The following is a 56,057-nucleotide window of genomic DNA, read 5'->3' on the forward strand; positions in this document are numbered from 1 at the left end:
CCGGAGATCGCCCGCGCGCTGGGCAAGACGGACATCGTCACCCTCAAGTCGCTGCAACTGGCGGCAACCGGCGGGTGGGAAGCGCAGGGCAGCGGCTGGGACAGCAGCTATGTGCCCACCACCCGCGCCGCCGCCGCCCGCGCCTACAAGGAAGCCGGGATCAATGATCCACGCGCGGAACTGAGCCTGACGGAAGTGCATGATTGCTTCTCCATCACCGAACTGGTGACGATGGAGGATCTGGGCCTCAGCGACGATGGCAATGCCTGGCGCGATGTGCTGGACGGACGGTTCGATGCCGATGGCGCCCTGCCCTGCCAGATTGATGGCGGCCTGAAATGTTTCGGCCACCCGATCGGCGCCACCGGCATCCGCATGGTCTATGAGAATTATCTCCAGCTTCTGGGCCGGGCCGGGCCGCGCCAGCGACAGCAACCGGTGGTGAACGCGCTGGCCCATAATCTGGGCGGCGCGCCGTTCCACGGCATCTGTTCCATCTCCATCGTCGGGTTGCTGTAAGGGCATTCCCAAACAAGTCAAACCATGAACTGACAGGATCCGGCCTTGAGCACCCCAACATCCGAACCGGACGCGCGCTACCGCTATGTGGTCGTGGCGGCGCTGGCCTTTGCCTACATGCTCAACTTCGTCGACCGGCAATTGCTGTCGATCCTGGTGGAGCCGGTGAAACAGGATCTCGGCCTCAGCGATACCCAGATCGGCATGCTGACGGGCCTGATGTTCGCGCTTTTCTATACGTTCTTCGGTATTCCGGTGGCCTTGATCGCCGACCGGGGGAACCGTACCCGGCTGATCGCGGCCGCCTGCGGCATCTGGAGCGTCTTCACCGCCCTGTCGGGTTTTGCCACGGGCTTCATCAGCCTGGCACTGGCCCGTATCGGTGTCGGCATCGGGGAGGCGGGCTGTTCGCCCCCCTCCTATTCCATCATCGCCGACTATTTCCCGGCCCATAAACGCGGGCGGGCCCTGGCGCTGTATGTGCTGGGCGTGCCGGCGGGCAGCTTTGTCGGGGCCGTGGCGGGGGCCGCGATCGCCCAGGCCTATGGCTGGCGGACGGCCTTCGTCGTTATCGGCGCCGCCGGCCTGCTGTTCGCGCCGCTGCTGCTGCTCATCGTGCGGGAGCCGGTGCGCGGACGGTTCGATGCCGACATGGCGACGTCGGCGACGGAGAAGGCGGCGCCAAGCCTGACGGCCGCTCTGGCCTATTTCTGGCGGTCGCCGGTCTTTATCCTGACGGCCCTGGCCTGCGGCCTGACATCCTTCTGCTCCTTCGGGATTCTGAACTGGACGCCGGCCTTCCTGACCCGTGTCCAGGGCATGTCGCTGGGCCAGATCAGCGGTTATTTCGGGGTCATCGTGGCCGGGTCCATGGTGCTGGCCGCCTGGATCGGCGCCGTGATCGCCGACAAGGCCGGCGCGCGCAATCCGATCTGGTACACATTGCTGCCCGGCCTGGGCATGGTGATGGTGCTGCCCTTCCTGTTCGGCTTCACGATGGTGGACAGTTGGCAGCTTTCGCTGGTCCTGCTGGTGCCGCCCATCACCCTGACCTCCACCTATCTGGTGCCCGCATTGGCCCTGCTGCAGAACCGCACCCCGGCCCAGTACCGGGCGACGGTCAGTTCCATCCTGCTATTCATCCTGAACCTGATCGGGCTGGGCTGTGGTCCGCTGTTCGTCGGCATGGTCAGCGACCGGCTGACGCCCGTCTATGGCAACATGGCACTGGCGATGGCCCTGCAATGGCTGACACCCTTCATCATCCTGGCCTTCCTGTGTCAGGCGGGTGCGGCGTGGATGATCCGGCGGCAGAAGCAAGGGTGATGTGAAAAGAAATCTCCCACCGTCCCGACGAAAGCCGGAACGGCGGGAGAGGGTCAGACGCTTATCGCCGCTTCCAGTTGCCGGCCCGCCGTTCCTGTACCGCCAGGATGCCCTCGGCGAAATCCTCGGTCACACGCAGCTCATGCTGCTTGCGCGCTTCGGTATCGGTCTGGCGGCGGATATCCTCCAGCAGGCCCTCGCGCAGCGTTGCCCGCGTGGCTTCCACGGCCAAGGGCGCATTCTCGGCGATCTGCCGGGCCAGCGTCAGGGCAGTGTTGAACAGCGCCCCCTCCTCGACCAACCGGTCAGCCAGACCGATGCGCAGCGCCTCCTCCCCATTGATGCGCCGGCCGGTGTAGAGCAATTCGGCAGCCTTCTGCTGCCCCACCACACGCGGCAGCAACAGGGTGATGGCAAAGCCGGGATGGATGCCGATCTTCACAAAATTCACCGCCAGGCGGGTGCTGGGGGCAACCACGCGGAAATCGGCCACCAGCGTCAGGCCCAGCCCGCCACCGATGGCCGCTCCCTGCACCGCCGCCACGATGGGCTTGCGGATGGCGAACAGGCGGTGGGCCGCCGCATAGATATGCTCCGGCTCCTCGTGCTCCTGGGTCAGTTCGGCCCCGGCGCAGAAATTCCGCCCCTCGGCCGCCAGAACGATGGCGTGGATGTCGGGATCGGCGTCAACCTGCTCCAGCGCGCCGCCAATGGCCGTGATCAGCGGAATGCTGAAATAATTGCTGGGCGGCCGGGCAAAGCGGACAACCGCGACATGGCCATCGGCCCGCGTCACATTGATGATATTGCCGTCCGCATCCGGTTCGGCCGATGGACCATGGTCCGGAGAAACTTGATGCTGGTTCATTTTCTGCCCATGCTTTCCTGGGAAAGGCGTTCCTGGCGGAACTGGCTGCGGCGGGCCTTCCCCACCTCGTCGCGCAGGTCGGTGGTGACGAATTCGAAGCTTCGCGGGACCTTGTAGCGGGCCAATTGGCTCGCCAGATAGGCGGCCAGCGTTTCCGCATCCAGGGCTGGTTCCGAACCGGGTGCGACCTGCACGATGGCATGCACCCGGTTGCCCAGATCATCGTCGGGCAGGCCGATGACGACGCTGCCGCGTACATCCGGGTGGCGCTCTATAGCCGCCTCCACTTCCGCCGGATAGATATTGACGGCACCGGAGATGATCAGGTCGGTGCGGCGGTCGGAGATGTACAAAAAGCCGTCATCATCGGTGTGGCCCAGGTCCCCCAGCGAGGTCCAGCCGTCGGTTACCTTCATCTCCGATCCGATATAGCGGAAATTGGGGCCGGCACCGGAGGCATGACGGAAGAAAATCTCCCCCACCTCTCCGGGCGCGCAGGGCGACCCGTCGGGGTGGAGAATTCTCATCTCCGTTCCGGGCGCCGGGCGCCCAACCGACCCGCGATGGGCCAGCCAGTCCGTCCCGTTGATGATTGTGGCGCCGATCCCTTCCGTCCCGGCATAGATCTCGAACAGCCGGCCCGGCCCGATCCAGCCGATCCAGCTTTCCTTCAGCCAAGGTGAACAGGGGCCGCCCAGATGCACCAGGGTGCGCAGGCTGGACAGGTCGTACCGGCCCCGCACCGCTTCCGGCAGGCGCCAGATGCGGCCCATCATGGTGGGCACCATCATCACATAGGTGACCCGGTATCGCTCGATCAGCGCCAGACAGGCCTCCGCATCGAACCGCTCCATATTGACCACATGGCCGCCGCCGAACAGGCACTGGTGCGCGGCGCTGAAGGCGGCATTGTGATAAAGCGGCCCCGGATTGAGGATCGTGTCACCGGGCCGTTGCAGGGCATAGCCAGGTCCCGCCGGGTCTGCCCGCCCATCGAGGGCGGTAACGATGACCTTCGGCCGGCCCGTCGAACCGCCGCTGGTGATCGCCTTCCAGGACGGCGACACGCGCGCCGGCAGGGGCTGATCGCCATCCTCCAGCCCCGGTTCGGCATCCGGCGCCAGGGTCGGGCACTGGGCAAAGCACAGGCCGGGCGGCCCGATCACCAGACGCGGCGACACCGCCTCCACAATGGCGGCGCATTCGGCCGCCGGCATCTTGGGCGAGATCGGGCACGGCACAGCCCCCAGCTTCCATAGGGCAAAGCTGGTTTCAAAGAAGGCGATGGAATTGGGCAGGGCGAAGATGACAAAATCCCCCTGCCCCACCCCGTGACGGGCCAGCAGGCGGGCGCGGCGGTTGGCACGGGCATCCAGTTCGGCCCGGCTCAAGGTCACGCCATCCTGGGTCAGCGCCGGCCGTTCAGGGTCGATGGCGGCATGATGGGAGAGGATCAGACCCAGCGGAATGCGGGCGGCGGCAGGGGGGACCATGTTCATGCGTCCAACCCCGTGCCTTCAGATCCAGACCGTGACGCAGTCCTGCTTGTCATTCCACCCGGCACCGGATCGCCCCTCTCCATTGCAAAACCGAACAGGGGGAAACCTGCCAATGACGGGCATCTGCGTCTAATGCTTTGCTGGCTATTCGCATTCCACGGCGGAATGCCCGCCCATCATTCTTCCGTGGAATGATAATTGACCACAAGTCATTTGACGCATGATCAAGCGCCCACCGACACTGGCCGGAAAGCGGCCCTTTGCCGGGTCTGCACCCAATCAACAATACCGGGGGAGAGGCCAGCATGGAACATTTCCTGAGGAACCGCTGGTACCAGTATGGGTTCAGCCATGAACTGGCCGACACGCCGCTGACCCGCACGATCATCGACATGCCCCTGGTCGCCTTTCGTACCAACACGGATGTCAGCATCCTGCTGGACATGTGCCCGCACCGCTTTGCCCCACTATCCACGGGCCGGGTCGACGATGGGCGCATCATCTGCGGCTATCACGGGCTCGCCTTCGACGGGGCCGGGCACTGCGCTGCCAATCCGCATGGCAAGATCACGACGGCGCTGCGGGTGCGGTCCTTTCCGGCGGTGGAACGGCATGGCGCCCTCTGGGTCTGGATGGGTGAGGCAGCACTGGCCGATCCGGCGCTGATCCCCGACCTGTCCTTCATTGATGAGACGCCAGGGACGGCGCGCATCCATTTCACCATCGCCATCCGGGCCAGCTATCGCCTGGTCACCGATAATCTGCTGGACCTGAGCCATGCGGATTACCTGCATCCCGACACACTGGGCGGGGTCATGACCGGGGTGCGGCCCACCGTGATCGATACGGATAACGGCGTGGCCGTGGAATGGGAAAACCGCAATGTCGTGCCACCACCCCGCTTCCGTGAACGTGTGCCCGCCACCCAGCGGGCCAATGCCTGGACACGGGCGGAATGGCAGGCGCCTGCCATCATGCTGATCAAGACCGCCCTGACCCAGAGCGGCCGGGACCGCAGCCGGGAGGATGAGGTCTGGGCCTTGCACAGCATGACACCGGAGTCGGCGGGGAGTACGCATTACTTTGTCTGCGGCACCCGTCGCGACCGGATGGACGATGTCGAGTATTCGGCGCGGCTGCGGGCGATGCTGCAACACGCGTTCGAGCAGGAGGACAAACCCATGCTGGAAGACCAGCAAAGGCGCATCGGCATGGCCGATCCCGACAGCCTGCGGCCCATATTGTTGTCCATCGATGCCGGCGCCGCCCTGGCGCGTCGCAAGCTGAACCGTTTGATTGCCCAGGAACAGGTTGCCGACGCATGAAAAGGGGGAATGACCGGGGTCGGTATGACTTCATCGTCGTCGGTGGCGGGTCGGCCGGGGCCGTGGTCGCGGCACGGCTGAGTGAGAGCCCCGATATCAGCGTCCTGCTGCTGGAGGCGGGTCCCCGCGACCGCAGCCTGTTGATCCATATGCCCGTCGCCTTCCGTGTGCTGCGCCAGCGCATGCTGTTCGATTGGGGGTATAAGTCGGAACCGGAACCCTATGCGGCGGACCGGTCCATTCCGGCCGCGCGGGGCAAGGTCCTGGGCGGATCGTCGGCCGTGAACGGCATGATGTATTCGCGCGGCCACCCACGCGATTATGACCAATGGGCGCAGATGGGGGCCAAAGGCTGGTCCTTCGACGAGGTCCTGCCCTATTTTCGTAAGTCGGAGCGCAGCGAGCGGGGGGCCAATCCCTGGCATGGCGCCGACGGGCCCATGAGCGTGTCGCGCATGTCGCAGGACGATCCGCTGGTCCGGGCCATGCAGGAAACCGCCCGCGCCCTGGGCCATCCCGTCACCGATGATTTCGAGGCGGGCACGTCGGAAGGCTTCGGCCTGCCCGACCTGACGGTCGGCCGGGGGCGGCGGGCCAGCACCGCCAGCGCCTTCCTGGCACCTGCGCGCAGCCGGCCAAACCTGACGATCGAAACCGGGGCGCAGGCGACCCGTATCCTGTTGCAGGGCGCCCGTGCCGTGGGCGTGGAATACCGGCAGGCGGGCCGGACCCGCGCGGCGCACTGTACCCGTGAAATCGTGCTGTGCGGCGGCGCCTACGCATCACCGCATATGCTGATGCTGTCCGGCATCGGTCCCGCCGACCATCTGCGCGCGCATGGGATCGATGTGGTGGCGGACCTGCCCGGTGTGGGCAGCAACCTGCAGGATCATCCGCTGGTGCCCATGGGGTTCCGGGGCCGGCGCCCCTTCCCGCTGCGCGCAAAATTGCGGGCCGACCGCATTGCCCTGTCGGCACTGCGCTGGGCGCTGACCGGCCAGGGCATGATGGGGACGCAGCCCCTGACCGCCATCGCCTATTACCGCTCGCACGCGGGGCTGGAACGGCCGGATCTGGAGAATATCCTGATGCCGACCAGCCTGAATGCCCATGTCTGGTTTCCCGGCATCCGGCGCCCGCATGAGGATATGCTGACCTCTCTGAACTGCGTGCTGCGGCCCGGCAGCCGGGGCACCGTCCGCCTGCGGTCGGCCGATCCCCTGACCTCGCCTGAAATCCGCTTCAACCTGCTGTCCGATCCAGGCGATGTCGATCTGCTGCGCCATTCGATCGCGTGGACGCGCGATCTGATGGAAACGGACCCGATCCGGGATTTCGTGGGGGAGGAGGTGTTTCCCGGTCCGAAGGTGACCGACCGGTTATCCATGGACCGCTATATCCGCGCCATCGCCGTCACGGCCCAGCACCCGGCCTGCACCTGCCGGATGGGTACCGACGATGGGAGCGTGGTGAACGCCGCCTTGCAGGTGCATGGCGTGGAAGCGCTGCGCGTCGCCGACGCCTCCATCATGCCGACATTGATCGGGGGCCATACAAACGCCCCCAGCATCATGATCGGGGAACGCGCCGCGGATTTTCTGACCGGCCGTCACCGTCCGGTGCCCTCACCCATATAACTGCTTCGCCCGGCTCTCGAACGCCGCCACCATGCGGCGCACGGCCTCGTTGAACAGGGCGCCGATGATGGTCTGCAGGACCTTGTTCTTGAACTCAAAATCCACAAAGAAATCGACGGCGCAGCCATCGGCGTGGGGTTCGAAGACCCAGTGGTTGTTCAGGTAATGGAACGGCCCGTCGACATATTCCACGTCGACCCGCAAGGCGTCCGGATTCAGCGTCACCTTGGAGGTGAAGCGTTCACGGATCATCTTGAAGCCGATCACCAGATCGGCCCAGATCACCGGGTCCTGCCGCTTGCGGATGCGGCAGGCCACGGCCCAGGGCAGAAATTCCGGGTAACGCTCCACATCGGCGACCAGGGCATAAAGCTGCTCCGGCGTATGCGGCAGGATGCGCCGTTCGGCGTGCGTCGGCATGGGATGTCAGAACCCTGGCAAACGCATCATTCGGCGGCCGGGCGGCTGCCCGCCAGCTTGGCCTCACGCGCGGCGCGCAGCTTCCGGAAATCGTCCCCGGCATGGTAGGAGCTGCGGGTCAGGGGGCTGCTGGACACCATCAGGAAGCCCTTGCCACGCGCCAGCGTGGCATAGCTCTCAAACTCGTCCGGCGTCACGAACCGGTCCACGGGCGCATGCTTGGGCGTGGGCGCCAGATATTGGCCGATGGTCAGGAAATCCACATCTGCCGCGCGGAGATCGTCCATCACCTGTCCCACCTCTTCCTTCGTCTCGCCCAGGCCGACCATGATGCCGGACTTCGTGAAGATGGTCGGGTCCACTTCCTTCACCCGCTGCAACAGGGCCAGCGAGGTGAAGTAACGCGCACCGGGACGGATGGAGGGGTACAGGCGCGGAACGGTTTCCAGATTGTGGTTGAACACGTCGGGCCGGGCCTTGGCCACATGGTCCACGGCACCGGGCTTGCGCATGAAATCCGGCGTCAGGATTTCGATGGTGGTGGCCGGAGCGGTCTTGCGGATGTTCAGGATGGTGCGGGCGAAATGATCGGCTCCGCCATCGGGCAGGTCGTCACGGTCCACCGACGTGATGACCACATGTTCCAGGTTCAGGCCGCCCACGGCTTCGGCCACCTTCTCCGGCTCATGCGGGTCCAGATTCAGCGGCTTGCCGGTCGCGACATTGCAGAAGGCACAGGCGCGCGTGCAGATGGCACCCAGAATCATGAAGGTGGCGTGCTTCTTCTTCCAGCATTCGCCGATATTGGGGCAGGCCGCTTCCTCGCACACCGTGTGCAGCTTCAACCCGCGCATCAGATCGCGGGTTTCCGCATATTCACGGCTGGTCGGCGCCTTCACGCGCAGCCAGTCGGGCTTGCGCTGGATCGGGTTGTCCGGGCGGTTGACCTTTTCCGGGTGGCGGACGCGGGGTTCTTCGATCGTCATGGCCCTGACCTTGGGATTGCCTTGGCCCAGAACATAAGCCCCCCACGCCCCCGAACCAAGCGCGGCGTTCCGCCACCCTCCCCCGCATGTGGTGCAAGGCCGGTCAGGCCAGCGCCACGCGCCGGAACGGCACGTCGAACCGGCGCAGCGTGGCACAGCGCCAGAACCATTCCGCCGGGCCATAGGCGTGGTGGCGCAACCACCAGTCGGCGAAGCGCAACTGCACCGCCAGGAACAGCACGCCGACGCCCACCGACAGCGCGATACCCCAATGCTGATAGAAGCCCAGGCCATAGCCATGGAAGAAGGGCACAAAGATGATGGAATGCATCAGATAGCAGGTCAGGCTCATGCGCCCGAAGGCGGTCAACCGCCGGGTAAAGGCCCAGCCCGTGATCCGGGGGTACAGCATGGCAAAGCCCGAGGCCCAGAGCAGCGTCTGCATCAGATTGGCCCAGGACCCCGTCAGCATCGTCACCTCGTACCGCGCCATGCCCTGCAGCGACAGTCCCTTCGCCCAGATCGACAGCGGGAACAGGATCACGAACCCGGCCAGGGCCAGAGCGAAGGTGCGTTTCCAGAGACGGCGATTATCGGGCGTATCCAGATAAAGCTGCCGCCGCCCGGCCATCATGCCCAGCACCAGCAGCCCGGCCATCTGCTGCCAGCGGCCGGATTCCACAAAGAACCAGAAACGTGCCGTCTGGCCCGTCGTCAGGTTGTGGGTGAAGACGGCCGCCCAACTATCCTGTGTGAACAGGTCGAAGATGCGACCGTAAAGGCGCCAGTGGAACGGGTTGGTCGGCGTGGTCTCCGGCGTGATCAGCAGGCTGGCCGCCGACCAGACCGACGGCAATTGCGCCAGCAGCAGCACCACCAGCGGCACCAGCCAGCGGTCGGGGACACGGTAGAGCAGGACCAGCGGCGCGCCCAGCACGGCCAGCACCAGCAGGATATCGCCGATATAGAGCAGCGCATGGACATAGCCCATGGCCCCCAGGATGGCGAGCCGCCAGAGGAAACGCAGGCGGGCGGCGGCATCGCCTTCCTTGCGCGCCCAGCTTTGCAGGATCAGGGTGAAGCTGATCCCGAACATCATGGCGAAGATCGCATAGGCCTTGCCCGCGAACAGACCGAAGGTCAGTTCGTGTACCGCGCTGTTCAGGCTGTCCAGCCAGGCGGGCGCGCCCGTCGGGTAACGCAGCAGTTCGAAATGTTCATCCATATGGACCAGGAACAGCCCGATCAAAGCCGTTCCACGCAGCGCATCGACCATGCCGATACGGCCGCCATCCGGTGACGCAACCTTGCCCATTCTTCACTCCCTGTCCCGTTGGCGGCCCGATTGACCGCGCCGGGTGATCCGGTCTTGACGCCGGTGGTGATTGGTCGGGCACCCCACTTCCGGGGCTGAAAGTCTCACAGCCGGGGTGGAAGGGGCAAGCACGATGGTCGCGACGGGGATGGCGCGTGACAAAGCGGCGACGGGCTGCTTTGCCCTGGCCGGCACCGCCGGATTGTATTACCCCTATGGGATCGGACACGGGATATGCAGATTATGCGCCTGAAGCAGCGGGTTCGGTTCCTTGCCCTGACAATGGTGCTGTGCCCATTGCCCGGCTGCGCCATCATCGACGTAACGACAACGGTGGTGGGGACCGCTGCTGATGTCGCGACAACGGCGGTATCGACCACGGTGGATGTGGTGACGGCCCCCCTGCCCTAACCACCGGACAGGGTGAAGGTGGTCAGGATCGGCCGGTGATCGGACCCGATATCGCCCAGCACCTGCGCATCCTCCGCACCGGCATCACCCAGCACGTGATCAATGGGGATACCGATGAACAGCGCCGATGAGGGCCAGGTGGGGCCGGTTGTCGACAGGCGGGCCAGACTGCCGCCGGCCATGATCCGCCGAATCAAGGGCGACCATGGGGCGGCGTTGAAGTCACCGGACAGGATCAGCGGACCCGGTAATTCCCGCAACCGCGCCACCAGCCAATCCGCCTGTGCGTCCTGTATCGCCTGATCGAAGGGTTGGCCCAGATGCGCGGTCACCAGGGTGAAGGCCCCGCCGGGCCGGTGGACACGCGCGGCCAGATAGCTGGGATTGTCCGGCCGGTCGTGCCAGGGGCTGGTCACCACCCCCAGCCGTTCCAGTGGCCAGCGCGACAGGATGTTGTTGCCGCAATCGGCCTCCCCGCAGGTGAGGCGATAGGCAAACCGGTCGGCCAGGGCATCGGCCCAGGCATAGCCCTGGAAGTGATAGCGTTCCAGCACTACCACCAGATCCGCCTTCTGCTCCCGCGCCAGGGCCACGAAGGCATCCATGGACGGGTTATGCTGCCAGACATTGGCGTGCAGCAACGTCACCGGTTCACCGGGCACTGTCGAGCGCGGCAGCAGGGTGGGAGTTACCAGATACGCATTGATCAGGCAGGCAACCAGAACGGCCAGCACAGCGACCCGATGCCGGAGCCAAACCGCCCCCAGAAACAGGGGCAATGCCGCCCACAGCAAGCCGATGCGCAGATGGTCCGGGACACTCCAGCCGCCGGGCATCCAGCGCAATATGCTAGACAGCAGCAGGACCAGGACACCCAGATACAGCAGCGCCGTCAGGAAGGGGGATGAGGGCGAGGTCCCCTTCAGATCAACAGACCTTGTGATCAAAAGACGATATCCCGATCTTCAGCCTCGAAAACATCCATGAGGGCATCGTGACCTTGCTCGCGTCGCAGTTGGTGGTCTTTCTCGCTGATCGGCATGGCAAAAAGGAAGCGGGTGGGCTTGCCTTCGATCACCATCTGGTCCGGAACATCCCCGCAAATGGGTGAACTGGCCGTTCTGAGCAAGATGACAGCGAACGGGACCGGCATGTCCCGCACCGATCCGGCCGGGGTGACCACCACCTCCCCCAGCCCCAGATCGATGTTATTTTCCCGCTCGTAATCTTCCAGATTGGCCAGTATCAGCGCCACCTCCTTCGGCGACCCTTCCGTAAGCGCCAGAAAAACACTGCTGCCATAGGTCGGTATATTGAACACGACATACCCGTTCATGTCCGCGATCCTTGAATATCCGCAGACATATTTGCCGGAAAAATCCCCGGACAGGGAAAAATCCAACCAATCCACATCCCCGGGAATGGGAAGTTTTTCAAACAGGCTCACCAATATTTGGGCTTGGTATCGGGATAACTTCACGATATCGACACTCCCTTTGATGAATGAGAGCAACACCCTTTACGAAGATGCATAAACAAAAGGGGCGGCCACAAGGGCCGCCCCACTTGCATTGCATCGTCCCTGACGATCAATAGTGAACCGCGCGACCGTAAGCCGCCAGCACCGATTCATGCATCATTTCCGACAGGGTCGGGTGGGGGAAGACGGTGTGCATGAACTCCGCCTCGGTCAGTTCCGCCGTCTTGCCGATGGTATAACCCTGGATCAGTTCGGTCACTTCCGCGCCGATCATGTGGGCGCCCAGCAACTCGCCGGTCTTGGCGTCGAAGATGGTCTTGACCAGACCTTCCGGTTCACCCAGCGCGATGGCCTTGCCATTGCCGATGAAGGGGAAACGGCCGACCTTGATGTCATAGCCGGCGGCCTTGGCCTTGGCCTCCGTCAGGCCGACGCTGGCCACCTGCGGGAAGGAATAGGTGCAGCCGGGAATGTTGGTCTTGTCCATGGTATGGACATGCGGCAGGCCTGCGATCTTCTCCACGCAGATAATGCCTTCATGGCTGGCCTTGTGCGCCAGCCAGGGGGCGCCCGCCACGTCACCGATGGCATAGACGCCCGGCTCGTCCGTGCGGCCATAGCCGTCATTGACGATATGGCCCCGGTCCAGCTTGACCTTGGTGTTTTCCAGGCCCAACCCTTCGGTATTGGCGACGATGCCGACGGCGGAGATGATGCGGTCGACGGTGACCGTCTCAACCTTGCCGGCCACATCGATATGCGCGGTGACGCTGTCCGCATGGCGGTCCAGCTTCACGACCTTGGCGCCGGTCTTGATCTTGATGCCCTGCTTGGTGAATGCCTTGGCGGCGAAGGCGCTGATTTCCTCGTCTTCCACCGGCAGGATGCGGTCCACCACCTCAACCAGGGTCACATCAACGCCCATGGCCTTGTAGAAGCAGGCAAATTCCACACCGATGGCGCCGGTACCGATGACCAGCATGCTTTTCGGCGTGGCGGTCGGCACCATGGCTTCCTTGTAGGTCCAGACCAGCTTGCCATCCGGCTCCAGGCCCGGCAGCACGCGGGCGCGGGCCCCGGTGGCGATGATGATGTGCTTGGCGGCGGCGTCCGTCACCTTGCCATCCTTGGCCGTGATGGCGACCTTGCCGCCGCCCAGCAGCTTGGCCGAACCGTCCAGGACGGTGACCTTGTTCTTCTTCAACAGGCCCTTGACGCCCGCCGACAACTGGTTGGCCACCCCGCGCGAGCGCTTGACGATGGCTTCCACATCCAGCGTCACCTTGCCCTCGACCTTGATGCCATAGGCCTGGGAATGCTGGATGTAATGGGCGATTTCGGCGGAGCGCAGCAGCGCCTTGGTCGGGATGCAGCCCCAGTTCAGGCAGATGCCGCCCAGATGCTCACGCTCCACAACCGCGGTCTTCATGCCCAACTGGGCGGCGCGGATGGCGGCGACATAGCCGCCGGGGCCGGCACCGATGACGATGAGGTCGAAATTCTCGGCCATGATCTTGGTCCTTCATGTCAGGGGCGCTGAGGTCGGCAACAGGAGGCCTCAAGCCTCAACCTTTACCCACCCCTCCTCCGTCATCCCGGCGACAAGCCGGGACCCAGGGGCCACAAGCCCAACGTTTCAGCAGCTTTGGATCGGAAAAACCCTACCGTGGTGCCTTTGGCCCCTGGGTCCCGGCTTGTCGCCGGGATGGCGGTAGAGAGGATGAGAGGGGTTCGAATCCCACCGGAATCCGAACCCCAATCCACATCACAGCATCAAGGTGATCGGGTCTTCGATCAGGCCCTTCAGCAGCTTCAGGAACTCCGCACCCACGGCACCATCGACCGAACGGTGGTCGACGGTGAGCGTCAGGGACATGACGGTGGCGATGGCCAGCGCGTCGCCCTTGACCACGGGGCGCTTCTCACCCGCACCGACCGACAGGATGCAGCTCTGCGGCGGGTTGATGATGGAGGTGAAGCTCTTGATGCCGAACATGCCCAGGTTGGACACGGAGAAGGTGCCGCCCTGGAATTCTTCCGGCTTCAGCTTGCCATCCTTGGCCTTCTTCGCCAGTTCCTTGACCTCGGCGGAGATGGTGGCCAGGCCCTTGCGGTCGGCATTCTTCACGATGGGGGTGATCAGACCACCATCGGTGGAAACGGCGACGGAGACGTCGACATTCTCATACTGAAGAATGCCATCCTCGTGCCAGGAGACATTGGCCGCCGGGTACTTGGCCAGCGCCACGGCCACCGCCTTCACCACGAAATCGTTGACGGAGATCTTCTCTCCCGACTTCTGGTTCAGTTCGGCGCGCAGCTTCAGCAGGTTGTCGATCTCGCAATCAACAGCCAGGCCAAAGTGCGGGATGGTCTGCCAGGCCTCGGTCAGGCGCTTGGCGATGGTCTTGCGCATGCCGCTGTTGGGCAGGACCTTGTACTTCATGCCCAGCTTGTCGGCCAAAGCCTTGGCATCGACACCCTTCGGCGCGGCAGCCGCAGCAGCCGGCGCCGGGGCAGCAGCCGGGGCGGCCGCGACCGGAGCGGCGGCCGCAGCGGCCGGGGCAGCGGCAGCCTTGGGCGCCCCACCCTTCAATGCTGCTTCCACATCGGACTTCACCACACGGCCATGCGGGCCAGTGCCGGCCACGCCGGACAGGTCCAGACCACTTTGCGCCGCCATGCGGCGGGCCAGCGGGCTGGCGAACACGCGGTCACCATGGGCAGCGGCAGCCGGCGCTGCCGCCGGGGCCGGGGCCGCAGCGGCCGCCGGAGCGGCAGCAGCAGCCGGAGCGGCGGCGGCGGGCGCCGGAGCGGCTTTGGGGGCAGCGGACAGGGCGGATGCATCCTCCCCATCCTCCAGGATGACGGCGATGCGGGTATTCACCGCCACGCCCTCAGTCCCTTCGGCCACCAGGATCTTGCCCAGCGTGCCCTCGTCCACGGCTTCCACTTCCATGGTGGCCTTGTCGGTCTCGATCTCGGCGATGACGTCGCCGGACTTGACCTTGTCGCCTTCCTTCTTCACCCAGCGCGCCAGCTTGCCTTCCGTCATGGTCGGCGACAGGGCGGGCATCAGGATATCAACGGGCATATTACAAGCCTCCCTCTGCCTTATTTGCGGTAGGTGACGGACTTGACGGCAGCCACGACATCGTCGGGCTGCGGCAGGGCCAGCTTTTCCAGGTTGGCCGCATAGGGCAGCGGCACATCCTTGGCGCAGACGCGGACCACCGGCGCATCCAGATAATCGAAGGCGTGTTCCATCATCAGGGCCGCGATTTCGGAACCGATGCCGGCGAAGGGCCAGCTTTCCTCCACCGAGACCAGACGGTTGGTCTTCTTCACGCTCTCGACGATCGTGTCGATATCCAGCGGACGGATGGAGCGCAGGTTGATGACCTCCGCACTGATCCCTTCGGCCGCCAGCTTCTCGGCAGCGGCCAGGGCATGGCCGACGCAGATGGAGTAGGCGACGATGGTCACGTCGGTGCCGGCCCGTTCGATCTTCGCCTTGCCGATGGGCAGGATGAAGTCGGGATCGGTCGGAACCTCGAAGCTGTGACCATAGAGAATCTCGTTCTCCAGGAACACGACCGGGTTCGGGTCACGGATGGCGGCGCGCATCAGGCCCTTGGCATCAGCGGCGCTGTAGGGCGCCAGAACCTTCAGGCCCGGCACATGCGCGTACCAGGAAGCGTAGCACTGGCTGTGCTGCGCACCCACGCGGGCAGCGGCCCCGTTCGGGCCACGGAACACGATGGGGCAGCCCATCTGACCGCCGGACATGTACAGCGTCTTGGCGGCCGAATTGATGATGTGGTCGATGGCCTGCATCGAGAAGTTCATGGTCATGAACTCCACGATGGGACGCAAGCCCCCGAAGGCCGCACCCACGGCAAGACCGGCAAAGCCGTGTTCGGTGATCGGCGTGTCGATGACGCGCTTGTCGCCGAATTCCTGCAAAAGACCCTGGGAGATCTTGTAGGCGCCCTGGTATTCGGCGACCTCCTCACCCATCAGGAACACCGTCTCGTCGCGGCGCATTTCGGCGGCCATGCCCTCACGCAGGGCCTCGCGCACCGTCATGGTCTGCGTGGACTTGAACCACTTGTCCTCATCCGACGCGGCCGGAGCCGGGGCGGCCTTCGGAGCCGGGGCGGCAGCGGCGGCCGGCGCCTCGGCCGGCTTGGCGGCCACGGAGGCGGTCGGGGTCGGCGATGCGGCGGCGGGCGCCTCCGCTTCATCCTCGCCCTTGATGCTGGCGATGGGGGTGTTCACGGCGACATTCTCGGTGCCTTCGGGCACCAGAATCTCGGTCAGCGTGCCCTCATCGACGGCTTCCACTTCCATGGTGGCCTTGTCGGTCTCAATCTCGGCCAGGACTTCACCGCTCTTCACGGTGTCGCCCACCTTCTTCAGCCACTTGGCCAGCTTGCCTTCCGTCATGGTCGGCGACAGGGCCGGCATCAGAACCTGTACCATCTCTCAAATCCTCCGCTGCGGCCTGATCAGGCTTCGACCAGAACGTCCGTCCACAGTTCGGACGGATCGGGCTCGGGGCTGGTGTTGGCGAATTCGGCCGCGTCGGTGACGATGTCCTTCACCTCGCGGTCGATCACCTTCAAGGCTTCCTCGTCGGTGATGCCCTGGTCCAGCAGCAGCTTCTTCAGATTATCGATGGGGTCGCTTTCCGACCGCATCTTGTTGACCTCTTCCTTCGTCCGGTACTTGGCAGGGTCGGACATGGAGTGGCCGCGATAGCGGTAGGTCTTCATTTCCAGGATGACCGGGCCGTTGCCGGCGCGGATATGGGCCACAGCCTTGTCAGCCGCCGCCTTCACCTCCAGCACGTCCATGCCGTTGACCTGATAGCCCGGAATGCCGTAGGCGCTGCCGCGCTCGAACAGCTCACCGGCAGACGCACGGGCCTGGGCGGTGCCCATGGCGTACTTGTTGTTCTCGATGACGAACAGGGTCGGCAGCTTCCACAGCGCCGCCATGTTGAACGTCTCGTAAACCTGGCCCTGATTGATGGCGCCGTCGCCCATGTAACAGGCGTTCAGGCCGCCATCGCCCAGATACTTGTGGGCAAAGCCCAGGCCGGCGCCGATCGGCACCTGTGCGGCCACGATGCCATGGCCGCCATAGAAACGCTTCTCGCGGCTGAACATGTGCATCGAGCCGCCCTTGCCCTTGGAATACCCGCCGGCGCGGCCCGTCAGTTCGGCCATGACGCCACGGGATTCCATGCCGCAAGCCAGCATGTGGCCGTGATCGCGGTAGGAGGTGATGACGCTGTCCCCCTCACGCATCGCGGCCTGGATACCGACAACGACGGCTTCCTGCCCGATATACAGGTGGCAGAAACCACCGATCAGGCCCATGCCGTACAATTGCCCCGCCTTCTCTTCGAAACGGCGGATCAACAGCATGTCGCGGTAGTAGCGGATAAGCTCGTCCTTGCTCGGCAAGGCCGGGGCCGCTTGGGCCGCTGAACGGGTGGTGCGGCGCTTGGTGACTGCCACGGGCTCCTCCCAGGGATGGGGGTTGCGGAATAGCGTGATCGCTGTGCGATGCGATAAGAGGTATCGCCACAATCCGCGAAGCGCAAGGAGTGTGCAGTGCAAAAGATTGTTTTATTTGAGAAAATCGGCGTTAACCTGTTTTAGGATAATCGCCTTGTTTTCAGCGACTTACCGACCTTGGTCGCTATTGCCCTGCGTGGACTGCGGGGCAGAGCGTCGCGGAAGGAGGATTACCAAATCGTCAGGGTGCGACTGGTTGAGAACGGCGCGCGCCCGCTCCTCCAGCAGGTCGGGATCGAGATTGTCGGGACGCAGCAGGCTGGCCCGGCGCTCCATCTCTTCCCGCTCGCCACGCACCTGGTCCAGGGTGGATTGTGCGCGCGCAACCTCGCTTTGCAGGTGTGTCAGCGCGACAAGGCCCCGATCGCCATGCACCGTGTGATAGGCGAAGTAGGCCACGACGGACACGCCGATCACCGGCCCGACAACCTGTCGGACGATGCGGCCAAGAGCAGAGCGAAGGGTGCGGATCATAGTCATGGCGGGATGGAATCACAGCCCGAGTCGGGCGGTCAACGGAAATAACGGTCATGGACCGGAAAATCTTGTCGTTTCAGTTCGGTATACCAACAATGCGACGGCCGGCCAGGCTGTCGCCAATCTCCGCCACCCGCGTCGCCCAGGCCGACCAGTTCAGCGTATCACGCGACAGCAGGACGCTCTGCCGCTGTAACAGCCGATAGCGTTCGGCATCGCCCCAATGCTCGGCGATCGCATCGGCATAGGCCTCGGCGCCCGCCGCCTCCGGCAGAAGTAACCCGTTCACGCCGTGCCGCACCGCACAAGGCACCCCGCCGGTCGCCGTCGCGACCGATGGCAGACCGAAAGCACTGGCTTCTGCATAAACGATGCCGAACGCCTCTCTTCGGCTGGGCATGAAAAAGAAGGAACTGTCGTTGAACAGGCGCATAAGGCGCTGGTGATCGGCGGGGTCGTCCTTGCGCAGGAAACCGTGTCGGACGATGTGGGGTCCATCGATCGTCGGGTTGCAACCGACGATGTGCAACTCGACCTTGATGCCCCGGCGCAGCAGCAAATCGGCCACCTGCTGCACAAGCGGCCCTCCCTTCCGCTGCCAATCAACACCGACAAACAGCAGGCGGCAGATATCGGTCTGCCGGTCGGTCACGGGGTCGGCCGCAGGCATCAGGTTGGCGCCGAAGGGCACGACATGCAACCGGTCAGCCGGGACCCCGTAATATCGCCGGGCGCTGTCGGCCGCCCAGCGGCTGCTGAGCACCACGGCATCGCTGTTTTCCAGGGCCGCCATTTCCTGCAGGTTGCCCAGGCGGCGGGAACGGGGATGGATGCCGGAACCGGTAGGTGGATAATAATCTACCAGCCCGGCATAGACAGCGTCGGTGACATTGATCACCGGGGCATCGACCAGCCGGCGGCAGAGCTGCACAGCGGCAGAGACACCAATGACCAGATCCGGATCATACCGGCGCAGCCGCCCGCGCAGTTCGGCTGCGAACAGGCCGGACACCAGCGGTTCGCGGGAGATGTCCAGACCGAACGGCACTGCCGCCCGTTGCAGAAGCCGGCGGACATTATGGGACAGGGGACAGGGGAAAAACCGAATGTCGGGATAGACCCCGCGCAGGGCCCGCAGGCTGTGGTAGGGGATGCCGCTCCAGGCGCCGACAACGTTGGCATCCGCCGGTGTCAGGAAGGCCACCCGCCGCGCACGGCGCTCCGGCATTGTTGTTCCCCTGCCACGGGCGGATTAGGCATACGCCGCCGTAAGGTTGAAATTCTTTTTCGATACCACCACGCTATGATTGTTCCGGTCAACGCCAAAGCAGCACATGACATGGAAATCAGCCCGGCGGCGGTCGCCAGGGCGGGATTTCTGCCGCTTCCTCCTGATCCAGACGGCCGGCACAGGTGATCTTGGGCGGGCCGGCGGCAAACGCATCGGCCTCCGGTACCCGCAAGGTGACTTCCAGCAGCACCATATTGGTCAGCATGTCGCCGAACGGCTCGGGCCGGCCATTGCCGCCACCGCGCGCATCGGACGCGAATATCCGCTGAAGATACCAGGCGGCGGCCGACATGCCCCCCGGCGCACCGGCCAGCAAATGATCGCGCAACATGGTGTAAAGATCACGGCAACGGGCCAGGCTGCGTTCCCGCGCCGTCATGGGCAGGGACAGATAGGCCAGGACGCGCCTGTCAAAGGGGCGATAGAGCGTGCCCACCTTCACCGGCCCGTCCCGCCCATCCTTCAGGTCCAGGGCCGCCACCGCCTGTCGCATCTCCCGTTCCAGGCGCAGCATGCCCCAGTCCAGAAGCGTGACCGGACTGTTGGACAGAAAGCCGGTCAGGGCCGGATCAACCGGCTTGTCCTGTGCCATCACGGGACCGGCGGCAAGACAGCACAGTAACAGGGCCCGCAGAACACGCATCCGATCCTCCCCGCATGTCGAGGCCAGCAGCCTAGTCGCAGGGGATGACAGTTGCGTTACAGCCGGTCGAGGAACAGGTCGAGGCACCGATCAGACCAGACACCGCCGACCCCGTGAAACCCGACATGACCGCCGGCGCGGCTGATGGCCGGGTAGAGCCAGGGATTGTCGGACCAGGGAAACTCCAGATAGGCGGCTGGCGGTATCCAGGGATCGTCCAGGGCATGCACGATCAATGTCGGCACACCAATACGCGGCAGGAAGGACAGGGCGGAATTCACCGCATAATATTCCGGCGCACCCGACCAGCCATTCCACGGGGCCACCACCTTGTCGTCAAAATCCCACAGATCGCGGGCAGACAGGGCGGCGTCGGCCCAGCGGTCGCCCACCCTTGCGCGATTGTCCTGCATGTCGGCCTTCATCTGGCCCAGCAGGCGGTTATGGTACAGGCGATTGGGCGGTGATCCGAACAGCCGGCTGCTGGCCGCCAGATCGATGGGGGCGGAGATGGCGGCACCCGCATGGACAGGCACGGGGAAGTCCCCTTCCGCCAGGAATTTCAGGGTGCAATTTCCGCCCAGCGACCAGCCGATCAGCAGGGCGCCCCGTTCGGCCAGATCAGGCGGCAGCAGCCCCAGCACGCGCCGGACATCCCCCGTGCGCCCCGCATGATAACGGCGCGTACAACCGGGGGCCGACGGACCGGCACCGCGCAGATTCAAGCGAAGAACCGGATGTCCCCTTGCCAGCAGGAGGCAGGCGGTGGCGCGGACGTAGAAACTATCCGCGCTGCCCGTCAGGCCATGCAGCAGCACCGCCAGCGGCCTGCCCGCGTCCGCCGCGCCCTCGGGATGGTTCAGACGGCCCAGCAGCACATCGCCGCTGCCATCCGCCATGGCGAACCGCATCTCCGTCCCCGGTGGCAGGGGATATACGGGCTTGGCCAGCGTGTTGCGAATGGTCTGCAAATGCCGACCCCACCAGGGAAAGCGGGGCCGGAAGGGGGGTGGGGAAAACGGCAGCCGGCCGTCAGCCATGGGCCAGGAAATCCCGCACCGCCGCCACCTGATCCGCCGCCATCAGGGCCGGGGCGTGGCCGGCGTCGGGCACGGTGTAAAGGCTGGCACGCGGCCCTTCCTGCGTCATCCGTTCCGCCGTGTCGGCCAGCAGCAGGTCCGACCGGGCCCCGCGCACCACCAGGACCGGCTGCCGGATCAGGGGCCAGAGCGGCCAGAGATCGACATCATTCACGGCACTGATCTGGAAAATGCGCGCGATGCCGGGATCATAGGCCAGACGGTAGCCGCCATCGGGCTGCGCATCGCTGCTGGTTTCGGCCATATGGCGCCATTGCGCGTCGGTCAACGCGCCGAAACCCGCGTAATGTCCGCGCAGATAGACCTCAACCGCTGCCAGATCGGCGAAGAAAGGGTCCAGCCCGACATAATCGCCGATCCGTTCCAGTGCCTGTTTGGGGATGAAGGGACCGACATCGTTGATGACCAGCCGGCGGATGGGGCTGCCGGGCTGCGCCGCCAGCATCATGCCGATCAGGCCGCCCATGGAGGTGCCGACCCAATCCACCTGTTCCACATCCAGCCGCGCCAGCAGCACGGCCATATCGGCCAGATATTGCGGATATCCGTAATTGTCGGGATTGGCCAGCCGGCCGGAACGGCCCCGCCCCACCACATCCGGACAGATGACCCGGGCCTTCAAACTGTCGGCCAGATCGGCGGCCAGCACATCGAAATCCCGGCCATTGCGGGTCAGCCCATGCGCACAGACGATGGTGCGCTCCCCCGTGCCCCATTCACGATAGGCCAGACGGTGGAACCCGGTCGCCGACAGGCCCTGGCAGGATTTATCGACAAAACTGGACATTGGGCATCGCACTCCGGCAGACGGGCGGTCCCGTCTAATTACTGAAACATGAATCAGGTTTCAACCCTGACCATTCGCCAAGGCGGCGTAACCACCCCGATAATACAGCAACGGGGCGCCGGGCTGGTGGGCATAGCCCAGAACCCGGCCAACCAGGATTGTATGGTCACCACCAGGGTAGGTGGCATGGTGGGCGCAATCCAGCACGGCCAGCGCCCCCGGGATCAGCGGCGCACCACCCTTTCCTGGAACCGCGCCCACACCATCCCAGCGGGTGGCCGCCGGATCGCGGGCGAAGCTGTTGGACAAGGCCATCTGATCAGCCGACAGGATAGACAGGGCAAAGCCGGGCGCATCCAGAAAGGACGATAGGCTTTCCGACCGGTTATCCAGGCAGAACAGCACCAGCGGCGGGTCCAGAGACACGGAGGTGAAGGAATTCACCGTCAGGCCCACGGGCCGGCCATCCTTGCCCATGGCGGACGCGATGCAGACCCCGGTGGCGAAGCAGCCCAGGGTATCGCGGAAGGCGCGCAGGTCGAAACTCATGCCGGGCAAACTCCTGTCCTCTTCTCTTCTAGGGGTTAACCCGAGGTAGGGCACACGCGCAAGACCGCAAGGGCCGTGACCCGGACCAGCGGGCTTGCTACACTGCCCGGATTGATCAGTTCACCGGGGTGGCATCGTGGCAGGCGGCGAAGAAAAAGCCCCCATCATCATCAAGAAGATCAACAAGGGCGGCGAAGGGCACCATGGTGGCGCCTGGAAGGTCGCCTATGCGGACTTCGTGACGGCCATGATGGCCTTCTTCCTGTTGCTCTGGCTGCTGAACGTCACCACGGCCGAACAGAAGATGGGCATCGCCGATTATTTCAGCCCGGCCAGTGCGTCGAAACAGACCAGCGGTTCCGGCGGCGTGCTGGGCGGACAGACCATCCGCGTCGAGGGCGCGATGGTCAATTCTTCCAGCCCCCCCGGCGTTACCGTCCCCACCCCCACCATGCCCGCCGCCGCCAATTCGGATGAGCAGACGGACGACATGCAGGAAAGCTCCAGCGGCCGTCCGACACGCCAGGACGTCACCGGCAAGGGCGACGGGGAGAAGGAGGGCGGATGGACACGCGGCGACGTGGTGAACGGCCTGACCGTGCTGGAACGCGCCGGGGAGAAGGAAGCCGCCGACAAGAACAAGGATGGCACCGTCGACGAGGGCGAATTGAAGGAAGCCCTGGCCAAGCATGAGGAAGCGCAGTTCGCCAAGGCCGAGGCGGAATTGCGTCAGGCCATCCAGCAGGTTCCCGAACTGCGCGATCTGGCCCAGAACCTGATCATCGACAAGACACCGGAAGGCCTGCGTATCCAGTTGGTGGATCAGGAAGGCTATTCCATGTTCCCGTCGGGCAGCGCCAAGATGCAGCCGCAGACGGCACAGCTCCTGTCACAGGTGGCGCGCGCCGTGTCCAGCCTGCCCAACAAACTGTCGATCAGCGGCCATACGGACAGCATCCCGTTCGGGTCGGGCGCGTCCTATACCAATTGGGAATTGTCGTCCGACCGCGCCAACGCCACCCGCCGCGCGCTGGAGGCGATGGGCGTCACCGACGGCCGCATCGAAACCGTGGTGGGCCGCGCCGACCGCGACCATCTGTTCAGGGATGACCCGAACTCCCCCCGCAATCGCCGCATCTCCATCGTGCTGCTGCGGGAGAATTCGTTGCAGGGTGGTCCTGGCGGCGCCGCGCCGGCGGGTGCGGGAGGCGGCAATCCGCCGGCTCCGACCACCCCGTCCCCGGCTCCGCGGGCCAATGTGCAGCCGGCCCCGGCCGTCATGGGGACGTCCCGGTAAACCCGGAACGGTCCCCAACATTACTCAGGCGTTGTAATCCAGACCCCAGGGCTCGTACTGGTCCCGCTCTTCGGCCCAGTTCTCCCGCAGCTTCACGAACAGCATCAGGTGGACGGGGCGGCCCAGGAATTCGGCCATCTCCACGCGGGCGGCGGTGCTGATCTGCTTGATGCGGGCACCGCCCTTGCCCAGGATGATGGCCTTCTGGGTATCGCGCTGGACATAGATGACCTGCCCGATGCGTACAGACCCGTTCTCGAACTCCTCCCAGGTCTCCGTCTCCACCGAGGTGGCATAGGGCACTTCCTGGTGGAGCTGCAGGAACAGCTTTTCCCGCGTGATCTCGGCCGCCAGCAGGCGCTCCGGCATGTCGGAAAGCTGGTCGGGCGGGTATAGCCACGGACCCGCCGGCACGGCACCTGCGAAGAATTTCAGCAGCCCTTCCAGCCCGTCACCCGTCAGGGCGGAGACCATGAAGGTTTCGGTGAAGACATCGAATTCAGCGAACTCCGCGGCCAGCGCCAGCAGGCGCTCCCGCTTGATCAGGTCGATCTTGTTCAGCACCAGCACGGCCTTGCGACCCGCTTCCTTCAGCCGTTCGACGATGCCGCGTGTGTCGTCATCAATGCGCTTCTGCGCCGCGTCGAACAGGACGGCCACCTGATCGGCATCGGTCGCCCCCTGCCAGGCGGCGGCCACCATGGCGCGTTCCAGCCGCTTCTTGGGGGTGAAGATGCCGGGCGTGTCGACATAGAGGATCTGGCTGTCACCCGCCATGCCGATGCCCAGGACGCGGGAGCGCGTGGTCTGGACCTTGGGGCTGACGATGGAGATCTTGGACCCGACAAGCGCGTTCAGCAGCGTGGACTTGCCCGCATTGGGCGCCCCCACCAGAGCCACGAAGCCGCAGCGCGGATGGGTGGGTGCCGGCCGGGCCGGCGCGTCACCGCTGGCATCCTGGCCTGAAAGAAAACGGGAAACGATATCGTCGCTGTCGGTCATTTACGTCCTGATCCGGGAAAGCAGTGCTTCGGCGGCGGTCTTCTCCGCCGCGCGCTTGGAAGGGCCGGTAGCCACCGCCGGCTCATACCCCTCCACGGTCACACTGACCTGGAAAACGGGGGCATGGTCCGGGCCGGTGCGGCCGATATCCGTATAAAGCGGCAGTTTCAGGCTGCGCGCCAGCGCCCATTCCTGAAGGCCGGTCTTCGGGTCCTGCGGGGGTGCCGCCTTGGCGCCTTCCAAAGCAGCATCCCAGTGGCGGCGGACAAAGCCGGCCGCCGCCGTCAACCCGCCATCCAGATACAGCGCACCGATCACCGCCTCACACGCATCGGCCAGGATGGCGGGCTTCACATCGCCTGCCTGTTCACCGGGTGCAAGGCGCAGATACTGTCCCAACCCGATACGCCCGGCCACAACCACCAGCGCCTCTGCCCGGACCAGGGCCGTCAGGCGGCGGGCCAGCGCCCCCTCCTGTTCCTTGGGGAATCGTTCCAGCAGCCATTCGGCCACGATCAGGCCCAGGACGCGGTCACCCAGGAATTCCAGCCGCTCATAGCCCTTGCCCACCTTGGCCCGGTTGATGCCGCCCACCGACGGGTGGGTCAGCGCCTCGGTCAGGCGGGAGATATCCTTGAAGCGATGGCCCAGGATTTCCTGCAACTGATCCAGTTCCATCATTCAACCCTTTCCCAGAACCGTTCGGTGCGGATGGCCTGACCCCAGCGCCAGAAGCGCCACAGGCTCTCCTCTTCCTTCACCGACAGGAAGATATAGGTGGCGCGGCCCACCAGATTCTCGACGGGGATGAAGCCCACCACGTCCGGCACGCGGCTGTCCTGCGAATTGTCGCGGCTGTCGCCCATGCCGAAGACATGGCCGGGCGGGACGGTGAAGACAGGCGTGTCGTCCAGCAGCCCCTGGTCGCCCGACATCTCGATCACCGGATGCTGGCGCCCGCCGGGCAGGGTTTCGATATATTGCGGGGCGGTGAAGGCGCCGCCAAACCCTTCATGCAGGACAAAATCCGGCACGCGGATGCGGGCCGCCATCTCCCCATTCACATAAAGCGCACCGCCGATCATCTGCAGCCGGTCGCAGGGCAGGCCCACGATGCGCTTGATATAATCGACGCCAGTATCCTTGGGCAGCTTGAACACGGCCACATCGCCGCGTTCCGGCAGGCTGCCGAACAGGCGGCCCGGTGCCGCCTTGCAATCCTTGGTCACGGGCGGCGCATTGTCGCCAAAGCGCAGGAAGGACGGCAGCGAATAGCGGCTGTAGCCGTAGGACGCCTTGTTGACGAACAGATAGTCCCCCACCAGCAGGGTGGGTACCATCGACCCGCTGGGAATGTTGAACGCCTCGAAGGTCAGGGTGCGGATACCGACAACAACGGCCACGGTCAGCAGAATGATCCGCAGCGTCTCGCCCCAGCCGCCACCGACAGGGTGCGGACGGGTTTCCACCAGCGGCGGCAGGGGATCCTGCCGGAATGTCGGGGGGGGGCGACGGTGCGGCCGTTCCATCGGATCACCCCGCCGCTTGCGCTGAAATGACGACAAAGGCCTGCGCGTAGGGCAACTCATCGGTCATCGACAGATCGATCCGCGCCTGCATGCCGGCGGGCAACATCGCCTGCAACCGTTCCAGCGCGCCGCCGGACAGGCGCAGCACCGGCCGGGCCTTGCCGTCGGACAGGACCTCGATATCCTTGAAATGCACCCCATCCGCATAGCCGGTGCCCAGCGCCTTGGTCGCCGCCTCCTTGGCCGCGAAACGCTTGGCATAGGTGGCGGCGCGCACGGTGGCACTGCCCGTCGCATCGGCTCGGGCCCGTTCTGCATCGGTAAAGACGCGGGCGGCGAAACGGTCGCCGAACCGATCCAGGCTGGCCTGGATACGGCGTATATCGACCAGATCGCTGCCGATGCCCAGGATCATGCGGCCCCCGCGCGACGGCCGGCATCCATGCGGGCGCGCATCTCCGCAATGGTGGCCGGCAGACCGATAAAGATCGCCTCCCCCATCATGAAATGCCCGATATTCAGTTCCACGATGGACTGGATGGCGGCCACGGGGCCGACATTGTCGAAGGTCAGGCCGTGGCCGGCATGGCATTCCAGACCGATGGCGGCCGCGTGCGCCGCCGCCTTCACCAGACGGGCCAGCTCGGCATCCCGCGCCGCGCCCTTGGCCGCATCGGCATAGGCGCCGGTATGAAGCTCCACCACGGGCGCGCCCAGGTCACGGGCGGCATCCAACTGGTCCGGCTCGGCGCCGATGAAGATGGAAACACGGATGCCGGCATCCGCCAGACGGGCGACATAGGGTCTCAGGTGGGCGTGGTTGCCGATCACGTCCAGCCCACCCTCCGTCGTCCGCTCCTCCCGCTTTTCCGGGACAAGGCAGACCGCGTGCGGACGGTGGCGCAGGGCGATGGCCAACATCTCCTCCGTCGCCGCCATTTCCAGGTTCAGCGGCTTGTGAAGTTCCGCCATCAGCCGGTCGATATCCTCGTCCCGGATGTGGCGGCGATCTTCGCGCAGATGGGCGGTGATGCCGTCGGCCCCGGCATGGACGGCCAGAAGGGCGGCGCGCACCGGACAGGGATTGTCCCCGCCGCGTGCGTTGCGCACGGTGGCCACATGGTCGATATTCACGCCCAGACGCAACGGCTTGGCACCCATCATATCCCCTTGCCCACAAGCAGGCGGCCGGCCCGACGCCGCTCACGCCGCTTTTCCTGATAGAACCGGATCAGGGGCTTGGCAATCACGTAAGCGATGATGCCCGCCGCCACACCCATCAACGCACCACCCGCCAGCATGGGCAGGAACACCTGCCAGGGATGATCGATCAGGAAGGCCAGCGTCAGCCGCGCCTGATCATCATGCCCCGGCGCCATGCCCAGCAGCCAACAGCCCAGCCGGTAGCTGGAATACCAGATTGCCGGAAAGGTCCACGGGTTGGCTGTGACGGTGCCCACCATGGCTCCCATGACAGAGGCCCGCGTCACCCAGGCCAGCAGAAAGGCGATGGGAAAATGCAGACCCAGCAACGGCGTCATGGCCAGCGCCACGCCCCAGGCGATGCCCAGCGCGATGGCATGCGGCGATCCCTGGATGCGCGCGATCCGATAAGCGACATAGCGCCCGGACCGCACCAGCCCCATGGAGGGCCAGAGCAGCCGGCGCAAGCGCCCCGCCGGGGTCAACGGTTCACGCCGCCTGAACATGATCTCTTCCGGTTCCTTCCCGATCCCCCAAGGGGATCGTCAGCGGCCACGTTCGACCGAATGGATCACCGGGGTTGCCCGCAGCGCCGCCATGATGTTGGTCAGATGCTTGACGTCCTTCACGTCCACATCGATCAGCATCTCGAAATAATCGTTGGTGCGGTTGGTGATCTTCAGGTTGGTGATGTTGCCGCCATTCTTGCCGATAACCGTGGATAGTGTCCCCAGCGCCCCCGTCTCGTTGGCCACCACCACCGACAGGCGGCCGACCAGATCGTTGGGCGTATCGGCATCCGGGTCCCAGGATACATCGATCCAGCGTTCCGGGCTGTCGTGGAAACTTTCCAGCGTCTCGCAGTCGATCGTGTGGATTGTCACACCCTTGCCCGTCGTCACGATGCCGACGATGCGGTCGCCAACGATCGGATGGCAGCAGCGGGCATAATGCACAGCCATGCCGGGGATCAGGCCCCGGATGGCCAGCGGAGTCGTGCCCCGGCCCTTCGTCGCGGGCTTCGGCTTGGCGGCAAGGGCTGCCACCTTCTCGTCCGCCACAACGGGATTGACGTTGCGGTGGCCGGGGAAGATGGAATTGAAGACGTCGCGCACGCCCTCTGTACCGGCACCGATGGCGGCCAGCAGATCGTCCACGCTGGGCTGCTGATAAATCTTCAGAACGCCTTCGAAGGCCTTTTCCGAGTATTCATAGCCTTCCTGCTTGAACAGCCGCTCCATCAGGCCACGGCCCAGCTTGATATGCTCGCCTCGCTGCTGGGTACGGATGAACCGGCGGATACGGGCGCGGGCCTTACCGGTGATGACGAAGTTTTCCCAGTCCGGCGAGGGCGAGGAATTCTTCGAAGTCAGCACCTCCACCTGGTCGCCATTCTGTAAATGGCTGCGCAGCGGCTGCATGCGGCCATTGATCTTGGCGCCGACACAGGTATCGCCCACCTGGCTGTGGACGGCATAGGCAAAATCGACGGGCGTGGCGCCGCGCGGCAGCGCGATCAGGTCGCCCTTGGGCGTGAAGCAGAAAACCTGATCCTGGAAGAGTTCCAGCTTGGTATGTTCCAGGAATTCTTCCGGCCGCGTCGCGTGCTCCAGAATGTCCAGCAGTTCACGCAGCCAGCGATACTGCCTGCCTTCCTTCTTCGGCTGTTCGGTCGGTGCGCCCTGCTTATAGGACCAATGGGCGGCCACGCCCATATCCGCCACATCATGCATATCACGGGTGCGGATCTGCACCTCGATGCGCTGCCGCTCCGGACCGATGACGGTGGTGTGGATCGATTGATAGCCGTTCGGCTTGGGTGTGGAAATGTAATCCTTGAACCGCCCCGGCACCACGGGGTAACGGGCATGGATGATGCCCAGCGCCTGATAGCATTCGCCCAGCGTATCGACGACGATGCGGAATGCCATCACGTCGGACAATTGTTCGAACGCCACATTCTTGGCGTGCATCTTGCGCCAGATCGAATAAGGCGACTTCAAACGCCCATAGATCTCGGCATTCTGGATGGCCGAATCATTGCTGAACCGGACGGTCTTGTCCAACTCCTCAATGATGCGATCCACGCGGGCCTTGCCCGTGGATTGCAGATCATCCAGGCGGATCCTGATGCTCTCATAGGCATCCGGGTTCAGTTCCTTGAACGCCAGATCCTCCAGTTCGTCCTTCCAGCGCTGGATACCGATGCGTTCGGCCAGCGGGACATAGATTTCCAGCGTCTCGCGCGCGATGCGGCGGCGTTTCTCCGGCTTCAGGAACTGGATCGTGCCCATATTGTGCAGGCGGTCGGCCAGCTTCACCAGAAGGACGCGGATATCCTCCGACATGGCCAGCACCAGCTTGCGGAAATTCTCCGCCTGCTTGGTGCTTTCGCTCTGCTCACCGATATTCTGCAATTCGATGCGCGACAGCTTGGTCACGCCATCGACCAGCCGCGCCACCTCGGGCCCGAACAGACGCTGGATTTCCTCCAGCGTCGTCAGCGTATCCTCGACCGTGTCGTGCAGCAGGGCCGTGATGATGCTGTTGGCGTCGAGCTTCAGTTCGGTCAACAGCCAGGCCACCCAGATCGGGTGGACATAATAGGGGTCGCCGCTGGCCCGCGTCTGCGAGCCATGCGCCTTCATCGTGAAGACATAGGCGCGGTTGAGCGCGTCCTCATCGGCGTTGGGGTCGTACCCCATCACGCGCTCAACCAGTTCGTACTGGCGGATGATTTTGGTCTGGCGGCTCATTTCAGGCCGCCTTTCCGGGCATTATCGCGCCAACACGGGCCTTCCATCTGCACGATCCCGTCGGCTCAGATATCCTCGTCGGCCAGATCGGCCGCGCCGACTTCACTTTCGGAGAAATCGATATCTCCGCCCAGCTCATCCTCGGCCTCGGCACGGGCGGCATCGGCGCCCCAGGCCGTTTCGCCGGCCATGAGCTCGACGATCTCTTCTTCCGGCTCGTCCTGCTCCGGCACGCGCTGGTGGCCCTTGATCAGGGCGTTTTTCAGGTGATCCAGCGCCACCGTCTCGTCCGCGATTTCGCGCAGCGCGACGACGGGATTCTTGTCATTGTCCCGGTCGATCGACAGGGGCGAACCGGAGGCAATGTCACGGGCGCGCTGGGCAGCCATCATCACCAGCTCGAAACGGTTCGGAATCTTAAGGACGCAATCTTCAACGGTAACGCGGGCCATATCCAGATACTCTCCAGCGACGGACAAGCTTTGATTTATAAGGGCCCGTTACCGGCATTGCAAGGATGCCCGCCCTTCGCCGAATTCATTCCAGCCCAGACAAGGGACGGATGGCCTGATCGGGCGGCAGAGCGGCGATCAGGTCGGCGATGCCCCGCCCGTCCACGGGGTGCCGCCAATCCGGCGCCACATCCCGCAAAGGTAGAAGAACAAAGGCCCTCTCCACCATACGCGGATGGGGAAGAATCGGCGGACCAAAGTCAGCCACACCATTGTAATCGATCAGATCCAGATCAAGCACCCTCGCCTCGTTCCTGTGCTGCCGCACGCGACCAAATTCATGCTCCACCTGATGCAGGGTCGCCAGCAGGGCGGGTGCATCCAGAAGCGTCGCAACCTGGGCGACGGCATTGACGAACCAGGGCTGGTCGGAGACGGGCACAGGCGCCGTTTCATAGAAACGTGAGGTGGCAATAACCCGGATTCCCATGGAGTCGAGCCGGGCCAGCGCCTTGGCGCAGATTTGCGCGGGCGATCCGAAGCCTGGAACAGAAAGATTGGAACCAACGGCAATCAAAATCACGGGGGTTTTCCTGGAAATCCTTGGCGCACGCGCCTATATGGAACGGGAACTCGTCACGGCACTTGCTGCCGGCCATGTGTTGGCATACCGTGCCGGAAATCATCCGTCACCTGCCGCTTGTTCGTGGCACCGATGTTTGGTGCAAGTGTTTCAGCACCCGCCTGTCGTCCCGGCGACTTGCAGGGCGATATACTCCGGGATCTACAAATATTCACAACTTCATTAGAGGAAAGCAATGGCACGCAAGATATTCTACCAGCAAGAACGGCTGGCAATGTTCATTGATGGCGCCAACCTGTATGCCGCCGCTCGCTCCCTTGGTTTCGATATCGACTACAAGCGTCTCCTTGAACTTTTTGCCGCCGAAGGCCGTTTAATCAGAGCATTTTATTATACAGCACTTGTTGAAGATCAAGAATACTCGCCAATTCGTCCGCTTGTCGACTGGCTGGACTATAATGGCTACACCATGGTCACGAAGCCGACCAAGGAATTCACCGACGCGTCGGGCCGGCGCAAGATCAAAGGCAACATGGACATCGAGCTCGCCATCGACGTGATGGAGATGGCGGAGAATGTCGATCATATCCTGTTGTTCTCCGGCGATGGCGATTTCCGCCGGCTGGTAGAGGCCGTGCAGCGCAAGGGTGTGCGCGTCACGGTGATCAGCACCGTTCGCTCCACCCCGCCCATGGTGGCCGACGAACTGCGGCGGCAGGCGGACAATTTCCTGGAACTCCAGGACCTTGCCGGCAGCATCCAGCGCAGCCATTCCAACCGTTATCAGTCGCCGCCCCTGGCCCATGAACATACCGGCAGCGACGACCATCCGGTACAGCCCGAACACCATACCGAACAGGCCGAATAACACCATCGGTCAAGAATTTTGACCGGTGCTATCCGCGCCCACGGGCGCGAATAGCACATGCCGGCCACCAATGACAAAAGCCGCACCGGAACATTCCGGTGCGGCTTTTTCTTTGATCACCATTCCGGCAGCCCCTTTGATGGGGACGCGACAGGCATTCAGGCGATGATATCGGGCACCATCTGGCTTTCCAGCCGGGCGATCATGTCCTTCAGCAGCAATTTGCGCTTCTTAAGACGCTGTATCTGAAGCTGGTCGACAGGGAACTGCTCCGTCAGCCGCTGGATGACGTCGTCCATGTCGCGATGCTCCGTTTTCAGAGCCGCAAGCTTCTCTTTCAACACTAGCTGGTCGGTCATCTGGTTCCGCGTCGCACACCTTGTCCCAGGCGCTCCAACGCCCGGGCGCATCCATACCACAAATCGCCCGCCCGGTGGGGCACGCAATTTTCGTAGGCGTGGGTTGGGATCAGCGGACAGTGCCTGGTTTGGCCAGAAGATTGGTCGTATCGGGCTTACGGATACCCAGCAGTTCAACGGTGAAAAGCAAGGTGGCATTGGGGGGAATGCCGCCATCGGGCTGCCCGCGCAGGCCATAGCCCAGATTGCCGGGGATGGCCAATTCCCACTGCTCGCCCACACGCATCATGGCCAACGCCTCCTGCCAGCCGCGAACGACCTTGGACAGGGGGAAGGTGGCGGGACGGCCGCGGGTATAGGAACTGTCGAATTCCGTGCCGTCGATCAGCACGCCCCGGTAATTCACCGTCACATCATCGGACAGAAGCGGACGCGGCGGGTTGCCGGCCACGCGCCGCACCACCCGATATTGCAGGCCGGACGGCGTCACCTGCCAACCCGGCTTTTTCTGATTCTCCACCAGATACTGCAATTGCGGGTCGACGCGCGGCATAGCCAGGACATCGTTCACATTGCCGGACGGCTGTGCCTGTGGCGCCTGCTGGGCGCCGGCCGGAATGCCCAGGGCCAGGGTCAGGGCGATCAGGGAGGCAGCGGTCTTCAGGCGGCCGGACATGTCAACGCTCCGCATTGGACGGTGGGAAGGATGACAGCGGGTTAGCATGGATCACGCCACGGGTCACGCGGCGCGTGACCGGCCGCGGCTTAAAAGCCGCTGCTCAGCTTCGGCTTCACGAAGGTTATCAGCTCGATGGTGAAGAACAGGTTGGCGTTTGGCGGCACCTTGCCGCTGGCCGACCCCGTGGGGCCATAGCCGGCGCTGGCCGGGATGGCCAGTTCCCAGACATCGCCAGGCCGCATCAGAGGCAGGACCTGTTTCCAGCCCGCGATGACCCTTGTCAGCATCAACTGCGCCGGCTTACCCGCTTCCCGCGTGTCCTCGAACGGCTTCCCGTTCTCAAGCCGCCCCTGATAATGCAGGGTCGCGGTCGAAACCAGTGGCACCAGGGGCCCGTTCGGCGGGCCGGACTTCACGATGCGGTAGCGGGTGGGACCATTGGGGCCAACCCGCCAGTCGGGTCCCAGCCGGTCCAGGAAGGCCTGTTCGGCAGCCGTCAAGGCTTGCGCGTTGGCGGACAGGGGAAGGAGCATGGCCGATGCGGCGGCCAGCAGCAGATGTCGGCGCTGCATCATGGGACCTTCTTCTCCTTCTCCGGCTGGAGAGCGGGCGGTACGCGACCGTCGAGCGGGTCCAGCGTCATGATCGACAGACCGGCCGGCACCTCGAACAGGGCCGGATTTTGCGGGCCTCGGCGGATATCGGACAGGGACATGGCGATGGCGGCCGCCCCCTCGCCCCCTGTGCGCCCCTCCAGCTTCACATAGATGCCGTCCTTCGTGGCCCAAACGCGACCGTCGAATCCGCTGCCGTCGGGCGTGATGTCTTGCACGCGATAACGGGTGACGGCCTCTCCGGCCAGTGTCTCCGTCCCCTCGGCGGTTCCGGACAGCATTGACAGGGTCGTGGCCACCACGCCGACCTCCGGGTCGGTCAAGGGCAGTTTCATCCCGACCTTGCTTTCCGGCTGCACCACCAGCGCCTCCTGCCGGTCGGGCCGGATGATCAGCAGGTTGTTCAGTCCGTCCACCCGGCTTTCCCGCCGCTCCAGGCCCTTGTCATGGAACAGGCGGGCCGACAGCGCCACCCCGTCGACGGTCAGGTTCTGCGACGCGGAAAAGGCGGCAACCGGCGGCGGCAGCCTGTCCGCCCAGGCCTGCTGCGAGACCAGCGACAGGCCAAGGCCCAGCAGCAGGGCGGATATGGTTCGGGCCATCACTAAGGCTCCCCGGTTCAGGTGCCGGCACGTTAAGGGGGCTTTGTCCGGCCGGCAAGCGGACAGAAGCAGAGCCGCCATGCCCCCGCCCCCGCCAGGGGCCGGCTTGACCCCTTATACTCATTAAGAGCATATGAAGGGGGTCCGGCACCGCCCCGGACAGCAAGGTTCCGGCAGGACAAGGCATCATGACCGATCAATTGACCATCGCATTGGCCCAGATCAACCCCACCGTGGGGGCGCTGGACCATAATGCCGCCCTGATCCGTGCCGCCCGCGCCGAAGCCGCCGGCGCCGATCTTGTGGTCTACCCGGAATTGTCGGTCTGTGGCTATCCGCCGGAGGATCTGGTGCTGAAGCCGTTCTTCCTGGACAAGGTGGAAGATACGGTCCGGGCGCTGGCCGCCGATACGGCCGATGGCGGCCCCGCCCTGCTGGTGGGGGCGCCCTGGCGGGTGGATGGAAAGCGGTACAATGCCGCCCTGCTGCTGGATGGCGGCACCATCGCCGCCGTGCGTCTGAAACATGACCTGCCCAATTACGGCCCGTTCGATGAAAAGCGGGTGTTCGTGCCCGGCCCCCTGCCCGGCCCCGTCAATTTCCGGGGCGTGCGCCTGGGGGTGCTGGTCTGCGAGGATATGTGGACGCCCGATGTGGCCGAGACGCTGGCAGAGACCGGGGCCGAAATCCTGGTCGTGCCCAACGGGTCGCCGTTCGAGATCGACAAGGCCGACCATCGGCTGGAACTGGCCGTCGCCCGCGTCGTGGAAACCGGGCTGCCGCTGATCTACCTCAACCAGGTGGGCGGGCAGGATGAGCTGGTGTTCGACGGTGCGTCCTTTGTGTTGAACAGCGACCGCTCGCTGGTGGCGCAGTTGCCAGCCTTCACCCCGCGCGTGGCCATGACGACATGGACGCGCGGCGCCGCCGGATGGTCCGGAACCTCGACCGAGAGGGTGGCCCCACCCGACGCGCTGGGCGCGATGTACGGCGCCATGGTGCTGGGCCTGCGCGATTATGTGGCCAAGAACCGGTTTCCCGGCGTCATCCTGGGCATGTCGGGCGGCATCGATTCGGCCATTTCCGCCGCCGTGGCGGTGGATGCGCTGGGGGCGGACAAGGTGCATTGCGTGATGATGCCCAGCCCCTATACCAGCCAGGACAGCCTGGACGATGCCGCCGAATGCGCCGGCCTGCTGGGCTGCCGCATCGACACCATCTCCATCCAGCCGGCCATGGACGCCTTTGCCGCCATGCTGGCCCCGTCCTTCGCCGGCACCCGACCCGACATCACCGAAGAGAACCTGCAAAGCCGGTCGCGCGGCCTGATCCTGATGGCCCTGTCGAACAAATTCGGCCACATGGTCCTGTCCACCGGCAACAAGTCCGAAATGTCGGTGGGCTATGCCACGCTCTATGGCGACATGTGCGGCGGATACAATGTCCTGAAGGATGTCTACAAGACGACGGTCTACAAGCTGTCCCACTGGCGCAACCGCAACCGGCCCGAAGGGGCGCTGGGGCCGGCGGGCCGGGTGATTCCCGAACGGATCATCACCAAGGCACCGACCGCCGAACTGAAGCCCGACCAGAAGGACCAGGACACGCTGCCCGAATATCCGGTGCTGGACGACATCCTGGAATGCCTTGTCGAACGCGACCTTTCGTTGCACGACATCGTGGCGCGCGGACATGACGCCCAGACGGTGAACAGGGTGTGGCGCATGCTGGACCGGGCTGAATACAAGCGCCGCCAGGCCCCGCCGGGCGTGAAGACAACCTCGCGCAGCTTCGGCCGCGACCGGCGCTATCCCATCACCAGCGGGCTTCTCTCGTTGATCCGTGGTTCATAAGCATAGATTGCCGGGGGTCATGGCTTGACAAGGCAAGGACTGCCTACCAAAGTGCGGCCCAGTGACCCGGAACGGGGTGAACCTGATTGGCTTGACGGGCCGGATCGGTTAACCTGAAAGGGTAATCGGCAACCGTTGACCGGTGCCGGATGGATATTAAGCAGATTTGCTTTGGTGCAACACGTTCAGGTGGGGGTTCCGCAGTGTCCTTGAACATTCAGGTGCTGGTTGTCGACGATTACGCGACGATGCGGCGTATCATCAGGAACCTGCTCACCCAGATCGGGTTCACGAAGATCGACGAAGCGGCCGATGGCGCTGAGGCGCTGTCCAAGCTGCGCTCTTCGGCCTTTGGTCTTGTGATTTCCGACTGGAACATGGAGCCGATGACCGGCCTGCAGCTTCTGAAGGAAGTGCGCGCCGACGTTCGTCTGAAGGCCACGCCCTTCATAATGGTGACCGCCGAATCGAAGACGGAAAACGTCATCGCGGCGAAGGAAGCCGGCGTGAACAACTACATCGTCAAGCCTTTCAACGCCGACACGTTGAAGAAAAAGATCGAAAGCGTCCTGGGCGCTTTGGGCTGATCCGCCGTGTCAGAACCGATCTTCGATCTCACCGACAATGATTATGACGAGATCGAGGACGCGTTGATGTCCAGTCCGCGCGGCCGCGCGTTTTTGCGCGCCCGCGACCGGCGAAACCGGGTGGTGGCGGTGGACGATGTCCGCCGCCTGATCCGCGATCATCGCGACCATCCGGAAGTTGATCCCAAGTCCCATATCAAGGTTCTGCGGCGCGAATTGCAGGACCTCTCCTCCCATATCGCGGAAACACGACGCGAAATTGCCGCGCTGAAGCCTGATGACCCGTCGGCGAACCGCATCATGCGCGCGACGGAGGAGCTGGACGCCATCCTGCAATCCACCGAGCATGCGACCACCGAAATCCTGAACGGTTCGGAACGTATTCAGTCGGTTGCCGACCGGTTGCGCAAGGACCGCCCCGACCTCGCCCAGATTCTGGACAACGAGGTGACGGAGATCATGACGGCCTGTTCCTTCCAGGACATCACGGGCCAGCGCATGACCAAGGTGGTGAACACGCTGCGCTATATCGAGCGGCGCGTGCATGCCATGATCCAGATCTGGGGTCTGGAGAATCTGGACGAGGCGGAGATGCAGGCCGCCCTCGCCAACGAACCCAAGGACACGCGCCCCGACGCGCACCTGATGAACGGCCCGCCATTGAAGGGGGCCATCAATCAGGACGCCGTCGACATGCTGTTGTCGGGTGCGGCGGCGGCCCGTGCGGCGGCCGACGATCCCTTGGCGCCGCAGCCCGTGGAAAGCCAGAGCCCCCCGCCATCTCCCCCACCGCCGCCGCCAGCGCCCGCAAAGCCGGCTGCACGGGTTGAGGAGGAAGATGGCCCCACCGGTGGCCCCGCCCTGTCACAATCGGCTGTGGACGATCTGTTCCCCTGAAGAAGGGGCGGTTCAGCAATCCACCTCGTGCCGCAGGCTTTTGCGCCAGCGTGCCCGCAATTGTGCCGGGCGTTCGGGATAACGCTCCCCCGTGAAATCGGCGCGCACCACCCGGTCCGTGCGGAAATGCCGGAAATCACCGCGCAGCTCGCACCAGGCGGCCAATGTGCGGGCATTGTCGAAATACGCGATCAGGACAGGCCAGACGCAGCGTTCCGTTTCCCGCCCCCTTTCGTCACTGTAGGTCAGACGCAGGCGGTGCCCGGCATGGATGGCCGTGCGCAGGGCCACCATGTCGATACTGTCGGCAACGGCGTGCAATCGCGGCGGGGCAACGCCGGCCGGCCGCTGCACCACGGGGCGCAGGTCCTCCGGCACCGCTGCCTCTATCTTGGCCATCAAATCGGCAGCAGCCCGGGCCAGCACGGGGTCGCCCTGACGCGACACCCATTGCGCGCCCAGCATCGCCACCTCGATCTCATCGGGTGTCAGCATGAGGGGTGGCATGTCGAAGCCGCCTTCCAGCATGTAGCCCACCCCCGCCTCCCCCCGGATCGGCACGCGCTGGCCCATCAGGGTGGCGATGTCGCGATAGATGGAGCGTTTGGAGGTTTCAAGTTCCGCCGCGATGGCGTCCGCCGTCACCGGCCGAGGTGCCCGCCGCAGGATCTGAATGATCTGGAACAACCGGTCCGCCCGCCGCATCACCCTTCCCCGCACCATTTTTCGTCATGCTGCTGACAGTAGGGTGGCAGCAGGGTTTGTGTAAACCCAAGCCCATCAACCCTCACCATGATGGAGCTTCCGATGATCAAGCTGCATGCTTTCGGCCCCGCCTTCGGCCTTCCCGATCCCAGCCCCTATATCACCAAGACGGAAGTGCAAATGCGCATGGCCGGGCTGGCTTATGAGAAGGTGAAGGGCGATCTGGAAAAGACGCCCAAGCACAAGCTGCCCATCATCGAGGATGACGGCCAGATCGTGGCCGACAGCACCTTTATCCGCGCCCATATCGAACGGACACGCGGTATCGACCTGGACAAGGGGCTTTCCTTGCGGGAGCGGGCAGAAGCCTGGGCCATCGAACGTATGCTGGAGGATCATCTCTGCTGGGCCGTGGTCCATGAACGCTGGATGGATGACGCCAACTTCCAGAAAGGCCCGTCCCTGTTCTTCCAGGCAGCGCCAGAGCATCTGCGTGACGCCATCATCAAGGACGTGCGCGCCCGCGTGGCCGTCAATATGCAGGCCCATGGCATCGGCCGGCATAACGGGGCCGAACGGCTGGATCTGGCCAGCCGGTCGCTGACGGCGCTGGCGGTTCTGCTGGGCGACAAGCCCTTCCTGATGGGCGACCGGCCAACCGGCGTGGACGCCTTCGCCTTTGCCATCCTGGCCGGCGCCCTGGTCCCGATCTTCGACACGCCGCTGCGTCAGGCGGTGGAGGCGCACGGCGCGTTCGTGCCTTATGTGCAGCGTATGGCGGCGCGGTTCTATCCCGAGCATGCTTGGTGGTGGAATCGGGCGGCCGTGGCCGCCTGATCACTCCCCGTCGCGCACCCGCCGCCATTTCACGACATTGCGGTTATGATCGTCCAGCGTCTCGGCAAACGCGTGACCACCGGTACCGTCCGCCACGAAGTAGAGATAGCGGTGGGTTTCGGGCTTCAGCACAGCCTGCAAAGACAGAAACCCGGGATTGGCGATGGGACCCGGCGGCAGGCCCGGCACCACATAGGTGTTATAGGGCGATTCAAGCTTCCAGTCGGCGCGGGTCAGGTCGCGGTCGATCTGTCCGCGCCCGTCCGACAGGGCATAGATGATGGTGGGATCGGATTGCAGCCGCATGCCGATGCGCAGGCGGTTCACGAACACACCCGCCACACGCGGCCGTTCCGCCGCCACGCCGGTCTCCTTCTCCACGATGGAGGCCAGGATGACGGCTTCCCGCTTCGATTTCAGCGGCAGGTCCGGCGCGCGCTCCGCCCATAGCCGATCCAGCGCATCGGCCATGTCCGCTGACATACGGGCCAGGACATCGGCCCGCGCATCGTCGCGCAGATATTGATAGGTCTCGGGCAGCAGGGTGCCGTCGGCCGGGATGGCGGTGACGTCGCCGGACAGGTTTGTCTCCGCCCGCAACCGCTCCACGATCTGCCAACTGGTCAGTCCCTCTGGCACCGTCACCCGGTGGACAATGACCTTGCCCGAGATGATCAGGTCCAGCGCTGCCTTCAGGCTGATGCCGCCGGTGAACAGATATTCCCCGGCCCGCAGCTTTGCGCCATCACCGCGCAGACGTGAGGCGATGACCAGTTCCAGCGGGTGGCCGATCACGCCCGCATCCGCCAGGCGCTGGGCAATCCCCTGCACGCCGGTGCCACGCGGGATGACGACGGCCGTGTCGGCCGTCAACGGCCCCTGCCCCATATAGCGCTGCCAGCCCAGCCAGACCCCGCCGGCCGTCCCCAGCATGCCGAAACAAAGCAACGCCGCCGTCAGCCGAAGCCAACGGCGGCGTGGTCTTGTCTGGTTTTCCGGCTGCGCGCTCACGCTGGGGTTCAGGACAGGGCCTTGAACACCAGCGAGGCGTTGGTGCCGCCAAAGCCGAAGCTGTTGGACAGGGCGGCGCGGACCTTGCGTTCCCTCGCCACCTTCGGCACCAGATCGGCACCTTCCGTCCCATCATCCGGATTGTCCAGGTTCAGAGTCGGGGGAACGATCTGATCGCGGATGGACAGAACCGAGTAGATGGCCTCGACCGCGCCGGCGGCACCCAGCAGGTGCCCGATGGCCGACTTGGTCGACGACATGGAGGCGCCGGCCAGATCATTGCCGAACAGCCGCTTCACGGCTCCCAGTTCGATTAGGTCGCCCAGCGGCGTGGAAGTGCCGTGCGCGTTGATGTAATCCACATCTTCGGGGTTCAGCCCGGCACGCTTCATCGCCATGCGCATGGACCGGAAGCCGCCATTGCCGTCTTCCGACGGGGACGTGATGTGATAGGCATCGCCCGACAGGCCGTAACCGACCACTTCGGCGTAAATCTTGGCACCACGCTTCTTGGCGTGTTCCAGTTCCTCCAGAACCACGACGCCGGCCCCTTCACCCATGACGAAGCCGTCGCGGCCCTTGTCATAGGGGCGGCTGCCCTTTTCGGGCGTGTCGTTGTAGCCGGTGGACAGGGCGCGGGCGGCGGCGAAGCCGGCAATGCCCAGGCGCGAGCAGGCGCCTTCTGCCCCACCGGCAACCATCACGTCGGCATCGTCCAGCGCGATCATGCGCGCGGCGTCGCCGATGGAATGGGCGCCCGTGGAACAGGCGGTAACCACGGCGTGGTTCGGGCCCTTGTAGCCATGGTTGATAGAGATATGGCCCGATGCCAGATTGATCAGGCAGGACGGGATGAAGAAGGGCGAAACCCGGCGCGGACCCTTTTCGGCCAGCACCAGCGAGGTTTCATAAATGCCGGGCAGGCCACCGATGCCGGAGCCGACGGAAACGCCCGTGCGTTCGAATTCCTCGTCATTGGACGGCTTCCAGCCGCTGTCCTTGATGGCTTCATCCGCCGCCGCGATGGCGAACATGATGAAGTCGTCCATCTTCTTCTGTTCCTTGGGCGGAATGAAGAGATCGAGGTTCAGCGTGCCGTCGCTGCCGTCGCCGCGCGGCACCTGGCCCGCGATACGACAGGGAAGATCGGAGACATCGAAGCCCTGGATGGTGCGAATGCCGGACTGACTCTTGATCAGCCGATCCCAGTTGGTTTGCACCCCGACCCCGAGCGGAGTCACGAGACCCATACCGGTGATGACGACGCGGCGCATGTATCCGACCTGTAGATGTGAAGACGAAGACGGGTGACGGCCTGAACCGAAGCCCGGGAAAGACATAGGGACGCCACGGCGGGTTTGCCAGGAGCGGGACCGGCCCCAGGGCCGATCCCGTCCATCCCACCGTTGGGGATCAGCCCTGCTTGGAGCTGATGAAGTCGATGGCGTCCTTGACGGTCAGAATCTTCTCGGCGGCGTCGTCCGGAATCTCGATGCCGAACTCCTCCTCGAAGGCCATGACCAGCTCGACGGTGTCCAGGCTGTCGGCGCCCAGATCGTCGATGAAGCTGGCGGTGTCGGTGACCTTGGCCTCTTCCACGCCCAGGTGTTCGACAACGATCTTCTTCACGCGTTCAGCAACATCGCTCATTTATTTGACCTTTCAGGATTTTCCGGTGGGACCGGCCGGAGCCGGTTGTTAAGGGCCATCGCGGGACACTGGAACAAGCAGATTCCTTGCCCGGCCCGCGACGCCGGTCAGGAAAGAGCCGTCATCTATCATGAACAGCGGCCCCTGACCAGCATTCGCAGCAGGTGGCACCGGCGGAACCTTATGGCACCACCAATGCCCCGGCATTCAGATCATCGCCATACCGCCATTCACATGCAGCGTCTGGCCCGTGACATAGGATGCCTCGGTGGATGTCAGATACAGCACGGCGGCGGCGATGTCATCGGGTGTACCCAGGCGGCCGGCGGGAATGCGGCTGTTCATCGCCTCCTTCTGGGCGTCGTTCAGGACGTCGGTCATGGCCGTGGCAATCATGCCGGGCGCCACCGTATTCACGGTGATGCCGCGCGTCGCCACCTCCTGGGCCAGCGCCTTGGACATGCCGATCATGCCGGCCTTGCTGGCCGCATAGTTCACCTGACCGGGATTGCCGGTGACACCGACGACGGAGGTGATGCCGATGATGCGGCCCCAGCGGCGCTTCATCATGCCCTTCACGGCGGCGCGGGCCAGACGGAAGCCGGCCGTCAGGTTCACATTGATGACGCTGTCCCAGTCATCATCCTTCATGCGCAGGATCAGGCCGTCGCGCGTCAGGCCGGCATTGTTGACCAGGATATCAACCGTGCCACCCAGCGCGACCTCGGCCTTCTTGAACAGATCCTCCACCTGCGTGGGATCGGACAGGTTGGCGGGCACAACCACCGCGCCTTCCCCCAGTTCGGCGGCCAGCGCTTCCAGCGCCTCCACCTTGGTCCCGTGCAGGGCCACCTTGGCGCCCTTGGCATGCAGGGTACGGGCGATGGCGGCGCCGATGCCGCCTGATGCACCCGTGACCAGGGCTGTCTTGCCGCTCAGGTCGAACATGGAAAACCTCCAGATATGAAAAGGCGGATCAGCCCAGGGTAAAGGCGTCGATATCGGCCGGCAGGCCGACGGAACTGGCGACCAGTTCCTTGTCGATACGCTTCACCAGACCGGCCAGCACCTTGCCGGCACCCAGTTCGACCAGTTCCGTGACGCCCTGTTCCTTCATGAACAGCACGCTTTCACGCCAACGGACGGCCCCCGTGACCTGTTCCACCAGCAGGCGGCGGATGGTCTCCGGATCGGTCACGGCCGACGCGGTCACATTGGCGACAAGGGGGGCGACCGGGGAAACGATGGATGTCGCGGCCAGCGCCTCTGCCATGGCATCGGCGGCCGGCTGCATCAGCGGGCAATGGAAGGGGGCGGACACGGGCAGCAGCATGGCGCGCTTGAACCCGCGCTCCGCCGCGATCTTGATGGCCCGTTCCACGGCCTCCTTATGGCCGGACACCACCACCTGACCGGGGGCATTGTCGTTGGCGGCGGTGCAGACCTGGCCCTGGGCTGCCTCTGCCGCGATCTCGCGCGCAGCGTCCAGGTCGGCACCCAGGATGGCGGCCATGGCGCCGACACCGACCGGAACGGCCTTCTGCATCGAACGCCCGCGCAGCTTCAGCAGGCGGGCCGTGTCGGACAGGGTGATGGCACCGGCGGCACACAGGGCCGAATATTCACCCAGGCTGTGGCCGGCGACGAAGGCGGCCTTGGACAGGTCCAGGCCCTTTTCCGTGTGCAGGACACGGGCAACGGCCACCGATACGGCCATCAGGGCCGGCTGCGCATTCTCGGTAAGGGTCAGATCCTCGCCCGGGCCGTCAAACATCAGGGCGGAGAGCTTTTGCCCCAAGGCCTCGTCCACCTCGGCGAAAGTATCGCGGACGATAGCAAAACGCTCGGCCAGTTCGCGGCCCATGCCGACGGCCTGGCTGCCCTGGCCGGGAAAGACGAAAGCGCGGGTCATGGATAAGTCCTGCAATAAATCCGATGCGGCCTTGATACAGCGGCGAATGGCCCTGTCAAGCCATCCGGACCGTCGGGACAGGCGGCAAACGACATGACGATTACGGCAGGTTCCCCTAAGCCGATGGAAATATTGGAGATGACTGCCACATGCCGGCCCGGTGTCTCTGAACGGATCGAAGCGCGATACGGCGTGTCAAGGACGCCCACCCATCCGGAATCGAGTCCGTCGGCACTTCTTGCGATCACCGGCCACCCCTATAATGTCGGCGTTCCTGCCCGCGTGGCGGCGGGATATGGCACGGAACGGACCGCCAAACATCCGGAAGGGCATCCAGCAGGCTGCATGATGAAAAGGTTTGATCGGTGTCGTCTCGTGGCCCTGCTTGCAGGGGTCCTTCTGGCTGCACCGCTGCCCGTCGTCCGGGCCGGAGAAATGGTGATCTATGGTGTGGAAGAGGCCTCACCCGTCACCTTGATGATCTCCACCTCCCCCACCACGCTGGACACGCACGGCATCCCGCAACCGGCACTGGGGCGATGGCTGGCCCATATCGCGGATAAGGCCCAGGTCCGGCTGACGATCCGTCCCTTCACCGGCACCGTCCGGCTGGAGGATCGGATGCGCGAACCCGACACCTGTGCGCTGGGCTATGCGCGCCTGCCCTCCCGCGAGGATACGGTGCATTGGCTGTACGAGGTGAAGCGGGACCGCATGGTCTTCGTGACGCGTCAGGCCGATAATTTCAGCGGCACTCTGGCCGACCTGCTGAAACTGGCCGGGGGCAAGCTGGCCGCGCCCAGCGGCGTCTATCGCACCATCCTGGAAAACCGGGGCATCCGCCATACCGTCATCGATGACCAACGGCAGTTGGCGCGAATGGTCGATGCGGGCGATCCGCGGTTCGGGCTGCTGATCGGCGGCTCCCTGGCATCACCGGAGATCAAGGCGCTTAATCTCCGCGTCGTGGCGGAACTGCCGGAACAGGGGTTCTGGCTGGCCTGTTCGCGTGATATGCCGGACGCCGTCCTGGAACGGATCGGCACGACGCTGCACTCCCCCGCGTCCGAACAGTTGCATCGGGAAACCATGACCACCTTGCTGCCGGCCCTGGCCACCGATCCCTGATCACGGCCCATGCGGCACCGGCACCCCGCCCATGCCGGCCCGAACCCGCGCCTCCCCTTGCGTGTGCGGCCGCATTCTGTATAGTGCGCGCCTTCCGAAACCCCGCCGGTGCTTGGCCAAGGCGCCGGCTAGGACCGTGCGGCTGACCTGGAACCTGTTCCGGACACAGCGGCGGACCATCAATAGCCATGGGGAGTTTTATGGCACTTTACGAAACCATCCTGATTTTCCGTCAGGACATCTCCTCGACTCAGGTTGAAACCCTGACCGAGACCTTCAGCAACATCCTGAAGGAACAGGGCGGCTCCGTCGTCAAGACCGAGCAGTGGGGTCTGAAGACCCTGACCTACCGGATCAAGAAGAACCGCAAGGGTCATTATGTCTATCTCGGCCTGGACGCCTCCGCGGCGGCCGTTGCCGAAATGGAACGTAACCTGTCGATCAACGAAGACGTGCTGCGCGTCATGACCGTCAAGGTCGAAAAGATCGATGAAGGCCAGACCGCCATGCTCGCCAACAAGGGCGAGCGCGCAGAGCGTGGCCCCCGCGGTGGCTTCGGCGACCGTGGCCCCCGTCGTGAATTTGGCGACCGTGGTCCGCGCGAGGGCGGCTTCAGCCGTGGCCCGCGTCGTGACGCCGCCGTGGAAGGTGAAGGAGATCGCGCATGACCACCGAACGTCCCCAGGGCGCTTCCACGGGTGGCGCTCCCCGCTCCGGCGGTGGTCGTCGTCCGTTCTTCCGTCGCCGGAAGACCTGCCCGTTCTCCGGCCCGAACGCGCCGGCGATCGACTACAAGGACATCAAGCTGCTGTCCCGGTTCATCTCCGAGCGTGGCAAGATCGTCCCGTCCCGTATCACCGCCGTTTCGGCGAAGAAGCAGCGTGAGCTGGCCCGTGCTATCAAGCGCGCCCGCTTCCTGGCTCTTCTGCCCTACGTCGTCAAGTAAGCCAGGAGAAAAGACATGGACGTCATTCTGCTGGAACGCGTCGAAAAGCTGGGCCAGCTTGGTCAGGTGGTCAAGGTGAAGCCGGGTTATGCCCGTAATTACCTGCTGCCGAAGAAGAAGGCCCTTCGTGCAACCAAGGAAAACCTCGCCTATTTCGAAGGCCAGAAGGCGCAGATCGAAGCGCGCAATCTGGAACTGAAGAAGGAAGCCGAGGTTGTGGCCAAGAAGGTCGATGGCGTTTCCGTCGTCGTCGTTCGTCAGGCCGCCGAGTCCGGCGTGTTGTACGGTTCGGTCACCTCGCGCGACATCGCCGATGCCGTGACTGCTGCCGGCACCACGATCGCCCGCTCGCAGGTCGCCATCGCCGATCCGATCAAGACCCTGGGCCTGTTCAAGGTCAAGGTTGTCCTGCATCCGGAAGTCGCCGTGAGCGTCACTGTGAACGTGGCCCGTTCGGTCGAAGAAGCCGCTGTCCAGGCCGCCCGTGGCGGCATGGTCAACAGCCGCGACGAAGACGAGGACGAGGAAGAAGCGGTCGAAGAGACCGAAGCCACCGAGGAAACCGAGGCCTGATCAAGGCCCCGGATGCCGGATGGAAACAGCCGGCACCTCTGGTAGCGATAAAGGGCGGTCCCTTTCGGGGGGTCGCCCTTTTTCTTTTGGGCATCTTTTCGACGATACCGGGCATGACTACCTTCTCAAGACGTATCAGCGGCTTGGGGGGGATCCGACATGCTGTTGTTCCGTTTTCTGCGTTCCATCATCGGCCACGGCAATCTGACCGTCATTGATGCGCGTGGACAGAAGCATCGTTTTGGATCGGAAACAGCCGGCCATAAACCGGTTACCGTTCGCCTGACCGATCCAGCCCTGGAGTGGAAGCTGGGCCTGCATCCCGGCCTTTTTGCCGGGGAGGCCTATATGGACGGCACCCTTCAGATGGCGGAGGGCAGTCTCTATGATTTCATCGATCTGGTGACGCGCAATGCCGGCTTCAGCCATCTGGGCCCGACCGGCGCGGTCCTGCAGCGGTTCGGTGTGGGCCTGCAGCGGTTCATCCAGCAACGCAACCCACTGGACCGGTCACGCCGCAACGTGGCGCACCATTACGACCTGTCGCGGCAATTCTACGACCTGTTCCTGGATGCCGACCGCCAATATTCCTGCGCCTATTTCCCCCGGCCGGGGATGAGCCTGGAACAGGCGCAGGAAGCCAAGAAGCGGCATATCGCGGCAAAATTGCTGCTGAAACCCGGATGCCATGTCCTGGATATCGGCTGCGGCTGGGGCGGCATGGCGTTGACGCTGGCCAGGCAGGCGGATGTGCAGGTGACCGGCATCACCCTTTCGACAGAACAGCTTGCGGTCGCCCGTGAACGGGCCGCCGCCGCCGGCCTGTCGGACCGGGTGCGGTTCGAGCTGTGCGATTACCGTGAACTGCCGGGCCGGTTCGACCGGATCGTCAGTGTCGGCATGTTCGAACATGTCGGCGTCCCCCAATATCCCACCTTCTTTGCCCGTATCCGCGACCTGCTGGCCGATGACGGGGTAGCCCTGCTGCATTCGATCGGCCGGACAGAGGGACCGGGCACGACCAATCCCTGGATTCGCAAATACATCTTCCCCGGCGGCTATTCCCCCGCCCTGTCGGAGGTGACGCCGGCGGTGGAGGGGGCCGGTCTCTGGCTGACCGACATGGAAATCTGGCGTCTGCACTATGCCGAGACCCTGCGCCATTGGCGCGAACGCTTCCTGGCAAGGCGGGAAGAGGCGAAGGAGTTGTATGATGAGCGGTTCTGCCGCATGTGGGAATTCTATCTGGTGGGGGCCGAATGCGCCTTCCGCCACCAAGGACATATGGTCTTCCAGATGCAGTTGGCTCGCGACGTCGCCGCCGTACCGCTGGCCCGCGATTACATGCTGAGCGACGAACGGCGGATGGAGGGTCGGCAGACGAGGGCGGCGTAGATTTTTGCCGGTGATGCCCGCAGATCGGAACCCGTCGCGGGGATTAACCGGAATCGATCTTATCCACAGCTTATCCCCACATTTCATCCACCGGCTTTTCGTCAGCCCTGCCCGTGTGATGGCGTGACGTTGGCAGATGGCGCCGCTAGAATGCCGCCGCCATGGATACCAAGCTGATCGACCCCGCCGGCTTCGCCGGCAACGCCCCCGTCACCTACCGCACGCCACCCCATAACGAGGAGGCGGAGCAGACGGTGCTGGGCGCCATCCTTGTCAACAACAAGGCCTTTGAAAAGGTTGGCGAATTCCTGCGGCCGGAGCATTTCTTCGACCCGGCCAACCAGAAGATCTATCAGGCCGTCCTGAAGATGATCGACCGGGGTCAGGTGGCCAACCCGATTACCCTGAAGGCCTATTTCGAACAGGATCGCGACCTGTCGGAAATCGGCGGCCCGGAATATCTGGCCCGTCTGGCCGCCGCCATCGTCACCGTCCATAATCTGGAAGATTACGGGCGTATCATCCATGACGCCTATCTGCGCCGGCAGTTGATCGAAGTCGGCGAGGACATGGTCAACCAGGCTTACAAGCACGACATCGACGTCGCCGCCAACGACCAGATCGAGGATGCGGAAAAGAAGCTGTTCGAGCTGGCGGCCACCGGCGACATCAAGGGGGACTTCATCCCCTTCGACCGGGCGCTGACCGCCGCCATTGCCACCGCCGAAGCCGCCTTTCGCCGGTCGAGCCACGTGACCGGTGTCACGTCGGGTCTGCGCGATCTGGATACCAAGCTGGGTGGCCTGCATCCCAGCGATCTGCTGATTCTGGCCGGTCGCCCGTCCATGGGTAAAACGGCGCTGGCCACCAACATCGCCTTCAACGCTGCCAAGGCCCATATGCTGTCGGGCGGCAAGGAGGGGGCGCCGGTCGGCTTCTTCTCCCTGGAAATGTCGGCCGAACAGCTGGCCCTGCGTATCCTGGCAGACCAGGCTGAGGTGTCGGGCGACAAGATCCGCCGTGGCGAGATCACCGCCACCGATTTCCCGAAATTCGTGGAGGCTAGCCAATATCTGGCCCGCGTCCCCTTCTTTGTGGACGATACGCCGGCGCTGACCATTACGGCCGTCCGCACGCGTGCCCGCCGGTTGAAGCGCACCCATGGCCTGGGCCTGGTCGTGGTGGACTATTTGCAGCTTCTGCGCGGCGGCGGTTCGGGACGGGGCGAGCAGAATCGTGTGCAGGAAATTTCGGAAATCACGCGGGGCCTGAAGGCCATCGCCAAGGAACTGGACCTGCCCGTCATCGCCTTGTCGCAGTTGTCGCGTTCGGTGGAAAGCCGGGAAGACAAGCGGCCGCAGCTTTCCGACCTGCGTGAATCCGGCTCGATCGAGCAGGATGCCGACGTCGTGATGTTTGTGTTCCGCGAACAATATTATCTGGAACGCGCCGAGCCGGGCCGCCGGCCCGACGAGTCGGAAGACAAGTACAATGACCGCTATGCACAATGGCAGGACCGGCTGGCCCAGGTCCACAACACCGCCGACGTGATCATCGGCAAGCAGCGTCACGGCCCCGTCGGCACCGTGCGCCTGTATTTCGACGGCAACTATACCCGCTTCGGCGATCTGGACACGCAACATGGCGGCGGATCGTATGACGAGTGAGGTGGCGGGGCTGCTGGACAGCCCCGAGGCGGCCCGTGTCGGCGCCGTGCTGGTCATCGATCTGGCGGCTCTGACGGCCAACTGGCGCGACATGGCGGCCCGCGCACCGGGCGCCGAATGTGCCGCCGTGGTGAAGGCCAATGGCTATGGGCTGGGGGATGTCGCCGTGGCATCCGCCCTGTGGAAGGCTGGTGCCCGCAGCTTTTTCGTGGCCGATATCGAGGCCGGGGTGCGGGTAAAGACCGCCCTTCCCGCCTCCCGCACCATCGTACTGCATGGTGTTCCGGCCGGGACCGAAGCCGAACTGGCGGCGCGCGATCTGGTCCCGGTGCTGAGCAGCCTGGCGGAGACTGAGCGCTGGGGCGCACAGGCGCGGCTTCTGGGCCGAAAGCTTCCGGCCTTTATTCATATCGATACCGGAATGAATAGGCTGGGACTGCCCCCCATAGAATTGGACCGCTTGTGCAACGATCCAGTCAATCTGCTGGCTGGCATCGATCTGCAGGCCTGGATGAGCCATCTGGCCTGTGCCGACGATCCGGACAATCCGTTCACGGCCGAGCAGTTACGGCGGGTGCGGATGGCGCTGGCCCGTTTGCCGAAGGCGCCGGTCAGCCTGTCCAATTCGGGCGGTATCTTCCATGGGGCCGATTACCATTTTGATCTGGTGCGTCCAGGAATCGCGCTCTATGGCGCCAATCCGGCCCCGTGGCTGCCGAATCCCATGCGCCCGGTGATCCGGCTGCTGGCCCGGATTCTCCAGGTCCGCGATGTGGCGCCACCGGACACGGTGGGCTATGACGCCACCCACCGCATCACGGCGCCCGGAACGGTCGCCGCCTTGGGCATGGGCTATGCCGATGGCTATCCCTGGGCCCTGGCCGGCAAGGGAATGGCGATGGTGGGTGGGTATGCCGTCCCCCTGATCGGCCGCGTGTCCATGGATTTGCTGACGGCAGATGTGACGGGCGTGCCGGAGCATCTGCTGCAAGTCGGCGGCTGGGCCGACATTATCGGCCCGCACCGCGATGTGGATCAGGTGGCACGCGAGGCCGGCACCATTGGATATGAGATATTGACGCGCCTCGGCTCGCGCTATCACCGCGCCTATGTCGGCGGATGATCAGGCCGTGATCGACACGAAGGATTCCGTGGTCTGAATGGCGATGGTCATGGTTTCGGTATAGGTGCTGGTATAGGTCACCTCCGCGACCGACCCGGCATCCACGCCACCGGCCTCGGCTGCTCCGCCAGGGTCCAACGTTTCCAGCGTGCCGTTCAACCGCTCCAGCGTCTCCCCCGCTGCCGCCAGATCGTCGCGTGACGCCTTCAGCGTCTCTTCAAACTCCTGCTTCTCCTCCTCGCTCATCCACAGCGTATTGCCCTTGTTGGCTTCGGCCTGGGTCAGCAAGGTGCGGGCGCGACCCGCAAAATCGCGGACCTCCTGCACATAGGCACGGGCGTAGGAGACGGGGATTCCGCCGGCTGTCATGCCGGGCTGCGGTTCCACAGGCTTTGCAGGGTCAGGTTCACCCCGCGCGATGGCGGCGGCACGTTCGGCGGGGTCGACAGACCGGCCCTCGACCAGATTCTTCGCTTCATCCGCCAGATCGCGCGTCATACCCGTTGCTTCACGGGCGATGGTCGCCAGCTTGCGTGCATCGCCGCGCGCCGCAGCCTGACGCGCTTCCTGTTCCAACTCGCTCATGCGGCGCTTGGATTGGTTCAGCTTTTCGCCAGCAGCCTTGCGGTCGATCTCCGACCGGGCCTTATCCATGTATTTGCTGAGTTCTTCGACCCGCGCGGCGCTCTTGGCAGCCTCTTCGAATCCGCCGCCACCAATCCCGACATCCATCAGGCGTTTGAAGACATCCTGCTGGGTCTTGCCCTGGTATTCGGGCCTGTCGACCTTTTTGAACCGCTCTTCCACCGCCTTGTCGACATGGCGGTCAATAGCCGTCTTCATCGCCTGCGTATTCGTGGCGCCGAAGAGCGAGCCCGCGTTTAGCGAGATCATGGGCTCCCCCAATATATCGATCATTTTGATCCGAATAAAAGGTAAGCCACTCGCGTCCTACGGGCAAGAAGCTAAAAATGTATCTTTAGTGATAATCGCCTAAACAAAGCCGCCCGGCGGATCACTCCACCGGGCGGCATCACTCACAACCAAGCCATTGGAAAAGCTTAGTTCTTGGACTTGTCCACCAGCTTGTTGGCGGAGATCCAGGGCATCATGGCGCGCAGCTTGGCGCCCACTTCCTCAATCGGATGCTCAGCCTCGATGCGGCGGGTGGCCTTGAAGGACGGGGTGCCGGCCTTGTTTTCCAGCATCCAGTCACGCACGAAGCGGCCCGACTGAATGTCAGCCAGAACGCGCTTCATCTCGGCCTTGGTCTCATCCGTCACGATGCGCGGACCGGTGACATAGTCACCATATTCGGCCGTGTTGGAGATGGAGTAGCGCATGTTCGCGATGCCGCCTTCGTAGATCAGGTCCACGATCAGCTTCACTTCGTGCAGGCACTCGAAATAAGCCATTTCCGGGGCATAGCCGGCTTCGACCAGCGTCTCAAAGCCCGACTGGATCAGCTTGGTCAGGCCGCCGCACAGCACCACCTGCTCACCGAACAGGTCGGTCTCGCACTCTTCCTTGAAGGTGGTCTCGATGATGCCCGAACGGCCACCACCAACGGCGGAGGCATAGGACAGCGCAACGTCGAAGGCATTGCCGGAAGCATTCTGGTGAACGGCGACCAGGCAGGGAACGCCGCCGCCCTTCTTATATTCGCCGCGCACCGTGTGGCCCGGGCCCTTCGGCGCGATCATGAACACGTCCGTGTCCGGGCGCGGCTCGATCAGGCGGAAATGCACGTTCAGGCCGTGGGCGAAGGCAATGGCGGAACCCTGCTTCAGGTTCGGGCCGATCTCATAATTGTACAGGTCAGCCTGATGCTCGTCCGGCGTCAGGATCATGATCACGTCGGCGGTGGCGGCAGCCTCGGCCGGGGTGACGCAGGTGAAGCCGGCGGCTTCGGCCTTGGCGCGGGTCGGCGAATTGGCCTTCAGCGCGATGATCACGTCGGTTACGCCGCTGTCGCGCAGATTCTGGGCGTGGGCATGGCCCTGGCTGCCATAGCCGACGATGGCGACCTTCTTGCCCTTGATCAGGTTGACGTCGGCGTCGCGATCGTAATAGACGCGCATGGGAATGTTCCTTCGTTCTGCACTGCTGTGGTCAGGTCCGGACCCCGGCACGGGGTTCCGGCATTTCGGGTTATGGTGTTTACAGGGTCGAGGTGCCGCGCGACAGGGCGGCAGCGCCCGTGCGGCTGATATCGACCTCGCCCAGTTGCTGCATCAGGTCGATGAAGCGGTCCAGATCATCGGCGGTGCCGGTGAGTTCGAACACAAAGCTGTTGATGGTGGCGTCCACCACGCGGGCCTTGAACACATCGCCGATGCGCAGGGACTCCACACGCTTCTCGCCATTGGCCACGACCTTGACCAGGGCCATCTCCCGCTCGATGAACGGGCCTTCCAGGGTCAGGTCCTTGACCTTGTGCACAGGCACCAGACGGTCAAGCTGCACCTTGATCTGTTCGATGATCATGGGCGTGCCCGACGTGACGACGGTGATGCGGGACAGGTTGTCGCTGGCATCAATCTCCGCCACGGTCAGGCTTTCGATATTATAGCCACGGCCGGAAAACAGGCCGATGACACGCGCCAGCACGCCCGGCTCGTTATCGACGAGAACGGAGATGGTGTGGCGGCGGATGGTCGTATCTTGGGTCACGGGGCGAGGCTCCGGAAAATCAGGTCTTGGTCGGGCGAGGGGTACGGGGGGGCCGGTTTACACCAGCACCATCCCCTCCTCCGGCGTGGCCTCGGCCACCTTGTCTGCCGGGCCCAGCAGCATCTCGTTATGCGCCTTGCCGCCGGGGATCATGGGGAAGCAATTTTCCTTCTGATCCACGCACATATCGACGATCACGGCGCGCGGCGTGGCGATCATCTCCGCGATAACATCGTCCACTTCCGAAACCTTGGTGGCGCGCAGGCCCACGCCGCCGAAGGCATCGGCCAGCTTCACGAAGTCGGGCAGCGCCTCCGAATAGCTTTCGGAATAGCGCGAGCCGTGCAGCAGTTCCTGCCACTGCCGGACCATGCCCATCCACTGATTGTTCAGGATGAACACCTTGACCGGCAGGCGGTATTGCAGGGCCGTGGACATTTCCTGGATGTTCATCTGGATCGATGCCTCACCGGCGACATCGATGCAGAGCGCGCCGGGATTGGCGATCTGGGCACCGATGGCGGCGGGCAGGCCATAGCCCATGGTGCCCAACCCGCCCGAGGTCAGCCAGCGGTTCGGCTTGTTGAAGGGCAGGAACTGCGCCGCCCACATCTGATGCTGGCCCACCTCGGTGGAGATGAACACATCGTCGCGGCCGGCCACGGCGGCGCGCAGGCGTTCCAGCGCATATTGCGGCTTGATGACCTTGTCGGTCTTCTCGTACTTCAGGCAGTCCTTGGACCGCCAGACGGCGATCTGATCCCACCAGGACTTCAGCGCCGCCTGATCGGCCCGCTTGTTGCGCGCCTTCCAGATGCGGATCATGTCTTCAAGGACATAGGCCGCGTCGCCGACGATGGGCAGGTCCACTCGGACATTCTTGTTGATGTTCGACGGGTCGATATCGATGTGGATCTTCTTCGATCCGGGGCTGAATTCGCTGACCTTGCCGGTCACGCGGTCATCGAACCGGGCGCCAACGCAGATCATCAGATCGCAGCCATGCATGGCCAGATTGGCCTCGTAGGTGCCGTGCATGCCCAGCATGCCCAGCCACTGCTGATCATGCGCGGGATAGGCGCCCAGACCCATCAGGGTGGTGGTGCAGGGATAACCCGTCATGCGCACAAGTTGCGTCAGCAACTGGCTGGCGACCGGGCCCGCGTTGATGACGCCGCCACCGACATAGAAGATAGGGCGCTTGGCATTGGCCAGCATCTCCACCGCTTCCTCAACCTTGTTGAGGTCGGGCTTCACCTGCGGACGATAGGACTTGGGCTGGCTTTCGCCCGGCGTGCGATAGACACCGTCGGCAAACTGCACATCCTTGGGGATGTCGATGACGACGGGACCCGGACGGCCATTCTTGGCCACATAGAACGCCTCGTGCAGCGTGCGGGCCAGATTGTTGACGTCCTTGACCAGATAATTGTGCTTGGTCGCGGGCCGCGTGATGCCGGTCGTGTCGCATTCCTGGAACGCGTCATTACCGATCAGGTGCGTGGGCACCTGACCCGTCAGGCAGACGATGGGGATGCTGTCCATCAGCGCATCAACCAGGCCGGTAACGGCATTGGTGGCGCCGGGGCCGGACGTGACCAGCACGACACCGACCTTGCCGGAAGAGCGTGCATAGCCTTCCGCCGCATGGACGGCGGCCTGTTCATGGCGAACCAGGATATGCTTGATCTGGTTCTGCTTGAACAGCGCGTCATAGATGGGTAGTACCGCTCCGCCCGGATACCCGAAGATCGTATCTACACCTTGGTCCCGAAGGGCCTTGATGACGATTTCCGCACCGGAGAGGATGGTTCCCGAAGACATGGCAGACGCTTTCAAACAGTTCCAACGGGGTTGAAAAACGCCGCCTTTCGCAGGGGCGAAGGGCGACGTGGCGGCACCCTAGACGGAACCGGAAAGATGGTCAACCGGTTTTGGCAATGTTCTTAGTCATGCCTGTCATGATACGGTCATAAAATTTCGCGAACACCCCTTCGGATGCAAGTTCCGTCGAATCCAACCGCACTGCGGTAGGCATCTGGTTGCGGAACCATGTCAATTGGCGCTTGGCATAATTGCGCGTCAACTGCTGTGCCTTGGTAATCGCGGTTTCACGATCCAGGGCACCGGACAGGATGGCGGCAATCTCCGGCACGCCCAGCGCCTTGCATGCCGGCAGGACAGGATCAAGATTTTGCGCCATCAGGGCCGCCACCTCCTGCTCCGCCCCTTGCGCCAGCATGACCAGGAATCGGCGATCACATTGTGCGTAAAGGTGCGGGCGCGGCGGTTCGACCACCAGGGTGGTGAAGGACAGGTGTGTGGGCACGTCCGTGGGCGGGGCGGCCTGCCAATCGCTGATCGACCTTCCCGTGGCCTGGATCACTTCCCAGGCGCGGATCAGGCGCTGGCTGTCGGTAGGGTGCAGACGGGATGCGGTGGCGGGGTCGATTGCCGCCAGCCGCGCATGCAGGCCGGGACTGCCGATCTCCGCCTGCAAATCCATGGCGGCCTGACGCACGGATACCGGAATGTCGGGGATGTCGGACAGGCCCTGCATCAGGGAGCGCAGGTAAAGGCCGGTCCCGCCCACCACGATGGGCAAAAGCCCCGCCGCATGCGCCCTATCGATCTCCGCCAGCGCCAGTTCCCGCCAGCGCGCCGCACTCATCCGCACCGACGCGGGCACGACACCATATAGAGTGTGCGGCGCCTCGGCCTCGTCCGCCGCCGACGGGCGCGCGGTGACGATGCGCAGATCGGCATAGACCTGCATAGAGTCAGCATTGATCACCACGCCGTTGGCACGCTTGGCAAACGCAAGCGCCAGCCCGGACTTGCCGGAGGCCGTGGGGCCGCCCATGATGAGGACGGGGCGGGGGGCGGTAATGTCGGGTTGGGCGCGGTACTGGCTCATGGGCTGGTGTTACCCCCT

At 64.2% G+C, this 56,057-nt stretch carries 58 protein-coding genes and 1 pseudogene; 18 read left to right on the forward strand and 41 right to left on the reverse strand.

The features are described from left to right. Positions 1-519 (forward strand): annotated as a pseudogene (locus KBA48_RS11520) (hypothetical protein); the annotation flags it as partial. Positions 520-564: 45 nt separating this feature from the next. Further along, positions 565-1,845, forward strand: a complete 1,281-nt coding sequence (locus KBA48_RS11525) for an MFS transporter (RefSeq protein ID WP_292906354.1) — start codon at positions 565-567, stop codon at positions 1,843-1,845. Positions 1,846-1,906: 61 nt separating this feature from the next. On the opposite strand, the gene KBA48_RS11530 is transcribed toward KBA48_RS11525, so the two are convergent. Together KBA48_RS11530 and KBA48_RS11535 are read right to left on the reverse strand one after the other, a co-directional pair. Continuing rightward, positions 1,907-2,713, reverse strand: a complete 807-nt coding sequence (locus KBA48_RS11530) for an enoyl-CoA hydratase/isomerase family protein (RefSeq protein ID WP_292906356.1) — start codon at positions 2,711-2,713, stop codon at positions 1,907-1,909. Further along, on the reverse strand, positions 2,710-4,212 hold the full coding sequence (locus tag KBA48_RS11535) for an AMP-binding protein (protein WP_292906358.1): 1,503 nt from the start codon (positions 4,210-4,212) through the stop codon (positions 2,710-2,712). The genes KBA48_RS11530 and KBA48_RS11535 overlap by 4 nt, the downstream gene beginning before the upstream one ends. 305 nt (positions 4,213-4,517) lie before the next feature. On the opposite strand from KBA48_RS11535, the gene KBA48_RS11540 reads away from it, so the two are divergent. Further along, entirely contained in the window at positions 4,518-5,537 is a 1,020-nt protein-coding gene (locus tag KBA48_RS11540; RefSeq protein WP_292906360.1) for an aromatic ring-hydroxylating dioxygenase subunit alpha, read from the forward strand. After that, on the forward strand, positions 5,534-7,174 hold the full coding sequence (locus KBA48_RS11545; RefSeq protein WP_292906362.1) for a GMC family oxidoreductase: 1,641 nt from the start codon (positions 5,534-5,536) through the stop codon (positions 7,172-7,174). The genes KBA48_RS11540 and KBA48_RS11545 overlap by 4 nt, the downstream gene beginning before the upstream one ends. On the opposite strand, the gene KBA48_RS11550 is transcribed toward KBA48_RS11545, so the two are convergent. The 3 genes from KBA48_RS11550 to KBA48_RS11560 all read right to left on the reverse strand — a co-directional run bounded on the left by KBA48_RS11550 (position 7,163) and on the right by KBA48_RS11560 (position 9,895). Next, a complete protein-coding gene (locus tag KBA48_RS11550; RefSeq protein WP_292906364.1) occupies positions 7,163-7,594 on the reverse strand; it encodes a type II toxin-antitoxin system RatA family toxin in 432 nt (143 codons plus the stop codon). The two genes, KBA48_RS11545 and KBA48_RS11550, sit on opposite strands and share 12 nt — an antisense overlap. Before the next feature lie 26 nt (positions 7,595-7,620). Continuing rightward, complete coding sequence (lipA, locus tag KBA48_RS11555; protein WP_292906366.1) at positions 7,621-8,580, reverse strand: lipoyl synthase; 960 nt, start codon at positions 8,578-8,580, stop codon at positions 7,621-7,623. A gap of 103 nt (positions 8,581-8,683) precedes the next feature. Then, positions 8,684-9,895, reverse strand: coding sequence for a DUF418 domain-containing protein (locus KBA48_RS11560; protein WP_292906368.1), 1,212 nt, complete (start codon positions 9,893-9,895; stop codon positions 8,684-8,686). A gap of 234 nt (positions 9,896-10,129) precedes the next feature. On the opposite strand from KBA48_RS11560, the gene KBA48_RS11565 reads away from it, so the two are divergent. Then, entirely contained in the window at positions 10,130-10,306 is a 177-nt protein-coding gene (locus KBA48_RS11565) for a hypothetical protein (protein WP_292906370.1), read from the forward strand. Here KBA48_RS11565 and KBA48_RS11570 read toward each other — a convergent pair. The 12 genes from KBA48_RS11570 to KBA48_RS11625 form a co-directional block, all read right to left on the reverse strand. Further along, positions 10,303-11,253 carry an endonuclease/exonuclease/phosphatase family protein gene (locus KBA48_RS11570; RefSeq protein ID WP_292906372.1) on the reverse strand — a complete coding sequence of 317 codons (951 nt, stop codon included), beginning with the start codon at positions 11,251-11,253 and terminating at the stop codon, positions 10,303-10,305. The genes KBA48_RS11565 and KBA48_RS11570 overlap by 4 nt on opposite strands. After that, complete coding sequence (locus KBA48_RS11575) at positions 11,250-11,753, reverse strand: hypothetical protein (protein ID WP_292906374.1); 504 nt, start codon at positions 11,751-11,753, stop codon at positions 11,250-11,252. Before KBA48_RS11575 ends, KBA48_RS11570 begins: the two co-directional genes overlap by 4 nt. 142 nt (positions 11,754-11,895) lie before the next feature. Further along, positions 11,896-13,296: a dihydrolipoyl dehydrogenase gene (lpdA, locus tag KBA48_RS11580; RefSeq protein ID WP_292906376.1), complete on the reverse strand. Its 1,401-nt coding sequence runs from the start codon at positions 13,294-13,296 to the stop codon at positions 11,896-11,898. 255 nt (positions 13,297-13,551) lie between these two features. Continuing rightward, entirely contained in the window at positions 13,552-14,880 is a 1,329-nt protein-coding gene (locus tag KBA48_RS11585) for a pyruvate dehydrogenase complex dihydrolipoamide acetyltransferase (RefSeq protein ID WP_292906378.1), read from the reverse strand. Positions 14,881-14,900: 20 nt separating this feature from the next. Further along, positions 14,901-16,271 (reverse strand): pyruvate dehydrogenase complex E1 component subunit beta, encoded by a 1,371-nt coding sequence (locus KBA48_RS11590; RefSeq protein WP_292906380.1) that lies wholly within the window; start codon positions 16,269-16,271, stop codon positions 14,901-14,903. 26 nt (positions 16,272-16,297) lie between these two features. Further along, positions 16,298-17,314: a pyruvate dehydrogenase (acetyl-transferring) E1 component subunit alpha gene (gene pdhA, locus KBA48_RS11595; RefSeq protein ID WP_292906382.1), complete on the reverse strand. Its 1,017-nt coding sequence runs from the start codon at positions 17,312-17,314 to the stop codon at positions 16,298-16,300. A 168-nt stretch (positions 17,315-17,482) separates the two neighbouring features. Next, complete coding sequence (locus KBA48_RS11600) at positions 17,483-17,854, reverse strand: septum formation initiator family protein (protein ID WP_292906384.1); 372 nt, start codon at positions 17,852-17,854, stop codon at positions 17,483-17,485. A gap of 73 nt (positions 17,855-17,927) precedes the next feature. Beyond that, complete coding sequence (locus KBA48_RS11605) at positions 17,928-19,079, reverse strand: glycosyltransferase family 4 protein (RefSeq protein ID WP_292906386.1); 1,152 nt, start codon at positions 19,077-19,079, stop codon at positions 17,928-17,930. A gap of 118 nt (positions 19,080-19,197) precedes the next feature. Beyond that, a complete protein-coding gene (locus tag KBA48_RS11610; protein WP_292906388.1) occupies positions 19,198-19,785 on the reverse strand; it encodes a hypothetical protein in 588 nt (195 codons plus the stop codon). 56 nt (positions 19,786-19,841) lie between these two features. Beyond that, positions 19,842-20,825 (reverse strand): alpha/beta fold hydrolase, encoded by a 984-nt coding sequence (locus KBA48_RS11615; protein ID WP_292906389.1) that lies wholly within the window; start codon positions 20,823-20,825, stop codon positions 19,842-19,844. After that, positions 20,818-21,672 (reverse strand): alpha/beta hydrolase, encoded by an 855-nt coding sequence (locus KBA48_RS11620; RefSeq protein WP_292906390.1) that lies wholly within the window; start codon positions 21,670-21,672, stop codon positions 20,818-20,820. The genes KBA48_RS11615 and KBA48_RS11620 overlap by 8 nt, the downstream gene beginning before the upstream one ends. Before the next feature lie 60 nt (positions 21,673-21,732). Continuing rightward, the gene (locus KBA48_RS11625) at positions 21,733-22,221 is read right to left on the reverse strand and encodes a flavin reductase family protein (protein WP_292906392.1); all 489 of its coding nucleotides are present in this window, start codon (positions 22,219-22,221) and stop codon (positions 21,733-21,735) included. Positions 22,222-22,357: 136 nt separating this feature from the next. Between KBA48_RS11625 and KBA48_RS11630 the strand changes: the two genes are divergently transcribed. Then, positions 22,358-23,518: a flagellar motor protein MotB gene (locus KBA48_RS11630; RefSeq protein ID WP_367273833.1), complete on the forward strand. Its 1,161-nt coding sequence runs from the start codon at positions 22,358-22,360 to the stop codon at positions 23,516-23,518. Between the two features lie 24 nt (positions 23,519-23,542). On the opposite strand, the gene era is transcribed toward KBA48_RS11630, so the two are convergent. The 9 genes from era to folK form a co-directional block, all read right to left on the reverse strand. Beyond that, positions 23,543-24,520 (reverse strand): GTPase Era, encoded by a 978-nt coding sequence (era, locus tag KBA48_RS11635; protein WP_292906394.1) that lies wholly within the window; start codon positions 24,518-24,520, stop codon positions 23,543-23,545. Next, positions 24,521-25,201: a ribonuclease III gene (gene rnc, locus KBA48_RS11640; protein WP_292906396.1), complete on the reverse strand. Its 681-nt coding sequence runs from the start codon at positions 25,199-25,201 to the stop codon at positions 24,521-24,523. Then, on the reverse strand, positions 25,198-26,049 hold the full coding sequence (lepB, locus tag KBA48_RS11645; RefSeq protein ID WP_292906398.1) for a signal peptidase I: 852 nt from the start codon (positions 26,047-26,049) through the stop codon (positions 25,198-25,200). The genes rnc and lepB overlap by 4 nt, the downstream gene beginning before the upstream one ends. Positions 26,050-26,053: 4 nt before the next feature. Next, positions 26,054-26,464, reverse strand: a complete 411-nt coding sequence (gene acpS, locus KBA48_RS11650; protein ID WP_292906400.1) for a holo-ACP synthase — start codon at positions 26,462-26,464, stop codon at positions 26,054-26,056. After that, on the reverse strand, positions 26,461-27,210 hold the full coding sequence (locus KBA48_RS11655) for a pyridoxine 5'-phosphate synthase (protein ID WP_292906473.1): 750 nt from the start codon (positions 27,208-27,210) through the stop codon (positions 26,461-26,463). The genes acpS and KBA48_RS11655 overlap by 4 nt, the downstream gene beginning before the upstream one ends. Continuing rightward, positions 27,210-27,758 carry a DUF2062 domain-containing protein gene (locus KBA48_RS11660; protein WP_292906402.1) on the reverse strand — a complete coding sequence of 183 codons (549 nt, stop codon included), beginning with the start codon at positions 27,756-27,758 and terminating at the stop codon, positions 27,210-27,212. Before KBA48_RS11660 ends, KBA48_RS11655 begins: the two co-directional genes overlap by 1 nt. Before the next feature lie 39 nt (positions 27,759-27,797). Continuing rightward, positions 27,798-30,008, reverse strand: coding sequence for a bifunctional (p)ppGpp synthetase/guanosine-3',5'-bis(diphosphate) 3'-pyrophosphohydrolase (locus KBA48_RS11665; RefSeq protein ID WP_292906404.1), 2,211 nt, complete (start codon positions 30,006-30,008; stop codon positions 27,798-27,800). 65 nt (positions 30,009-30,073) lie between these two features. After that, entirely contained in the window at positions 30,074-30,460 is a 387-nt protein-coding gene (rpoZ, locus tag KBA48_RS11670) for a DNA-directed RNA polymerase subunit omega (protein ID WP_292906406.1), read from the reverse strand. Between the two features lie 85 nt (positions 30,461-30,545). Then, a complete protein-coding gene (gene folK / locus KBA48_RS11675) occupies positions 30,546-31,043 on the reverse strand; it encodes a 2-amino-4-hydroxy-6-hydroxymethyldihydropteridine diphosphokinase (RefSeq protein ID WP_292906408.1) in 498 nt (165 codons plus the stop codon). 235 nt (positions 31,044-31,278) lie between these two features. Between folK and KBA48_RS11680 the strand changes: the two genes are divergently transcribed. Continuing rightward, a complete protein-coding gene (locus KBA48_RS11680; RefSeq protein WP_292906410.1) occupies positions 31,279-31,911 on the forward strand; it encodes an NYN domain-containing protein in 633 nt (210 codons plus the stop codon). A 158-nt stretch (positions 31,912-32,069) separates the two neighbouring features. On the opposite strand, the gene KBA48_RS11685 is transcribed toward KBA48_RS11680, so the two are convergent. From KBA48_RS11685 to KBA48_RS11700, 4 genes are all read right to left on the reverse strand, one after another. Beyond that, a complete protein-coding gene (locus tag KBA48_RS11685; protein ID WP_102111048.1) occupies positions 32,070-32,270 on the reverse strand; it encodes a DUF465 domain-containing protein in 201 nt (66 codons plus the stop codon). A 109-nt stretch (positions 32,271-32,379) separates the two neighbouring features. After that, entirely contained in the window at positions 32,380-32,946 is a 567-nt protein-coding gene (locus KBA48_RS11690) for an FKBP-type peptidyl-prolyl cis-trans isomerase (RefSeq protein ID WP_292906416.1), read from the reverse strand. Between the two features lie 89 nt (positions 32,947-33,035). Further along, complete coding sequence (locus KBA48_RS11695; RefSeq protein ID WP_292906418.1) at positions 33,036-33,524, reverse strand: FKBP-type peptidyl-prolyl cis-trans isomerase; 489 nt, start codon at positions 33,522-33,524, stop codon at positions 33,036-33,038. Then, positions 33,521-34,165 (reverse strand): hypothetical protein, encoded by a 645-nt coding sequence (locus KBA48_RS11700; protein ID WP_292906420.1) that lies wholly within the window; start codon positions 34,163-34,165, stop codon positions 33,521-33,523. Before KBA48_RS11700 ends, KBA48_RS11695 begins: the two co-directional genes overlap by 4 nt. A gap of 188 nt (positions 34,166-34,353) precedes the next feature. Between KBA48_RS11700 and KBA48_RS11705 the strand changes: the two genes are divergently transcribed. The 3 genes from KBA48_RS11705 (at position 34,354) to KBA48_RS11715 (ending at position 37,502) form a co-directional block, all read left to right on the forward strand. Then, a complete protein-coding gene (locus KBA48_RS11705) occupies positions 34,354-36,018 on the forward strand; it encodes an NAD+ synthase (protein WP_292906422.1) in 1,665 nt (554 codons plus the stop codon). Between the two features lie 215 nt (positions 36,019-36,233). Next, a complete protein-coding gene (locus KBA48_RS11710) occupies positions 36,234-36,605 on the forward strand; it encodes a chemotaxis response regulator CheY (protein WP_094457984.1) in 372 nt (123 codons plus the stop codon). Positions 36,606-36,611: 6 nt separating this feature from the next. Next, positions 36,612-37,502: a protein phosphatase CheZ gene (locus tag KBA48_RS11715; RefSeq protein ID WP_292906424.1), complete on the forward strand. Its 891-nt coding sequence runs from the start codon at positions 36,612-36,614 to the stop codon at positions 37,500-37,502. A gap of 12 nt (positions 37,503-37,514) precedes the next feature. On the opposite strand, the gene KBA48_RS11720 is transcribed toward KBA48_RS11715, so the two are convergent. Further along, positions 37,515-38,207, reverse strand: a complete 693-nt coding sequence (locus KBA48_RS11720) for a YafY family protein (RefSeq protein WP_292906426.1) — start codon at positions 38,205-38,207, stop codon at positions 37,515-37,517. A 102-nt stretch (positions 38,208-38,309) separates the two neighbouring features. On the opposite strand from KBA48_RS11720, the gene KBA48_RS11725 reads away from it, so the two are divergent. Further along, positions 38,310-39,044 carry a glutathione S-transferase family protein gene (locus KBA48_RS11725; protein WP_292906428.1) on the forward strand — a complete coding sequence of 245 codons (735 nt, stop codon included), beginning with the start codon at positions 38,310-38,312 and terminating at the stop codon, positions 39,042-39,044. Here the strand turns inward: KBA48_RS11725 and mltG are convergent, their stop codons facing one another. From mltG to fabD, 5 genes are all read right to left on the reverse strand, one after another. Then, positions 39,045-40,055, reverse strand: a complete 1,011-nt coding sequence (gene mltG / locus KBA48_RS11730) for an endolytic transglycosylase MltG (protein WP_292906430.1) — start codon at positions 40,053-40,055, stop codon at positions 39,045-39,047. An 8-nt stretch (positions 40,056-40,063) separates the two neighbouring features. Next, entirely contained in the window at positions 40,064-41,329 is a 1,266-nt protein-coding gene (fabF, locus tag KBA48_RS11735) for a beta-ketoacyl-ACP synthase II (RefSeq protein ID WP_292906432.1), read from the reverse strand. A gap of 139 nt (positions 41,330-41,468) precedes the next feature. Next, positions 41,469-41,705 carry an acyl carrier protein gene (locus tag KBA48_RS11740; RefSeq protein WP_094457726.1) on the reverse strand — a complete coding sequence of 79 codons (237 nt, stop codon included), beginning with the start codon at positions 41,703-41,705 and terminating at the stop codon, positions 41,469-41,471. Positions 41,706-41,912: 207 nt separating this feature from the next. Further along, complete coding sequence (gene fabG / locus KBA48_RS11745) at positions 41,913-42,653, reverse strand: 3-oxoacyl-[acyl-carrier-protein] reductase (protein WP_292906436.1); 741 nt, start codon at positions 42,651-42,653, stop codon at positions 41,913-41,915. Positions 42,654-42,681: 28 nt separating this feature from the next. After that, positions 42,682-43,617, reverse strand: coding sequence for an ACP S-malonyltransferase (fabD, locus tag KBA48_RS11750; RefSeq protein ID WP_292906438.1), 936 nt, complete (start codon positions 43,615-43,617; stop codon positions 42,682-42,684). Positions 43,618-43,992: 375 nt separating this feature from the next. Here fabD and KBA48_RS11755 point away from each other — a divergent pair, with 375 nt between their 5' ends. The 7 genes from KBA48_RS11755 (at position 43,993) to alr (ending at position 50,449) form a co-directional block, all read left to right on the forward strand. Then, on the forward strand, positions 43,993-44,745 hold the full coding sequence (locus tag KBA48_RS11755) for a hypothetical protein (protein WP_292906440.1): 753 nt from the start codon (positions 43,993-43,995) through the stop codon (positions 44,743-44,745). Between the two features lie 200 nt (positions 44,746-44,945). Continuing rightward, positions 44,946-45,413, forward strand: coding sequence for a 30S ribosomal protein S6 (gene rpsF, locus KBA48_RS11760; protein ID WP_292906442.1), 468 nt, complete (start codon positions 44,946-44,948; stop codon positions 45,411-45,413). Continuing rightward, entirely contained in the window at positions 45,410-45,691 is a 282-nt protein-coding gene (rpsR, locus tag KBA48_RS11765; RefSeq protein WP_292906444.1) for a 30S ribosomal protein S18, read from the forward strand. The genes rpsF and rpsR overlap by 4 nt, the downstream gene beginning before the upstream one ends. A gap of 15 nt (positions 45,692-45,706) precedes the next feature. Then, a complete protein-coding gene (gene rplI, locus KBA48_RS11770; RefSeq protein WP_292906446.1) occupies positions 45,707-46,264 on the forward strand; it encodes a 50S ribosomal protein L9 in 558 nt (185 codons plus the stop codon). Positions 46,265-46,423: 159 nt separating this feature from the next. Continuing rightward, positions 46,424-47,659, forward strand: coding sequence for a cyclopropane-fatty-acyl-phospholipid synthase family protein (locus KBA48_RS11775; protein ID WP_292906448.1), 1,236 nt, complete (start codon positions 46,424-46,426; stop codon positions 47,657-47,659). A gap of 161 nt (positions 47,660-47,820) precedes the next feature. Then, on the forward strand, positions 47,821-49,326 hold the full coding sequence (locus KBA48_RS11780) for a replicative DNA helicase (protein ID WP_292906450.1): 1,506 nt from the start codon (positions 47,821-47,823) through the stop codon (positions 49,324-49,326). Next, positions 49,316-50,449 carry an alanine racemase gene (gene alr, locus KBA48_RS11785; RefSeq protein ID WP_367273834.1) on the forward strand — a complete coding sequence of 378 codons (1,134 nt, stop codon included), beginning with the start codon at positions 49,316-49,318 and terminating at the stop codon, positions 50,447-50,449. The genes KBA48_RS11780 and alr overlap by 11 nt, the downstream gene beginning before the upstream one ends. On the opposite strand, the gene KBA48_RS11790 is transcribed toward alr, so the two are convergent. The 5 genes from KBA48_RS11790 to miaA form a co-directional block, all read right to left on the reverse strand. Continuing rightward, entirely contained in the window at positions 50,450-51,292 is an 843-nt protein-coding gene (locus tag KBA48_RS11790) for a hypothetical protein (protein WP_292906454.1), read from the reverse strand. It lies immediately after the preceding gene. Positions 51,293-51,510: 218 nt separating this feature from the next. Further along, positions 51,511-52,530 carry a ketol-acid reductoisomerase gene (gene ilvC, locus KBA48_RS11795; RefSeq protein WP_292906456.1) on the reverse strand — a complete coding sequence of 340 codons (1,020 nt, stop codon included), beginning with the start codon at positions 52,528-52,530 and terminating at the stop codon, positions 51,511-51,513. A 79-nt stretch (positions 52,531-52,609) separates the two neighbouring features. Next, a complete protein-coding gene (ilvN, locus tag KBA48_RS11800) occupies positions 52,610-53,122 on the reverse strand; it encodes an acetolactate synthase small subunit (RefSeq protein ID WP_292906458.1) in 513 nt (170 codons plus the stop codon). Positions 53,123-53,179: 57 nt separating this feature from the next. Further along, positions 53,180-54,946, reverse strand: coding sequence for an acetolactate synthase 3 large subunit (locus KBA48_RS11805; protein WP_292906459.1), 1,767 nt, complete (start codon positions 54,944-54,946; stop codon positions 53,180-53,182). 100 nt (positions 54,947-55,046) lie between these two features. After that, a complete protein-coding gene (miaA, locus tag KBA48_RS11810; RefSeq protein WP_292906461.1) occupies positions 55,047-56,039 on the reverse strand; it encodes a tRNA (adenosine(37)-N6)-dimethylallyltransferase MiaA in 993 nt (330 codons plus the stop codon). Positions 56,040-56,057 lie beyond the last annotated feature (18 nt).

It is taken from the genome of Niveispirillum sp. (assembly GCF_017996735.1).
Taxonomy (GTDB): domain Bacteria; phylum Pseudomonadota; class Alphaproteobacteria; order Azospirillales; family Azospirillaceae; genus Niveispirillum.

Bases quoted from the DNA above. Each gene is read 5' to 3' on its own strand.
- KBA48_RS11530 (WP_292906356.1), bottom strand. From the start codon at position 2,713: ATGAACCAGCATCAAGTTTCTCCGGACCATGGTCCATCGGCCGAACCG.
- KBA48_RS11535 (WP_292906358.1), bottom strand. From the start codon at position 4,212: ATGAACATGGTCCCCCCTGCCGCCGCCCGCATTCCGCTGGGTCTGATC.
- KBA48_RS11540 (WP_292906360.1), top strand. From the start codon at position 4,518: ATGGAACATTTCCTGAGGAACCGCTGGTACCAGTATGGGTTCAGCCAT.
- KBA48_RS11545 (WP_292906362.1), top strand. From the start codon at position 5,534: ATGAAAAGGGGGAATGACCGGGGTCGGTATGACTTCATCGTCGTCGGT.
- KBA48_RS11550 (WP_292906364.1), bottom strand. From the start codon at position 7,594: ATGCCGACGCACGCCGAACGGCGCATCCTGCCGCATACGCCGGAGCAG.
- lipA (WP_292906366.1), bottom strand. From the start codon at position 8,580: ATGACGATCGAAGAACCCCGCGTCCGCCACCCGGAAAAGGTCAACCGC.
- KBA48_RS11560 (WP_292906368.1), bottom strand. From the start codon at position 9,895: ATGGGCAAGGTTGCGTCACCGGATGGCGGCCGTATCGGCATGGTCGAT.
- KBA48_RS11565 (WP_292906370.1), top strand. From the start codon at position 10,130: ATGCAGATTATGCGCCTGAAGCAGCGGGTTCGGTTCCTTGCCCTGACA.
- lpdA (WP_292906376.1), bottom strand. From the start codon at position 13,296: ATGGCCGAGAATTTCGACCTCATCGTCATCGGTGCCGGCCCCGGCGGC.
- KBA48_RS11585 (WP_292906378.1), bottom strand. From the start codon at position 14,880: ATGCCCGTTGATATCCTGATGCCCGCCCTGTCGCCGACCATGACGGAA.
- KBA48_RS11590 (WP_292906380.1), bottom strand. From the start codon at position 16,271: ATGGTACAGGTTCTGATGCCGGCCCTGTCGCCGACCATGACGGAAGGC.
- KBA48_RS11600 (WP_292906384.1), bottom strand. From the start codon at position 17,854: ATGACTATGATCCGCACCCTTCGCTCTGCTCTTGGCCGCATCGTCCGA.
- KBA48_RS11605 (WP_292906386.1), bottom strand. From the start codon at position 19,079: ATGCCGGAGCGCCGTGCGCGGCGGGTGGCCTTCCTGACACCGGCGGAT.
- KBA48_RS11610 (WP_292906388.1), bottom strand. From the start codon at position 19,785: ATGCGTGTTCTGCGGGCCCTGTTACTGTGCTGTCTTGCCGCCGGTCCC.
- KBA48_RS11615 (WP_292906389.1), bottom strand. From the start codon at position 20,825: ATGGCTGACGGCCGGCTGCCGTTTTCCCCACCCCCCTTCCGGCCCCGC.
- KBA48_RS11620 (WP_292906390.1), bottom strand. From the start codon at position 21,672: ATGTCCAGTTTTGTCGATAAATCCTGCCAGGGCCTGTCGGCGACCGGG.
- KBA48_RS11625 (WP_292906392.1), bottom strand. From the start codon at position 22,221: ATGAGTTTCGACCTGCGCGCCTTCCGCGATACCCTGGGCTGCTTCGCC.
- era (WP_292906394.1), bottom strand. From the start codon at position 24,520: ATGACCGACAGCGACGATATCGTTTCCCGTTTTCTTTCAGGCCAGGAT.
- rnc (WP_292906396.1), bottom strand. From the start codon at position 25,201: ATGATGGAACTGGATCAGTTGCAGGAAATCCTGGGCCATCGCTTCAAG.
- lepB (WP_292906398.1), bottom strand. From the start codon at position 26,049: ATGGAACGGCCGCACCGTCGCCCCCCCCCGACATTCCGGCAGGATCCC.
- acpS (WP_292906400.1), bottom strand. From the start codon at position 26,464: ATGATCCTGGGCATCGGCAGCGATCTGGTCGATATACGCCGTATCCAG.
- KBA48_RS11655 (WP_292906473.1), bottom strand. From the start codon at position 27,210: ATGGGTGCCAAGCCGTTGCGTCTGGGCGTGAATATCGACCATGTGGCC.
- KBA48_RS11660 (WP_292906402.1), bottom strand. From the start codon at position 27,758: ATGTTCAGGCGGCGTGAACCGTTGACCCCGGCGGGGCGCTTGCGCCGG.
- KBA48_RS11665 (WP_292906404.1), bottom strand. From the start codon at position 30,008: ATGAGCCGCCAGACCAAAATCATCCGCCAGTACGAACTGGTTGAGCGC.
- rpoZ (WP_292906406.1), bottom strand. From the start codon at position 30,460: ATGGCCCGCGTTACCGTTGAAGATTGCGTCCTTAAGATTCCGAACCGT.
- KBA48_RS11680 (WP_292906410.1), top strand. From the start codon at position 31,279: ATGGCACGCAAGATATTCTACCAGCAAGAACGGCTGGCAATGTTCATT.
- KBA48_RS11685 (WP_102111048.1), bottom strand. From the start codon at position 32,270: ATGACCGACCAGCTAGTGTTGAAAGAGAAGCTTGCGGCTCTGAAAACG.
- KBA48_RS11690 (WP_292906416.1), bottom strand. From the start codon at position 32,946: ATGTCCGGCCGCCTGAAGACCGCTGCCTCCCTGATCGCCCTGACCCTG.
- KBA48_RS11695 (WP_292906418.1), bottom strand. From the start codon at position 33,524: ATGATGCAGCGCCGACATCTGCTGCTGGCCGCCGCATCGGCCATGCTC.
- KBA48_RS11700 (WP_292906420.1), bottom strand. From the start codon at position 34,165: ATGGCCCGAACCATATCCGCCCTGCTGCTGGGCCTTGGCCTGTCGCTG.
- KBA48_RS11705 (WP_292906422.1), top strand. From the start codon at position 34,354: ATGACCGATCAATTGACCATCGCATTGGCCCAGATCAACCCCACCGTG.
- KBA48_RS11720 (WP_292906426.1), bottom strand. From the start codon at position 38,207: ATGCGGCGGGCGGACCGGTTGTTCCAGATCATTCAGATCCTGCGGCGG.
- KBA48_RS11725 (WP_292906428.1), top strand. From the start codon at position 38,310: ATGATCAAGCTGCATGCTTTCGGCCCCGCCTTCGGCCTTCCCGATCCC.
- fabF (WP_292906432.1), bottom strand. From the start codon at position 41,329: ATGCGCCGCGTCGTCATCACCGGTATGGGTCTCGTGACTCCGCTCGGG.
- KBA48_RS11740 (WP_094457726.1), bottom strand. From the start codon at position 41,705: ATGAGCGATGTTGCTGAACGCGTGAAGAAGATCGTTGTCGAACACCTG.
- fabG (WP_292906436.1), bottom strand. From the start codon at position 42,653: ATGTTCGACCTGAGCGGCAAGACAGCCCTGGTCACGGGTGCATCAGGC.
- fabD (WP_292906438.1), bottom strand. From the start codon at position 43,617: ATGACCCGCGCTTTCGTCTTTCCCGGCCAGGGCAGCCAGGCCGTCGGC.
- rpsF (WP_292906442.1), top strand. From the start codon at position 44,946: ATGGCACTTTACGAAACCATCCTGATTTTCCGTCAGGACATCTCCTCG.
- rpsR (WP_292906444.1), top strand. From the start codon at position 45,410: ATGACCACCGAACGTCCCCAGGGCGCTTCCACGGGTGGCGCTCCCCGC.
- rplI (WP_292906446.1), top strand. From the start codon at position 45,707: ATGGACGTCATTCTGCTGGAACGCGTCGAAAAGCTGGGCCAGCTTGGT.
- KBA48_RS11775 (WP_292906448.1), top strand. From the start codon at position 46,424: ATGCTGTTGTTCCGTTTTCTGCGTTCCATCATCGGCCACGGCAATCTG.
- KBA48_RS11780 (WP_292906450.1), top strand. From the start codon at position 47,821: ATGGATACCAAGCTGATCGACCCCGCCGGCTTCGCCGGCAACGCCCCC.
- alr (WP_367273834.1), top strand. From the start codon at position 49,316: ATGACGAGTGAGGTGGCGGGGCTGCTGGACAGCCCCGAGGCGGCCCGT.
- KBA48_RS11790 (WP_292906454.1), bottom strand. From the start codon at position 51,292: ATGAAGACGGCTATTGACCGCCATGTCGACAAGGCGGTGGAAGAGCGG.
- ilvC (WP_292906456.1), bottom strand. From the start codon at position 52,530: ATGCGCGTCTATTACGATCGCGACGCCGACGTCAACCTGATCAAGGGC.
- KBA48_RS11805 (WP_292906459.1), bottom strand. From the start codon at position 54,946: ATGTCTTCGGGAACCATCCTCTCCGGTGCGGAAATCGTCATCAAGGCC.
- miaA (WP_292906461.1), bottom strand. From the start codon at position 56,039: ATGAGCCAGTACCGCGCCCAACCCGACATTACCGCCCCCCGCCCCGTC.